The organism is Microcoleus sp. PH2017_09_SFU_O_A, from assembly GCF_020738625.1.
Taxonomy (GTDB): Bacteria; Cyanobacteriota; Cyanobacteriia; order Cyanobacteriales; family Microcoleaceae; genus Microcoleus.
On sequence record NZ_JAEQCF010000037.1, the window covers coordinates 39,426 to 97,096 of the forward strand.

The 57,671-nt window shown below is 44.4% G+C and carries 47 protein-coding genes, 2 pseudogenes and 1 riboswitch (1 of these 50 only partly in view); of the genes and pseudogenes, 14 read left to right on the top strand and 35 right to left on the bottom strand.

The window, feature by feature from the left end; all coding sequences use genetic code 11:
- Positions 1–147: 147 nt before the first annotated feature.
- The 6 genes from JGK16_RS15555 to JGK16_RS15580 form a co-directional block, all read right to left on the bottom strand.
- Entirely contained in the window at positions 148–375 is a 228-nt protein-coding gene (locus tag JGK16_RS15555; protein WP_293181313.1) for a hypothetical protein, read from the bottom strand.
- Between the two features lie 258 nt (positions 376–633).
- The gene (locus JGK16_RS15560; RefSeq protein WP_293192267.1) at positions 634–2,163 is read right to left on the bottom strand and encodes a phosphomannomutase/phosphoglucomutase; all 1,530 of its coding nucleotides are present in this window, start codon (positions 2,161–2,163) and stop codon (positions 634–636) included.
- A 164-nt stretch (positions 2,164–2,327) separates the two neighbouring features.
- On the bottom strand, positions 2,328–2,669 hold the full coding sequence (locus JGK16_RS15565; protein ID WP_293192269.1) for a XisI protein: 342 nt from the start codon (positions 2,667–2,669) through the stop codon (positions 2,328–2,330).
- A complete protein-coding gene (locus JGK16_RS15570) occupies positions 2,657–3,073 on the bottom strand; it encodes a XisH family protein (protein WP_293181304.1) in 417 nt (138 codons plus the stop codon). Before JGK16_RS15570 ends, JGK16_RS15565 begins: the two co-directional genes overlap by 13 nt.
- A 208-nt stretch (positions 3,074–3,281) precedes the next feature.
- Positions 3,282–3,515 carry a hypothetical protein gene (locus tag JGK16_RS15575; protein ID WP_293203242.1) on the bottom strand — a complete coding sequence of 78 codons (234 nt, stop codon included), beginning with the start codon at positions 3,513–3,515 and terminating at the stop codon, positions 3,282–3,284.
- 159 nt (positions 3,516–3,674) lie between these two features.
- On the bottom strand, positions 3,675–4,580 hold the full coding sequence (locus JGK16_RS15580; protein ID WP_293192271.1) for a D-hexose-6-phosphate mutarotase: 906 nt from the start codon (positions 4,578–4,580) through the stop codon (positions 3,675–3,677).
- 236 nt (positions 4,581–4,816) lie between these two features.
- Between JGK16_RS15580 and JGK16_RS15585 the strand changes: the two genes are divergently transcribed.
- On the top strand, positions 4,817–5,194 hold the full coding sequence (locus JGK16_RS15585) for a hypothetical protein (protein WP_293192273.1): 378 nt from the start codon (positions 4,817–4,819) through the stop codon (positions 5,192–5,194).
- A 268-nt stretch (positions 5,195–5,462) separates the two neighbouring features.
- Here the strand turns inward: JGK16_RS15585 and obgE are convergent, their stop codons facing one another.
- The 4 genes from obgE to JGK16_RS15605 all read right to left on the bottom strand — a co-directional run bounded on the left by obgE (position 5,463) and on the right by JGK16_RS15605 (position 10,399).
- A complete protein-coding gene (gene obgE, locus JGK16_RS15590) occupies positions 5,463–6,503 on the bottom strand; it encodes a GTPase ObgE (RefSeq protein ID WP_293181292.1) in 1,041 nt (346 codons plus the stop codon).
- 395 nt (positions 6,504–6,898) lie between these two features.
- On the bottom strand, positions 6,899–7,774 hold the full coding sequence (locus JGK16_RS15595; RefSeq protein ID WP_293181289.1) for a Mo-dependent nitrogenase C-terminal domain-containing protein: 876 nt from the start codon (positions 7,772–7,774) through the stop codon (positions 6,899–6,901).
- A 651-nt stretch (positions 7,775–8,425) separates the two neighbouring features.
- Positions 8,426–9,499, bottom strand: a complete 1,074-nt coding sequence (locus tag JGK16_RS15600) for a class I SAM-dependent methyltransferase (protein WP_293181286.1) — start codon at positions 9,497–9,499, stop codon at positions 8,426–8,428.
- Between the two features lie 588 nt (positions 9,500–10,087).
- Positions 10,088–10,399 (bottom strand): 30S ribosomal protein PSRP-3, encoded by a 312-nt coding sequence (locus JGK16_RS15605; RefSeq protein ID WP_293181450.1) that lies wholly within the window; start codon positions 10,397–10,399, stop codon positions 10,088–10,090.
- A gap of 177 nt (positions 10,400–10,576) precedes the next feature.
- Between JGK16_RS15605 and JGK16_RS15610 the strand changes: the two genes are divergently transcribed.
- Positions 10,577–11,365 (top strand): TIGR01548 family HAD-type hydrolase, encoded by a 789-nt coding sequence (locus JGK16_RS15610; RefSeq protein WP_293181283.1) that lies wholly within the window; start codon positions 10,577–10,579, stop codon positions 11,363–11,365.
- 469 nt (positions 11,366–11,834) lie between these two features.
- Here JGK16_RS15610 and JGK16_RS15615 read toward each other — a convergent pair whose 3' ends face one another.
- Entirely contained in the window at positions 11,835–12,653 is an 819-nt protein-coding gene (locus JGK16_RS15615) for a tetratricopeptide repeat protein (protein ID WP_293192275.1), read from the bottom strand.
- 190 nt (positions 12,654–12,843) lie between these two features.
- Between JGK16_RS15615 and JGK16_RS15620 the strand changes: the two genes are divergently transcribed.
- Positions 12,844–13,593, top strand: a complete 750-nt coding sequence (locus tag JGK16_RS15620) for a cobalt-precorrin-6A reductase (RefSeq protein WP_293181277.1) — start codon at positions 12,844–12,846, stop codon at positions 13,591–13,593.
- A gap of 165 nt (positions 13,594–13,758) precedes the next feature.
- Here the strand turns inward: JGK16_RS15620 and JGK16_RS15625 are convergent, their stop codons facing one another.
- Positions 13,759–15,018, bottom strand: a complete 1,260-nt coding sequence (locus JGK16_RS15625; protein WP_293192307.1) for a CapA family protein — start codon at positions 15,016–15,018, stop codon at positions 13,759–13,761.
- A 181-nt stretch (positions 15,019–15,199) separates the two neighbouring features.
- Between JGK16_RS15625 and JGK16_RS15630 the strand changes: the two genes are divergently transcribed.
- Together JGK16_RS15630 and JGK16_RS15635 are read left to right on the top strand one after the other, a co-directional pair.
- On the top strand, positions 15,200–16,180 hold the full coding sequence (locus JGK16_RS15630; protein ID WP_293192277.1) for a metallophosphoesterase: 981 nt from the start codon (positions 15,200–15,202) through the stop codon (positions 16,178–16,180).
- Positions 16,181–16,258: 78 nt separating this feature from the next.
- Positions 16,259–16,834: a Uma2 family endonuclease gene (locus tag JGK16_RS15635; RefSeq protein WP_293181267.1), complete on the top strand. Its 576-nt coding sequence runs from the start codon at positions 16,259–16,261 to the stop codon at positions 16,832–16,834.
- 204 nt (positions 16,835–17,038) lie between these two features.
- Here JGK16_RS15635 and JGK16_RS15640 read toward each other — a convergent pair whose 3' ends face one another.
- The gene (locus JGK16_RS15640; RefSeq protein WP_366517164.1) at positions 17,039–17,455 is read right to left on the bottom strand and encodes a DUF1636 domain-containing protein; all 417 of its coding nucleotides are present in this window, start codon (positions 17,453–17,455) and stop codon (positions 17,039–17,041) included.
- Between the two features lie 21 nt (positions 17,456–17,476).
- Positions 17,477–17,641, bottom strand: a riboswitch (cobalamin riboswitch).
- A 142-nt stretch (positions 17,642–17,783) separates the two neighbouring features.
- Between JGK16_RS15640 and JGK16_RS15645 the strand changes: the two genes are divergently transcribed.
- Complete coding sequence (locus tag JGK16_RS15645; RefSeq protein WP_293192279.1) at positions 17,784–19,781, top strand: serine/threonine-protein kinase; 1,998 nt, start codon at positions 17,784–17,786, stop codon at positions 19,779–19,781.
- Positions 19,782–19,839: 58 nt separating this feature from the next.
- On the top strand, positions 19,840–21,114 hold the full coding sequence (locus JGK16_RS15650; RefSeq protein ID WP_293192281.1) for a serine/threonine-protein kinase: 1,275 nt from the start codon (positions 19,840–19,842) through the stop codon (positions 21,112–21,114).
- A 16-nt stretch (positions 21,115–21,130) separates the two neighbouring features.
- Here the strand turns inward: JGK16_RS15650 and JGK16_RS15655 are convergent, their stop codons facing one another.
- The 5 genes from JGK16_RS15655 to cynS all read right to left on the bottom strand — a co-directional run bounded on the left by JGK16_RS15655 (position 21,131) and on the right by cynS (position 25,282).
- A complete protein-coding gene (locus JGK16_RS15655) occupies positions 21,131–21,736 on the bottom strand; it encodes a type IV pilin-like G/H family protein (RefSeq protein WP_293192283.1) in 606 nt (201 codons plus the stop codon).
- 55 nt (positions 21,737–21,791) lie between these two features.
- Positions 21,792–23,174, bottom strand: a complete 1,383-nt coding sequence (gene clpX / locus JGK16_RS15660; RefSeq protein WP_293181258.1) for an ATP-dependent protease ATP-binding subunit ClpX — start codon at positions 23,172–23,174, stop codon at positions 21,792–21,794.
- A gap of 173 nt (positions 23,175–23,347) precedes the next feature.
- Positions 23,348–24,580: a transposase gene (locus JGK16_RS15665; protein ID WP_293181255.1), complete on the bottom strand. Its 1,233-nt coding sequence runs from the start codon at positions 24,578–24,580 to the stop codon at positions 23,348–23,350.
- 15 nt (positions 24,581–24,595) lie between these two features.
- Positions 24,596–24,718: a hypothetical protein gene (locus JGK16_RS15670; protein ID WP_293192285.1), complete on the bottom strand. Its 123-nt coding sequence runs from the start codon at positions 24,716–24,718 to the stop codon at positions 24,596–24,598.
- A gap of 120 nt (positions 24,719–24,838) precedes the next feature.
- Positions 24,839–25,282 carry a cyanase gene (gene cynS, locus JGK16_RS15675; protein WP_293181252.1) on the bottom strand — a complete coding sequence of 148 codons (444 nt, stop codon included), beginning with the start codon at positions 25,280–25,282 and terminating at the stop codon, positions 24,839–24,841.
- Between the two features lie 32 nt (positions 25,283–25,314).
- Here cynS and JGK16_RS15680 point away from each other — a divergent pair, with 32 nt between their 5' ends.
- Positions 25,315–25,770, top strand: a complete 456-nt coding sequence (locus tag JGK16_RS15680; protein ID WP_293203246.1) for a hypothetical protein — start codon at positions 25,315–25,317, stop codon at positions 25,768–25,770.
- Positions 25,771–25,885: 115 nt separating this feature from the next.
- Here JGK16_RS15680 and JGK16_RS15685 read toward each other — a convergent pair.
- Positions 25,886–27,080: pseudogene (locus tag JGK16_RS15685) on the bottom strand (transposase).
- 223 nt (positions 27,081–27,303) lie between these two features.
- Here JGK16_RS15685 and JGK16_RS15690 point away from each other — a divergent pair.
- On the top strand, positions 27,304–27,651 hold the full coding sequence (locus tag JGK16_RS15690) for a hypothetical protein (RefSeq protein WP_293181249.1): 348 nt from the start codon (positions 27,304–27,306) through the stop codon (positions 27,649–27,651).
- Positions 27,652–27,683: 32 nt separating this feature from the next.
- On the opposite strand, the pseudogene JGK16_RS15695 reads toward JGK16_RS15690, so the two are convergent.
- Positions 27,684–28,897 (bottom strand): annotated as a pseudogene (locus tag JGK16_RS15695) (transposase).
- Positions 28,898–29,159: 262 nt separating this feature from the next.
- Between JGK16_RS15695 and JGK16_RS15700 the strand changes: the two are divergent.
- Positions 29,160–31,295, top strand: a complete 2,136-nt coding sequence (locus tag JGK16_RS15700; protein ID WP_293192290.1) for an ATP-binding protein — start codon at positions 29,160–29,162, stop codon at positions 31,293–31,295.
- Positions 31,296–31,471: 176 nt separating this feature from the next.
- On the opposite strand, the gene JGK16_RS15705 is transcribed toward JGK16_RS15700, so the two are convergent.
- A complete protein-coding gene (locus tag JGK16_RS15705) occupies positions 31,472–32,077 on the bottom strand; it encodes a hypothetical protein (RefSeq protein WP_293181243.1) in 606 nt (201 codons plus the stop codon).
- Between the two features lie 78 nt (positions 32,078–32,155).
- Here JGK16_RS15705 and JGK16_RS15710 point away from each other — a divergent pair, with 78 nt between their 5' ends.
- Together JGK16_RS15710 and JGK16_RS15715 are read left to right on the top strand one after the other, a co-directional pair.
- A complete protein-coding gene (locus JGK16_RS15710) occupies positions 32,156–32,479 on the top strand; it encodes a hypothetical protein (protein ID WP_293181240.1) in 324 nt (107 codons plus the stop codon).
- Positions 32,480–32,564: 85 nt separating this feature from the next.
- Complete coding sequence (locus tag JGK16_RS15715) at positions 32,565–32,987, top strand: CHASE3 domain-containing protein (RefSeq protein ID WP_293192293.1); 423 nt, start codon at positions 32,565–32,567, stop codon at positions 32,985–32,987.
- A 74-nt stretch (positions 32,988–33,061) separates the two neighbouring features.
- Here JGK16_RS15715 and JGK16_RS15720 read toward each other — a convergent pair whose 3' ends face one another.
- From JGK16_RS15720 to JGK16_RS15735, 4 genes are all read right to left on the bottom strand, one after another.
- Positions 33,062–33,523 carry a VOC family protein gene (locus JGK16_RS15720; RefSeq protein WP_293181234.1) on the bottom strand — a complete coding sequence of 154 codons (462 nt, stop codon included), beginning with the start codon at positions 33,521–33,523 and terminating at the stop codon, positions 33,062–33,064.
- 338 nt (positions 33,524–33,861) lie between these two features.
- Positions 33,862–34,005, bottom strand: coding sequence for a hypothetical protein (locus JGK16_RS15725; protein ID WP_293181231.1), 144 nt, complete (start codon positions 34,003–34,005; stop codon positions 33,862–33,864).
- A gap of 336 nt (positions 34,006–34,341) precedes the next feature.
- Entirely contained in the window at positions 34,342–34,827 is a 486-nt protein-coding gene (locus JGK16_RS15730; protein ID WP_293181228.1) for a glutathione peroxidase, read from the bottom strand.
- Positions 34,828–35,303: 476 nt separating this feature from the next.
- A complete protein-coding gene (locus JGK16_RS15735; protein WP_293181225.1) occupies positions 35,304–36,197 on the bottom strand; it encodes a DUF2382 domain-containing protein in 894 nt (297 codons plus the stop codon).
- An 86-nt stretch (positions 36,198–36,283) separates the two neighbouring features.
- On the opposite strand from JGK16_RS15735, the gene JGK16_RS15740 reads away from it, so the two are divergent.
- Positions 36,284–36,415 (top strand): hypothetical protein, encoded by a 132-nt coding sequence (locus tag JGK16_RS15740; protein WP_293203249.1) that lies wholly within the window; start codon positions 36,284–36,286, stop codon positions 36,413–36,415.
- A gap of 275 nt (positions 36,416–36,690) precedes the next feature.
- Here the strand turns inward: JGK16_RS15740 and JGK16_RS15745 are convergent, their stop codons facing one another.
- The 9 genes from JGK16_RS15745 to JGK16_RS15785 all read right to left on the bottom strand — a co-directional run bounded on the left by JGK16_RS15745 (position 36,691) and on the right by JGK16_RS15785 (position 54,767).
- Positions 36,691–37,545, bottom strand: a complete 855-nt coding sequence (locus JGK16_RS15745) for a DUF2382 domain-containing protein (RefSeq protein ID WP_293181222.1) — start codon at positions 37,543–37,545, stop codon at positions 36,691–36,693.
- A 338-nt stretch (positions 37,546–37,883) separates the two neighbouring features.
- Positions 37,884–38,399 carry a DUF1499 domain-containing protein gene (locus JGK16_RS15750; RefSeq protein ID WP_293192296.1) on the bottom strand — a complete coding sequence of 172 codons (516 nt, stop codon included), beginning with the start codon at positions 38,397–38,399 and terminating at the stop codon, positions 37,884–37,886.
- Between the two features lie 68 nt (positions 38,400–38,467).
- Entirely contained in the window at positions 38,468–40,126 is a 1,659-nt protein-coding gene (locus tag JGK16_RS15755; RefSeq protein WP_293181216.1) for an adenylate/guanylate cyclase domain-containing protein, read from the bottom strand.
- Positions 40,101–42,788: a response regulator gene (locus JGK16_RS15760; protein WP_293192299.1), complete on the bottom strand. Its 2,688-nt coding sequence runs from the start codon at positions 42,786–42,788 to the stop codon at positions 40,101–40,103. Before JGK16_RS15760 ends, JGK16_RS15755 begins: the two co-directional genes overlap by 26 nt.
- Before the next feature lie 555 nt (positions 42,789–43,343).
- Positions 43,344–45,983, bottom strand: coding sequence for a response regulator (locus JGK16_RS15765; protein ID WP_293192301.1), 2,640 nt, complete (start codon positions 45,981–45,983; stop codon positions 43,344–43,346).
- A gap of 209 nt (positions 45,984–46,192) precedes the next feature.
- A complete protein-coding gene (locus JGK16_RS15770; protein ID WP_293192303.1) occupies positions 46,193–48,679 on the bottom strand; it encodes a response regulator in 2,487 nt (828 codons plus the stop codon).
- A complete protein-coding gene (locus JGK16_RS15775) occupies positions 48,676–49,071 on the bottom strand; it encodes a response regulator (RefSeq protein ID WP_293181203.1) in 396 nt (131 codons plus the stop codon). The genes JGK16_RS15770 and JGK16_RS15775 overlap by 4 nt, the downstream gene beginning before the upstream one ends.
- Positions 49,072–49,385: 314 nt before the next feature.
- The gene (locus JGK16_RS15780; RefSeq protein ID WP_293181200.1) at positions 49,386–50,810 is read right to left on the bottom strand and encodes a response regulator; all 1,425 of its coding nucleotides are present in this window, start codon (positions 50,808–50,810) and stop codon (positions 49,386–49,388) included.
- Between the two features lie 9 nt (positions 50,811–50,819).
- Positions 50,820–54,767 (bottom strand): PAS domain S-box protein, encoded by a 3,948-nt coding sequence (locus JGK16_RS15785; protein ID WP_366517165.1) that lies wholly within the window; start codon positions 54,765–54,767, stop codon positions 50,820–50,822.
- 69 nt (positions 54,768–54,836) lie between these two features.
- Between JGK16_RS15785 and JGK16_RS15790 the strand changes: the two genes are divergently transcribed.
- Positions 54,837–55,037: a hypothetical protein gene (locus JGK16_RS15790; RefSeq protein WP_293192305.1), complete on the top strand. Its 201-nt coding sequence runs from the start codon at positions 54,837–54,839 to the stop codon at positions 55,035–55,037.
- Positions 55,038–55,350: 313 nt separating this feature from the next.
- On the opposite strand, the gene JGK16_RS15795 is transcribed toward JGK16_RS15790, so the two are convergent.
- Positions 55,351–57,671, bottom strand: partial view of a family 10 glycosylhydrolase gene (locus JGK16_RS15795; protein ID WP_293192306.1) — the 3' portion only. 445 nt of this gene lie beyond the right edge of the window; the window shows 2,321 of its 2,766 coding nt (coding positions 446–2,766); its start codon lies off the right edge, out of view; its stop codon occupies positions 55,351–55,353.

Here is a 57,671-nt window from a genome sequence, read left to right on the forward strand (position 1 = left end):
CGCTCTTTCATCCTAATATAAGAAAGAGCGCTGAAGCGCAACTACGTACCTTTTTGATTTGAGGTATGTTGTTGCGCTTTAGCGCTCTTTCATCCTAATCTATGAAAGAGCGCTGAAGCGCAACTACGTACCTTTTTGATTTGAGATTTACAGAGATTCAAAAGTGGCGGTAAAACCCTCTAAAGTCAAGCATTCTTCCATAAAATCCTCTACATCATTGACATTTTCCAGTTTATATTCCATGATGCGTTCACCGTCGCCTTTCATCTTTTTGGAAGAAAGAGGCGTAGCCGGATATTTGTCAGCAATGACTTTGAAAGCTTTGGAATTGAGAGTCCAGCTTTCCGCAGAACATTTAATGATTAAAAGCCACATGATAAAATCCCTCCTTGGGTTTGGTTTATTAATAGAAAACTCGGCGGTTGAAACCGCGTCTATACAAACTTGCACGTGCCTCCGCAGGTTGAAGAATTGACGGTGAAAATTGCGTTATTTTCTTCAGTTATTTTCTTCAGTCCGCGGAGGCGGACTTTGCTTGTGTAGACGCGGTTTCAACCGCCGTCTTCTTTATCTTTCTGGCGGTTTCAACCGCCGTCTTCTTTATCTTTCTGGCGGTTTCAACCGCCGTCTTCTTTATCTACTCGATAGTGCCGACAAATCAAGAGATTCTGTTGTTTGGAAAAAAGCTAAAAGGCGATCGACTATTTGAGCAACACCACCCTTAACATTCGACTCAACATTCAAAGGCATCACCGGATCGTGCAGTGACAAGCGTAGCAGAAACCAGCCCGATTCGCTAGCTGACGTGCAGGAAACTCGCAAACCTTCGTAATTATTGGGTACAATTCCCCAGTCGGCTTGGGTTGAGACAAATTCTTGCAGTTTCTCAATTACCAAATTTCCCTGAGCTTTGAAATCATCCACACCAATTTTAATCCGAAACTCTGCACTTTCTTCAGGTTCTTGTAAATTCGCAATTAAATCCGGCAAAGATTGATTAGCTAATTTGGATTTAGCCAACTCAATCAATAATTTGCTCACCAAGTAAGCGCCATCATCCAGAAAGTAATTTTCCTTCAAAGCGCCATGTCCAGAAGTTTCAATCGCCAGCCACGATTCCTGTCCCGCTGCATTGAGGCGAATCGACTCGTCAATCACATTTTTGTAACCGCGTTTAAAGCGATGGTGAATTCCTTTTAAATCCTGTTCGATGAATTGCGTTAAACCATCGGATGTGATAGAATCCGTAACGACGGTAGAGCCTGGGTGCTCTTGTAGGACGATCGCCGAAATCAACGCGATTAACCGATTGCGATTCAGTTCCTTGCCAAATTGATCCACAGCCGCACTGCGATCGACATCCGTATCAAAAATAATCCCAAAATCAGCTTGATTGGCAATTACCGCTTGACAAATTGACTGCATTGCCTGTTTATCTTCGGGATTCGGCACGTGATTCGGGAATGTACCATCCGGTTCTAAAAATTGACTGCCGGTAGTGTCAGCACCCAAAGGCTTTAAGACTTTATCAACATAAAATCCGCCCGCACCATTCCCCGCATCCACAACAATTTTCAAGCCTGTCAGCGGCTGCTCAAAATTATCGGGATGATTGACTGATTCCCTAATCTTTTCGACAAATTGGTTGCCATAAACTGAGATGAAATCATGCTTGGTAATAGTACCGAAAACGGCAGCTTTTTTAAACTCATTGGTTTCGGCAAATGTTAAGATATCGGTAATATCTTTTTTTTGTAATCCACCCTTAGCGGTGAAAAACTTTAAGCCGTTGCGATTAAAAGGTAAATGGCTAGCAGTCAGCATAATCGCGCCGTCGCACTCAAAACCTGGAGTGATTGTACTCATAAACATGGCGGGAGTTGATGCCATTTCAAAGTCATATACTGTAGAACCAACTAAGGCTATACCATCCATGACTGCTTGCATTAAAGTTGGCCCGGATAGGCGACTGTCACGCCCGATCGCAATTATCAACTTTTCCGCAGGTTTATTGACTTTTTGCACCAGCCAACTGACAAAGGATTGACCTAAAATTGTCGCAATTTCGGGAGTGAGGTTAACTTTTTCATCGGGAACCCCTTCGAGGGCGATACCGCGAATATCTGAGCCATTTTGGAGTTTTTTCCAGTTATAGTTTTGCATAATCATTGATGGTAAGTATAGCAGTTGACAGTTGACAGTTGACAGTTGACAGTGAATTTTTTTGATGGAGATTCAAACCCTACCCTCAAACAATCCATATTATAGGTGAGGGAGTTAAACCCGCTTTCGATCCAATTATCAATTGCCCATTGTTAAAAGCCTTGTCAAACTGTATCACTTTCTTGACTGTCTAGGATAGCTGCAAGATGTTTGCGAATTGTGGGTGAGCGAAATCCCAAAATGATATCTTTGTTACAGACACCGCGCTGAATTAGCTCTTGATCGATGAAGACTTCGGTGCTATTTTGCTGAATCCAAACTTGGCCCTCGATGATATCTAAGTGCATGGCGCAACCATATATGCGATATTCATCGCGCCAACTATGATGTATCACCAAATAGCGATCGCGTGAATGGTCAAAAATTAACTGAGCTTGGGTGTCGTCTTTGGCGAAGTCTTCGAGAAATTGACAAACAATTTGGCGATACTCATTTATTCTATCCATTGTTCAATAGCCTCACTATTTGGATTATAAACAATTAACCGAACCTGATATCGCTGAATGACTGTTTTTGCTGGTTCAAAACGTAAAAAGGTTTGATAAGCATCTCTAGGTACTGCTAGATACAAAATACGCCCTGGTTCATCAGAAACTTCTATGGCAATTCGGTAGTTTAGAAATTGACCAAGAGCCGTGTGAAATGCTGAAATGTTAGAGCCACTAATAAAGCTTTTTACTTCTACTGCGATTTGACTGCCTTCTTTTTCGGCTGCGATCGCTGATTCGGCAGCTAAGTCAATGTAGATATCAGCTATACCATAGCGCAGTTGATAAGGATCGTGGGTGATTTGCCAACCTTCTTTTTGAAGAGCGATTTTGACGGTGTTATGAAATATGTCTTTTGCCATAGTAATTAATGATTATCGTTGAGAAATTGTATAAACTCTTTGAAGTCTTGATTCAGTATTTTTGTATTTCCATTGGTGATAACTATGACGAATTTCTTCTAATGCCTTAAGTCTGGCTTGATAAGATTGAGTTTGCCAATAAGAAAAATCACTTTTTTGTTCTTTGAGGTTTATTTTACGACAAAGAATGGTCTTTTATTTGTATCCATTATGTAGATTTAAATTGATTAATTTGATAGATTTCTTGAGCATCTTCCAAGGAATATTCAATTTCATCATCTTCGTAGAAAAGTTGCGTTAATGAATAGTCTTGCCACTCGGTACTTTGCCACTCAGTATATTCGGATATTATATCAAATTCATTGGTATTAGAATTATTCATCTCTCTCTTTTCTGACTCTGTGTTCTCTGCGCTCTCTGCGGTTAAATCATTCCGATCCAAGCTTAAACGATATTAGCTGTTGATTTTTCCATAACTTATCTTGATATCTCATTATAGCAATATCTCTGAGGGTAAGACTTAGGCATTACGGTGACAGAGTTTTTCAATCCAACTCTGGGAATTTTAGCCCCATCACCGCTGAGATTAAACTCTCATTGCTTAATCGCGTTCAACGCTGTAAATTGCTTGCAAACTGAACTCACCATGGGCGGGGACTTCGACAATATCCGTCGCCGCATTGGTCGTTTCCACGCAGATTAAACGCTGATAATCGCTATCATCAAGGTCGGCCATGCTTGCAGAAATTTTCACCCAGGGATTCCATACTACGGCGGATTTACTGCCAGATGATTTAATCCGAATCCGACGATTGAGGGCGGCATCGTCTATGACGAATTCGTTGGTGACATCGAGATAAATTCGATCGACCTCACCGACAGCTACGACTGCACCTACTTGAGTTTTTTCGACTCCACCGTCAACTTTATCAAGATATTGGCTGTTTTCTAAACCCAACACCTGCACGCGGTTGATGTCTCCGACTAGGAAATAGGTGTGGAAGGCTTGGGTGAGGGGAAATGCTTTGTCGCCGAGATTGCGGGTGATTAATTCTACTGTGAGAGTGGTGCCGATCGTAATTGCGATCGCCAGTTCAAAAGCTTGGGGCCAAATTGCTCTAGTTTCCTCGGTATCCTTGAGGCCTAGGGTGACTTGGGTGGCGCCGTCAGGAGTTGTACCGGTGTTGACGACATTCCAGAGGCGATTGCGGACAAACCCGTGGGCTGGGCGGCCCAAGCCTTCGGGATCTGGGCCAAACCAAGGCCAACAGATGGGTACACCGCCTTTGATGGCTTTCCCTTCGGCGTAGTAGGCTTTGTCGCTGAGGAACATCAAATCTGCGGTTTCGGTGGCTGGTTGGAAGGAGAGCACTTGGCCGGAATACACAGATATCAAGGCTTTGGCTTGGCCGTTGTCGATGTGAATCATCGGGAAACCGCCGTTTCCGCTGGCGAAGGTGAGGTGGCCGGCGATGCTGTAGTCTGTGTTTAGTTGGTCAATACTCATGCTGGTGGCGGAGGTTAATTGCTTCCCAATTATCCGATATTATGGTTGCTGCGATTGTTTGTATTGTTGAGTTTGAGTGGAATGTGCGATCGGCTAATGTTGGTTGTATTCTGGTGTTGGGAGGACATTAAGAAGATTTGAGAGTTAACAAGGTTTGTTGAATTTTTATCCTGGTTTCAATTTCACTGTCTGAATTTTGAACGAATACCGCATTTTTGTATCTGGAGCGCCCAACTATGAAACTTAAGTTATCTTTATTTTATAAAACATTTTTAGTGGCTAATTTGCTACTAGGTTCGACAATAGCTTTCTGTACCAATACTCAAGCCCAGACGAGAAATTCTGGTGAAAATTATAGCTCTAAATGCAGTTTTTACGGACAGAATCAAACGCAGGCTCAAACAATAGGCTGTTCGATCAAGCAGAGTCCCAACCAAATTATAATTGACTGGAATGATGGATTAAAAACTATTCTAGTTGCCTCTAATGGTGGTTGGAAATCAATGCCTTCTGAAGCGAAAGCCGAAGTCAGATTTTATTCTGGGACTGGGCGAGTCGCTCACGTTGAAATTTTCTCGGGCCCAGGTAAGGGAATTATTGTTGTCAAGCCATAATCGCGTTCATTTAGTTAAGAAACCCGGTTTCTGGGAATTATGCAAAGATTAAGAAACCGGGTTTCTCAGATAACCTAGGTTGGTGGCCAGAGATTTCGGAAGAAACCCGGTTTCTGGGAATTATGCAAAGATTAATACAACTGGTTTCTGATATCAATTGCCAAAAATAATGCAAAATCCCCGATCGGGAATTTTGGTTTTTTTGCTGTTTTTGATTGTGTCAATCTTCACAGATAACGGTTTCAATCCCTATGTCAGGAAATAAGGGCTACAAGACTCCGACTGCTGACAGCGCCTCCGCTTCAACCTCATTCATCTCATCGAGTTTCAGCCAAACTTGGTGCATCAACTCATCCAACCCAACTCGACTCACAGCCGAAATCATCAACACCGGAGCACCGCTGATTTCCTGCAATCGCGCGATCGCATTTCCAATTTCCTCATCCTCAAGATCGATCGCATCTACCTTATTAAAAGCCAAAATCTGCGGCCGATCGCCCAAACCTCGCCCGTAAGCTTTCAATTCTTCTTGAATTGTGACGTAATCTGCGATCGGATCTTCATCAGTAATATCCACCAAATGCAGCAACAACCGAGTCCGTTCAATGTGCCGCAAAAACTCATAACCCAAACCCGCGCCCTCGTGAGCCCCGGCAATTAATCCTGGAATATCAGCAAAAACAGTACCGTCGCCGGTTGGTTTTTTGACTACGCCCAAATTCGGAATTAAAGTTGTAAACGGATAATCTGCAATCTTTGGACGCGCCGCCGACAAAGCAGAAATTAGCGTAGATTTGCCAGCATTCGGCAAACCAATAATTCCAACTTCAGCTAACAGCTTCAATTCCAAGCGCAAAAACTTGTGTTCTCCTTCTTTTCCCGGTAACGCATAATCTGGAGCGCGGTTAGAATTTGTCAGAAAACACTTATTTCCTAAACCGCCTTTACCACCTTTGGCAACACAAAAAGTCTGTCCGGGCGTCACCAAATCTGCTAAAATTGCCTGAGTTTCCGCGTCGTAAACTACTGTACCGCAGGGAACCTCGATCGTGCGATCGGCTCCTGAAGCACCAGTCATATTCTTCGGCGCGCCCTTCTTCCCGTTTTCGCCTTTAAAAATCCGGTTGTACTGGAAATCCAGCAGCGTTTGCAGGCTTTCCACCGCCACCATAAACACAGAACCGCCCCGCCCGCCGGTGCCGCCGCTTGGCCCGCCCGCCGGTATATACTTTTCTCTGCGAAAAGCTACCATACCGTCGCCGCCTTTGCCGGCTGCGACTTGAACATCTGCGCGATCGATAAATTGCATAATTTAATCAATAATCATTGGTCAATAGTCAATAGTCAGTAGTCATTAGTCAGTAGTCATTAGTTATGATACCAGATCCAACTACAATGTTTATCTTTTGGTGTGAATTACACATCCTACTGGACTAATTAGTAGTCATTGGTTAATAGCTTACAGTCATTAATCCAACATTTCACAAGAATGACCAATGATATCAAATCCGGTAGCATCGGAATTATATAGTGCTGTCCCCGCTCGCGACCCAAATCGCGAGCGGGGACATCACTGATTGATACCATCCAAATATATAATTCCGATGCAACCGGAAACGATATGACTAATGACCAATGACCAATGACCAATTACCAATTACCAATTCCCCATTCCCCATTCCCAATGCCCAATGCCCAATTCCCCTAACAATATGACGATACATCTTCCTTGCAATCATCTGCCAAATAGCAGAGAGCTCGAAAGCGCATCCCCACCAATTGTTCGTACAGCGGGTTAAGCTTGCACATCGGTGGAATGTGGACGATTTTGCGGCCGAATAATACGACATCTCGCTCAAACGGACACTGCGGTGGAATCATTTTGCAGACAAAACGTGCCACTCTCGGATCGTGAACTTCCCAGCCGTCAAGCCAGTCTTTCACGGGTGTCAGGACATTTTTCTGCTGAGGTTGAGGCCGCCCAGAAAGCGGTGTTGCTGCATAATCAACGGCTGTTTGGCTGCTTGATTCCTGCGGCTGCGCGCTGCTGTCTTCGATCGTGTGTCGCAGAGATTCGATCGCCTCCACGTTATGACCCAAAGCTGTGCAAAACTTGTAAAGTACCTCGTCTTCGCTCAGAGAGTAAGTACCGTCTGCTAAGGCTACCATGACTGCTGTTCTCAAAAAATTCTCCCCGTTGGCGGTACCTGTCCCGAATACAGCAGCTAGTTCCTCTGCGGTAATCGGTTCAAAACCGGTCTCAAAAGATACCGGATTTAGTTCATCCTGAGTCAGGCTAGCAATCATTTTTTGCTCGTTTTCGTCAAAGTTGCCGTCAGCCCAAGCAATTGTCAGCAATCCCCGCAGCCAAGCGGCAATCTCTCCATCGGTGCAGTTAGATTTTGCGTTACTCATCAGCGTTTCCAGTTGGATGATATACCAGTCTAGTTGTTGGTTTGGAGCGGGATAACTATTCCCCTCTAAATAATTTTTACTGGTTTTTTGCTCGATCGATCTTTTTGTGAAAGGTTTGTGCCCGAAGATTGCTCCAAACGCTTGTAGTGGACGTGTTAAAAGCATATTTGTGTCTCAGGAGCTTCGCCAATTAGCGAGCTAATCTATGGTTTAATCCTCTTCCCCTAAAGCGTCGTCTATCTGGAGGAATAGGTTTTGTTGATTCATTGTTAAGTATAGTTGCACCGATTTTAGATAGCGTATCGAATTTTACGTAATTTCAACGCCAGATCGACCCAATTTATCGCAAGCAATCACAGGTTTGCCAAGATAGGATCTAATCAGCAACCGGGTTTCTCACCCACGGGCGATTTTACTTCGCTATGTTTACATTTTAATATATATATTTGTAAATTTTTGTGTGTCGGCTCCGTAACATTTGACAATAAGTCGGCTTTATGCTGTGAAAATAAAAAGACTTGATGGAACTATCAGCCTATCTCAAAGGTTTTGATTGCTGGGGCAGCTTATAAATCAGTCCAAGACGGAACAATCACAATAAAAAAAGGTACGTAGTTGCGCTTCAGCGCTCCGAAGGTACGTAGTTGCGCTTCAGCGCTCCGAAGGTATGTAGTTGCGCTTCAGCGCTCCGGGTGGATCTAGGTTTTACAGAAGAAATACCATTAAATCAAGGTACGTTGTTGCAATGAAAGCGCTCTTTCCTAAGATTATAAAGAGCGCTCAAGCGCAACAACGTACCTCAGATCGAAAATAGTATTAGCTGCGACGGCACAAAATCCAGCGCAATTCCATGGGCGGCCGTCCATTTGCCATCGGGAAGACATCTCTACCTGTGGCCCAACTCGGGAACCAAGGCGTTGGCGGCCAGGCTTCTTTTGGCAGGTGGTGGCGTTCGTATTCCCACACCAATTCGTCGGATATTTGGACTAAGGGTAAGCCTTCCATGGCGGCGGCGAGCTCTTGGGGCGTGAATAAAGTAGACCAGGAAAGTTGTGCAACTTGTCGCACGAGGGCGTCTGGCTGGTAGTCGCCGACGGTTAAGAATGTGCTAAATAGCAACACGCCTCCGGGACAGAGGAAATCGCACATTTTCGCCAGGAAAAGCCGTACTTGATCGATGTCTCGAAAATGTGAGATGACTTCGGCGGCAACTGCAAGTTGGTAGCGGGCTGGTTTCATCCGCATTAAGGGATCGAGCACGTCGCCTTCTGTTACTGTGACGGGAAGGTTTTCGGCGGTGGCGGCTGTTTGCAATTGTTCTGCAAAAGCTGGGGTTAGCTCGATCGCATCTACAGAATAGCCCAATCTCGCCAGCGGTAAGGTATTGCGCCCGGTACCGGCCCCCACGTCTAAGATGCGGATGCGATCGGGATTTCCCAATTTAGCAGCCGTTGCCATCAATTTTGCATCGGGATGGGAACCAAATAGAGGCGGTTCTCTGGTGTCAACCCAGCTTTTATATTGTTCTCCTACTGTTGAAGTAGTGACAATTACTTTGCAAGCTAAACCGGTTTGTGGCGGCTGCACTGATTCGTATTGCAGAATCATCATCGATGCTGTTGAAGTGCGGTAGCCCTGTTCTAATTTAGTCGCTAAAAGCTTTCTGAGTTCCTCTTTACGGTCTTCTGGGAGGGGTCTGTCGAGGGTGCTAAATAGCTTTTCGATTGACTTGAGATAGTGGTTTACCATTCCCGGTACGCAGGGGAAAACTAATTCTCCGCGTGCGGTGACGCGAGTGTTAATTTTGTAGAGGATGGCTTGCTGGAGAATGTCGGGATTGACTACCAGCGGCATTTGTTCGGTTTGGTCGATCGTGCTTTCGGCGCCCATAAGTTCCGGGAAGAAGTCAGTTGACAGTTGACAGTTGACAGTTGACAGTTGACAGTTGCCAGTTGTCAGTTGTTAGTTGTCAGTTGTTAGTAAAAAACAATAGTATCTTGTAGATACGATGTTTTTGCCCTTATCTACTTAGAGCTTTGTTTTAGATAAATCTTAAATCTCTCATCTCAAATCTACCAGGCTCAGAACCCGATTATGTCTGAAAATTCGAGTTAATATAGCGCTTCTTAAGTTAGTGCACTCAAGTGATTACTAATTACCAATTACCCATTACCAATTACCTGACATATAGCCTTTCTCAGATAGATGAGGTATGACTGTAAATGGAGTTGTTAGGTGCATATCTTGCTATACAACAAATTCAAAGAGGGCCGGGGCCCAACAACATACCTCATCTTTTTGAGAAGTGCTATACCTCACCGCCCTTGAAAAGGGCAATATCTCGATCGGCTGTAGCGCATTTAAAGTGTATTTTTCAGGACGAGGTGGAAAAAGCAAATCCTCTCGCCTTCTCCCCCTCTCTCGTTCTCCTGTTAGCCATCACAGGCAATTTATCTGGGTAGCAACTGAAAGCTAGGCTTAGTTGCTGCCGGTAAAAGTCACTTCAGGGAACTTTGACTGAGCTTCAGTCATCGGGCGCCGTCTGCCTTCTTCTTGCCAGTAGTTGATTACTTCTGTAGCTTGGTTGAGGACTTCGACGCGATCGTTGTCAGCAATCCAGTGTTTGGCTTCGAGTTCGTTTTTGAGTTCTTCCCACGCATCCTTGCGCGGCCAGAAAAAATAAGCTGTCAGCGGGCTAGTTCCTTTACCGACAACTTGGTCAACGGCGAGGGCAACATTCTCTTCTAGCCAGAGAACTTTTAAGATGAACTTGGACAAGCAAACCTCCAGGGTTCCGATCGAACTTATTAAAAATTTCTACAATCGCTAAGCGTAGCACATTCTGTTCAATAATGGCTCATCGGCGATTAAAAGTTTTGTCGAAGGGCTGGGTTTCCCGCTGCTTAGGGGCCCGAAACCAATAAAATTTGTCCACTCACTCGCCCCAGGTACAGGGATAATTAAGTTATGAGCAGATTTATTTTAGTTTTTGACATTGATGGTGTGGTGCGGGATGTGTCCGGTTCCTATCGAAGGGCGATCGCAGATGCGGTAGAACATTTCACGGCTGGTGCTTTTCGCCCGAATTCGATCGATATCGACTCTCTGAAGTCTGAGGGTGTGTGGAATAATGACTGGGAAGCGTCTTTGGAGTTAGTTTGCCGTTATTTTGATGGAATTGGGCGATCGCGAAATCAACTCGATTTCAAATATGACGAATTAGTCGCTTTTTTCCAAAGTCGCTATCGCGGGAATGACGATAAAAATTGGACTGGTTACATTTGTGACGAACCGCTGCTGTTAAATCCAGCTTACCTGGAAAATCTAACAATTGGAGGCGTTGCTTGGGGATTTTTTAGTGGCGCGATGCACGATGAAGCAGCTTATGTTTTGGAAGGGAAACTCGGCTTAAATTCCCCCGTGTTAGTCGCGATGGAAGATGCACCGGGAAAACCAGATCCGACTGGACTTTTCTCGACAATTGAACAGTTGGAAAATCGGCACGGTTTAGAAAGCAATTTGCCCGTGATTTATGCGGGAGATACAGTTGCCGATATTTACACCGTGGTGAAGGCGCGGGAATTACAACCGAATCGGGTTTGGCTGGGTGCAGGAATTTTGCCGCCTCACGTTTTGGATGATTCTGTTCGCTGTGAAGCCTATGCTGCGGCGCTGAAAAAAGCTGGTGCTGCGGCGATTTTTAGGAATATCGAGGAGTTGAATGCTGCACGAATTGGAGAATTATACGGCGGTTGAAACCGCGTCGGTACATTGGAGAATTAGACGGCGGTTGAAACCGCGTCTACACCAACAATGTCTGCCTCCGCAGACTTAAGAAAGAGGGCGGTTGAAACCGCGTCTACACCAACGATGTCCGCTCAGACGGCGGTTGAAACCGCGTCTACACAAACGATGTCCGCCTCCGCGGACTCAAGAAAATAACATAATTTTAACCGTTTTATCTTCAACCTGCGGAGGCAGGTTTGGTTTGTGTAGACGCGGTTTCAACCGCCGTTTTATCTTCAACCCGCGTCGGCGGGTTTGGTTTGTGTAGACGCGGTTTCAACCGCCGTTTTATCTTCAACCTGCGTCGGCAGGTTTGGTTTATGTAGACGCGGTTTCAACCGCCGTTTTATCTTCAACCCGCGTCGGCGGGTTTGGTTTGTGTAGACGCGGTTTCAACCGCCGTCTAATCAACCGCCGTCTAATGAACCGCCGTCTAATCTTATTTCAAGTTCAAGAATTTGTCTAAAGCGCTAACTACAACTGGCGGCCAGCGGCGGGTTTTTGCCACCCAATCGAGGTCTTTGTAGCGGGAATCGAGACCGACTGCGGCCACCCAATTGCTCTCAGCTTCACCGCGCTGTCCAGCCTCCCAAAGACAGGCACTGAGGGCTGCTCTCATATCCGCAAATTGGGGATATCTGCGGACAATGTTTTTCATGTTGCGAATTGCTTCTTTGGTTTGCCCGTTTTGATAAAGTGCGAGGGCGTGATTGGCACGAGCAAAGGCGTATTCGGGCGCCAATTCAAAAGCTTTGCTGTAGTCTTTAATTGCTATTTCCCATTGTCCTAAACCTGCTTCGGCGTTACCTCGGTTGTTGTAGGCGGCTGGATCTTTCGGGTCTAATTCTAGCACATGATTGTAGTCGGCGATCGCTTCTTCCCAGCGTCCTAAACCTTCTAAGGCTGTGCCGCGATTTAGGTAGGGATCGGGAGCATTCGGAGCTAGTTCGATCGCCTTTTCGTAGTCAGCAATTGCTAATTGTAGTTTGTTTTGGCTGACTCTCGAATTGCCTCGGTTACTCCAAGCGGCGGCTTGTGAGGGAAATTTGTCAATAATTTCTGTCCACAAAGTTTCTGCGGCGGGAAATTTGCCTTCGTTTGTAGCCTCAAAAGCTTTCTGAACAAGTTCTCCTAATTCCTGCTGCTGAGGGGTGAGCTCTGTTGCTTGTAGTTGTGCGGCGGCGGGCGCGATATTTCCCAACCAAACTAACCCGGTTACAATTAATACTGTAAAAAATGTGAAAAGTGAGCGAATCATCTTTGGTGGCAGTTGAAACTTTACTAAGCTGTTGCGTATTTAAATTGAGTATTTGGGACGGGCTAGAAGCCCATCCCACAAGACTTTGATTTGTTTTTGACACAGAACAATTTAAATACAGAACAGCTTAAATATATTATTAACCTAAATTGCGGTCGTTGGTTAAATCTTATCAGTTAAAAGTAATTTTATGAAAAAACGCTTATTAATTTTGGGCGGAACGGGTGATGCTATTGAAGTAGCTGCCAGAGCTGCTCAAATTGCTGATATCGAGGTGATATCTTCGCTTGCAGGGCGGACTAAACAGCCTTTGACCCCAAAAACGGGTACGGTGCGGATTGGGGGGTTTGGTGGGGCGGCTGGGCTGGCTGAGTTTTTGCGTTGTAGCCCGATCGACTTTTTAATTGATGCGACTCATCCGTTTGCAGCGCAGATTTCAGCCAATGCTGCGGTGGCTGCGGCTGAGTGTCATGTCCCTCATTTGATGCTGGTGCGCCCTGCGTGGGAGGCCGTGGAGGGCGATCGCTGGATTGAAGTCGCCAGCCACTCGGAGGCTGCAAGGGCTTTGTCAGGGCATTCTCGGCGGGTGTTTCTCACCATTGGGAGGCAGGAATTGGCGGAGTTTGCGGGTTTGGAGGATGTTTGGTGTTTGATGCGGGCGATCGATCCTCCGGCACCAAATACTCTTGTTCCTCATGGTGAATTATTATTAGCAAGGGGGCCTTTTTCATTGGGAGACGAGCGGCAATTGCTCTTGGAATATCAGATTGATACAATTGTTAGCAAAAACAGCGGTGGTGCAGCGACATATCCAAAAATTATCGCCGCTAGGGAGTTGGGTATTCGTGTTGTAATGGTGCAGCGGACTCCGATTCCTAATGTTGAGCGGGTTGCTGATGTGTCGGGGGCGATTGATTGGCTAATTCAGCAGTTGAAGTGAAAATCACAACTTACGCACTCCGACTAAAGAAACCGGGTTTTTTATAAATTTGCGGGTGACAACGAAATATTGTCGAAAAAAACCCGGTTTCTCGGCTACCGCAATCAAGAAACCAGGTTTTTCTGAATCTGCGGGTAACAACGAAATATTGTCGCGTTATTTTCTTCATTCCGCGGAGGCGGAATTTGTTTGTCTAGGCGCGGTTTCAACCGCCGTCTTATCTTTGTTATTCAATGAGTTAAGATGATTGTTCATTTCTTGTAGATATGCTTTTAAAACTGGATACTGCGAAGTTGCTAGCAGCGCATCTTTTTTCTGAGTGACGGTTGTTTCTAACGGCAAAATGCGATACTTAGATTTATTGTTCAAAGTATAGCGGTGTACCCAAGTCGGAATTGTTTTAATGCTGATAATTTCTGTAGTTTTTTCGGGAAATTTCTTGCGAATATTTATTTGCACAATTACGCCTAAGTCTGTATAATCTTTGGTCTGCCCCGAGATGAAGTTTCCCATTGAATAAATTGCTACGGCCTTTCTGGTTTTCCCATTCTTTCCTTTGAATTTAAATATTTTGTAAGGCTGGACGACGTGGGGATGACTGCCGAGAATGATGTCTGCACCCGCTTTTAAAAGGTTTTCAACTAATTGTTTTTGTTGGGTGTTTGGCTGTCGCTGATATTCGTCGCCAAAATGCAGGGAAATTGCGATCGCATCTGCTCCTTTTTTTCGGGCTTTGGCGATGTCTTTGATTATCTGTTTTTCGTCGATTAGCGAAACTAGGTAATCTTTGCCTTTGGGTATCGGGATGCCGTTTGTGCCGTAGCTGTAGGCTAGCATGGCTAGCGATATGTTGTTTTTGGTGACGATCAAAATCCTATCGCCCGCTGCTTTAGACTTGGCTGTCCCTGTTGATGCAATTTTGCGATCGCCCAAATTTGCGATCGTCCTAATTACCCCTATTTCTCCCCGATCCAAAGCATGATTATTCGCGGTTGTCAAGATATTAAATCCAGCTTTTTTCGCAGCATCCAGTAATTGCACTGGTGCGTTAAATAGCGGATATCCCGTATATCCGCCCGCATCTTCGCCCGCTAAAGGTGTTTCCAGGTTTCCCGTTACCCAATCGCCCTTTGACAGGATACTTTTAACTGGTGCGAAGAAGCTGTCAAAATTGTATGTTTGCTTTTTTGCATCGTAGCCCGAGATTGTTTGAGTAATGTGCATCATGATATCGCCGACAGCAATTAGTTGCGCTTCTTTAATCTCAGACTTGGGTTTAGCCGGTGCAGGTGTTGCAATTGGCGATGGCGTCCCGCCCCGCAAGCTACGGCTTTCTGTACGCTGTGTGTTGGTTTTTGGCGTTTGGATGTCGCAGCTTGCGATCGAAAACACGGCAATTACCGAAAGCAACCGACGAAAAGTCATAACTTTTAAGAGTGATTTATCGGCATCTATGATATCATCATTATGCCTTGCACACCGTTGGCTGGAAACTAAGTTTTTCAACAAAAATATTGGCTAAAAACTCTCAATCTTCCTTAAAAAGCCCGGGTTCTTTGTTCGGATTACGCAATTTATAATGACTCGATTAGTTACACCCAAATAAATGACAAAAAAATATCTCATTATTGCCTTTATTGTTTTCTTCTCAATTACGGGTTTTGGTATTTTGAGTTACGCTCAGAGTTCGAGCGATCGACCTTTTGAATTTGCCTTAATTGGCGATTTGCCTTACAGCGCAGAACAAGAAGCAAAATTTCCGAATTTGATTGCAGATATCAATCGATCGCCCGCAGCCTTTGTCATTCACGACGGCGATATCAAAAGCGGTGGATCTGTCTGCGATGATGCAACTTTTGTCAGCCGCCAGCAGTTATTTAATAAATTTGAAATGCCCTTCATTCTCGCCTATGGTGATAACGAATGGACTGACTGTCACCGTTCAAATAACGCCAGTTACAACAATCCCATAGAAAGACTTGCTAAACTGCGGGAAATCTTCAACAAAGGCACTCAAAGTTTGGGGAAACGTACCTTAACTCTCACCCGCCAAAGCGAAAATTCGCAGTTTGCTAAATATCGTGAAAATGTCCGCTGGATTTATAACGGGATAACATTTTTGGCGATAAATATGCCGGGAAGCAACAACAATTTTGGCCGGACTCCCGAACAGGATAAAGAATATGCCGATCGCAATTTCGCTAATTTAGCCTGGATTAAAGAATCTTTTGCTTCAGCAAAACGCAGCAACAGCAAAGGAATCATATTAGTTGCACAAGCAAATCCGGGCTTTGAACTCGATCGAACCGACAAAAGAATAACCGGCTACAACGATTTTATCGCAACTCTGGAAACAGAAACCCGCAATTTTCCCGGACAAGTCGTATTCGTGCATGGCGATACTCACTATTTCCGCATCGACAAACCTTTACCTCGTTTTGACGATGACACTCAACTCCCCAGACTGCTAAACTTTACCAGAGTTGAAACTTTTGGTTCTCCAAACGTGCATTGGTTGCGGGCTTTTTATGACCCCAAAAATCCTAACGTGTTTGAATTTAAACAGCAGATTGTTCCCAAAAATTAGGCAAATTAACACCAGTTGTATCCCAGATAAATATTGTTTCGCTTATACTGAAGATCGCTAGCATGGAGGAATTTATTTATGACGATCGCAACTGAGCGCATTACCCTTGAAGAATTTCTGAAACTGCCAGAAACTAAACCAGCCAGCGAATACATTGAGGGCGAAATCATCCAAAAACCTATGCCTAAAACAAAGCATTCTCGTCTCCAGGGGCGATTCCTGCGTACCATTAATGAAGTGGTAGAGGAACCCAAGATAGCTTACGCTTTTCCAGAGTTGCGGTGTACGTTTGGCGGGCGCTCGATTGTTCCCGATATTTCTGTACTATTGTGGGAACAAATTCAATTTGATGAGAGTGGCGAATTAGTAGACAATGTGCTAATTGCACCGTATTGGGCGATCGAAATTCTATCGCCAGAACAAAGCTCCAACCGCGTAACTAAAAAAATTATTCACTGTCTCGAACATGGCTGTCAGTTGGGATGGCTAGTCGATCCAGGCGATCGATCGATTTTAGCATTTTTACCCAATCAACAACCGCAATTCTGCGAAGGTAGCGATGTCGTTCCCGTACCCGAAATCATTCCCTTGAATATCACCGCCGAACAAGTATTTAGCTGGTTGAGAATGCAAGCATCAACGACAGGTTCGTAGTGAGGACTTTAGTCCTCATCAAAACAGAGGACTCAAGTCCTCACTACGAACCTTTACCTAAGCACACAATCGCATTGCTGATTGACAGTATGAATTAAGTTCTGCCCAAAAGCTCAACTACCCAAAAAGTCTATGTTTTACTCAAGGGTAAAAAATGTGAATTCATACTCAAGTTCAGCAACGCCAAATTTTCGCTCCTTATCTCTAATTTCCCAGTGGTGGAATCTTAGCCAACACACCTTTTTTAAGAGCTTGAGGACGCTCTGACCAAGGCAACAAACCATCCGGCTTAGCATAGTATTGACTCGCGCATTCGAGTACAGCTTCGACACTTTCCGGTTCATTTGGAGGCAAATCACCAAACAGATAAGTATACTTTCCAGCAGCAGCAAAAGAGACCGCACAAGAGTGACTGCAAGCACTCATGCACTCAACTTCTTGAATCTCAAACTCATCAGACAACTCCCAATCTTTAGCGAGTTTAGATAAATCTTCCATAAATTGTTGGCCGCCACTTTTACCTTGGCGCTTGCCATCTTTCCAAACACTAGCGCAAGCAGTGCAAACCAAAAGACAGTGTTTTGTGCGTACAACCGTGTTTCGTTTAGTTCCATTCATCATCCATACCTCGTAGATGCGTTCAAAAGTGAGTTAGATATCGGCGGGCATTCTGACTTTAGAGGTAGAGGACTGAAGTCCTTACTACAAACCTCATTACAGTTGCGGGACAGCGCCGGACTTGCACCGAACTTTCCCCGTTTCCTCTGGCGGCTGCTCCCCGCTAGAACCGATCGCGAATTCAAATCCTATCACACTTGCCACCCTTTCCCAAAAAAGTTATCTTGGTAACAGCGATTTTTAATATCTAACCACATAAATTAACCCTGTTCGTAGTAAGGACTTTAGTCCTCTGATATTTCTGCGGACTGAAGTCCTCACTACAAACCTTATGAACAAAGCTTTTCCCGACTTTTCCACCCATGGCTATCAAGTAATCCGCGAACTCGGATACAACAGTTTGGGCGGCCGCGTTACCTATCTCGCCACAAAAATTAACACAACAAACTTCGTTGTAATTAAGCAATTTCAATTCGCCCAATTAGGTGCTAGCTGGACAGAATACGAAGCTTACGAACAGGAAATCAAAGTTCTCGAAAGTTTGGATTTCCCTGGAATTCCCCGCTATCTCGATGCTTTCGGGACTGACAGCGGATTTTGCATGGTGCAGGAATACAAAAATGCCGAAAGTGCGATCGCCCGTAATTTCTCGCCGCCGGATATTAAACAAATTGCGATCGCCACTTTAGAAATTTTAGCTTACCTGCAATCCCAAAAACCGCCCGTAATCCACCGCGACATCAAACCGGAAAACTTGTTAATCGATGACGAGTTAAATGTTTACCTAGTAGACTTCGGTTTTGCGCGCTTGGGAGGCGGAAACATCGCCGCCAGCAGCGTTGTCAAAGGCACAATGGGATTCATGCCACCGGAGCAAATGTTTAACCGGCAATTAACAGAAGCATCCGACTTGTACGGCTTGGGCGCGACGCTAATTTGTTTGTTGACTGGTACAAAATCTGTGGATGTCGGCAACTTGATCGACGATAATTATAGCATTCATTTTCGGCATTTAGTCCCGCCCTTGCAGCAGGGTTGGATGAACTGGCTGGAAACAATGGTAGCGCCGAGAATTCAAGATAGATACAAGTCGGCGGCTGATGCTTTGACGGCTTTGAGGTCTCTTGATGCCAGCAGTTTGCCGAAAGTGAGGCTTGAGCGCGATCGGCTAAATAGTATTGCTACAGACTATAGAGAAATATTAACACAATCCCTCGCAATCAGCAACCCAATTCCAGATACAATACTTTGCGGCAGATGGGAAGTCGCACCGCATCCGAGTGACCCGCCCCACACACCTTATGACCACCCTTGGATCTCCTTTGAACCACAGAATTTTGAAAGCAATGAGGTTGACTGCAAAATCATAATTGATACTGGTAAATTATTAGCTGATACAACTTACAATCGTCAGCTTGTATTGCACGCAAATTCTGAGCCGGATACTTATACAATTGAATTGCAAGTCACAACTTCTCCCCTACCCATACCCAAAAAAACTACTTTCTTGTATAAGGGAAGACTGAATTTTATGTGCTGCTTTGTTGTGGCTGGTTTTCTGTTGAACCTGATTGCATATCTCAATTTAACTGGCTACAACTATTTAACTACTAGCGGTATTTTTTCCAGTGCCTTATATGGATTTGCTCTGGCTGAAATCACAATCACGGCAAAATTAAATCGACTTAAGTCTAATTGGTTTGGATCGTTATATGGTTGGTTAATTGGATTGATATTATATATTGTGACCGTCGTTATTTTAGTTTTTTTTAATTTAATAAGCGGTGACGCTAATACAATTCATCAATTATTTAGTGCGTTTGCTGTGATAACGATAGCTCCAGTCTTAACTTTAATTGGACATTTATTGGGTAAAATAAATAGACCTGTAAGTATTTTATTCCGTTTTTTATTGTTATCTGCATTAGGTTGTGTATCGTATAGTTTTATGGAACTAATCTGGGATGAAAGTGGTCTAAAAATCCTAGGTTTTATTTTGATTGCTCCTATTTTTTACACAACAGCTAATTCGATGGTTTACAATCTAATTTCCGAGCTAACGATCCAAAAATTTATTAAGGTAGATGCTGTCAATATAGCCTTTCTCACTGCCGGATTTTGTACTAGCTTAGGAGTAGTATTGCGAGTATTTGTAAATCTTTTTACTCAAATAGAATGGGTTGAACCAATGGAAATGTGGGCAGTCGGAGGAGTGACTATCGCCTTTCTATCAGTTACTGCTATTCCATTACTTGAACTCATTGTTTTTCGACCAAAAAGAATCCTTGCCAACTATCGCAAATCAGAACCAAATTTAATTAAACCTTAACCAACTGTTCGGCGATATTCTACTGTTTTTAATGAATGAAATTCTTACTACTAAACCTATGAATGATTTTCCTGATTTTTCTAACTACGGCTATCAAATAACTCGCGAACTCGGACACAACCGGGCGGGCGGTAGAGTTACTTATCTTGCTACCGAAATTAATACTAAACGTTCCGTCGTTGTCAAACAATTTCAATTTGCCCAGACTGGTGCTAATTGGGCGGAATATCAAGCTTATGAAAAAGAAATTCAGATTTTGCGCGCACTCGATAACCCCAACATTCCCCGTTATTTAGATTCCTTCCAAACTGCATCGGGTTTCTGCATGGTACAGGAATACAAAGATGCCAATTCCCTCGCAACTTCGCCGCAGCAAACACCGCAAAAAACTAAGCAAATTGCTATTTCTGTGTTAGAAATACTCAAATACTTGCAAAATCGGGTGCCGCCAGTTATCCACAGAGATTTAAAGCCGGAAAATATCTTGGTGGACGATCGCCTAAATGTCAGCCTTGTCGATTTTGGATTTGCTAGAATCGGGGGGGGAGAAGTGGCCGCCAGCAGCGTTGTCAAAGGCACTTTGGGCTTTATGCCGCCAGAACAAATGTTCAACCGCCAGCTAACAGTCGCATCCGATTTATACAGCCTCGGCGCGACGCTAATTTGCTTGCTAATCGGCATCAATTCTACCGAAATTGGCAGCTTGATGGACGATACCGGGCCGATTAATTTTAAACATCGCTTGCCGCAGCTAACTCCAGAGTTTCTTGACTGGCTGCAAAAAATGGTGGAACCTAATTTCAAACACCGCTATCCTTCGGCGGATGCTGCCCTCAATGCTTTGATTCCCCTAGAGGTAGTTCAGCAGCGTAACAAGTCAAAACTCGCACTGATATCAGTCGGATTATTAACAGCAATTGCTGCTATTTTTATTCCTTTACTCTGGAAATTTCCCGAACCTCAAACAGCAGCCAATCTCAAACGAATAATCAACGCAGTAAAGTTAAATCCTCAGACTCAAGTGATGTTAACTGACGAATTAGAATCGAAAAAAACTAGAGATGTTTGGTCTTTGAAACAAAAAAAGAAAGTCTACTTTAGTGTAAGTGCTACTAACTTGCCAGAAGGAAAATATAGAAGTTATTGTAAGGTTGTCAACCCTGAAGGACTATTCGCAGCCCAGAGTCAATCTTATTTAAAAACGACGGGCGATCGATTAAATACTTGGTGCTGGTACAATTTTAAACAAGATGACAAACCTGGCAATTGGCAGTTTCAATTTTACTTAGACGGTCAAAAAGTGACGCAAAATAGTTTCAAGGTCTTACATTAACGTTCCGGGCTGGAAGTTAACCGGGCAGTAACCTTGTTCCGGGCTGGCAGTGAATTTCTTTGCCGTCAAAAGTTGGCGGACTCCAAGTTTCTGCAGAACTTGCGTTCTCCCGATCGCTCTCGCATATAGCACTAATAGTTTTTATTAGATTGCTACCCTTTTGTTTGTAAGCAAATACTGCGCCAGTGTAGGATCTCTCGGGGTTCCTATCAGTAGGTTTGGCGCTCGCGATCGCGCTTTCAAATTGTGCTGGTTCGCGGTGATTGTGCCTAGTTTGAACCGGACCCATTGATGAGACGATCGTGTAATTATAGTTCTTGGTCTGTTCTTTAAGTCCCAGACCCAATTTTGCAATGGAATCGCTAAATTGACCGTACTCTGCATAGTAAGCTTGCTGCCCTCTATTGATGCTTGTAATATACTGTCTGCCTTCTAAAAATGTCTTACCCCTTGGCGGGGACGAGGGCAGGGCGATCGTATTGAGTTTGAAATCGTAACATGACGCCATGATGCCAGCCACAAGCGCGCTGTAAATTGCAATCCTCGGCAGCAAACTGGATACTGACAATCTCGATTTTTTACTGGCTTTAACTACATTGACTGACATTTTTTTAACTGTCATAAAGTAAATTTGCCAAGCTTGTAGGGTGCGCCACAAGCACCCTACAAACTACAAATTAAGCTGTTTCGTGCTGTTGCCGCCATGCGGGATGCCACAGCAACTCGGCAGTCGATCGCTTCTCGACCATTTCCTTCGTAATCGTACACTGAGCCACATCCTTGCGAGAAGGCAACTCGTACATCACATCCAGCATCAACTCCTCCAAAATGCTGCGGAGAGCTCTCGCGCCGGTTTTGCGACGGTAGGCCTCCTGGGCGATCGCCCGCAGCGCATCCGGCTCAAATTCCAACTCCACGCTATCCATCTTCAACAGCTTCTGATACTGCTTCACCAGCGCATTCCGGGGCTCAGTCAAAATCTGCATCAAAGCCGCCTCATCCAGCGGCGAAATCACCGTCACCACCGGAATCCGCCCGACAAACTCAGGAATCAAACCAAACTTAACCAAATCATCCGGCTGTACCTGCTGCAAAATATCAGCCGCCCGCTTATCCTTTGCCGGCAAAGTCGAGTTGCTGTCGCTTTCTGTTGGCTGAATAAAGCCCAAAGATTTTTTACCCAAACGCTGTTCTACTATTTTTTCTAAACCGACAAAAGCACCGCCACAAATAAATAGAATCTTGCTCGTGTCAACTTGAATAAAATCTTGGTAAGGATGTTTGCGACCGCCTTGCGGAGGCACATTAACCACCGTTCCTTCCAACATTTTTAGTAGCGCTTGCTGCACTCCTTCTCCCGATACATCCCGCGTGATCGAAGTGTTTTCGCTTTTGCGAGCAATCTTGTCAATTTCATCAATATAAATAATCCCGCGCTGTGCAGATTCCACATCAAAATCTGACATTTGCAACAGCCGCAGCAAAATATTTTCTACATCGTCGCCGACATATCCAGCTTCTGTCAGCGTCGTCGCGTCAGCTACCGCAAAGGGAACTTCGAGCATTTGTGCCAAACTTTGCGCTAACAAGGTTTTGCCGCAACCTGTCGGCCCGACTAGCATGATGTTGGATTTTTGCAGTTCGACATCGCTGTCGGGGGAAGACTTGCCGCTGTCTTTGGCTTGGTCTACGCTCAAGCGCTTGTAATGGTTGTAAACTGCTACAGAAAGGACTTTTTTGGCTGAGTGCTGGCCGATGACGTGGTTGTCTAAATGCTGTTTAATTTCTGTGGGTTTGGGAATTTGAGCTAGAACAATTTTCGATTTGCTCGATCGACTCTGGCGTTTCGATCCTTGTCCCTGAGACTCTCGCACCTCTGACTGGGGAATCTGTTGACCAATTGTTTTGCTAGAGTCAAAGAACTCCTCCTCTAAAATTTCATTGCACAATTCCACGCATTCATCGCAAATGTAGACGCCGGGCCCAGCTATTAACTTGCGGACGTACTCCTGCGACTTACCGCAAAAGGAGCATCTGAGATGGGAGTCATATTTTGACATATTTAGCCTCTTACTTTACGGTTGCGGTTGTTTGTTTTGACTGGGGAAGTTGCAGCGGGCTCGATCGAGTGCTCAGCCCTAGAAAGGTTTCCCGATCTGACACCAAAACCAGTCAAGCTTCGCGGACTCTATTTCTAAGTTAACAGTTAGCAAAAACATGGACAAATATCCTGTCATGCTTTTTTAAATTCATTCGGTGTTATCCGAATCGGGCGAACTGCACACCCACTATCCCTATACACAAGTGCTGTTGGGAATACTTTCCTGAGTATGTTATAAGAACCATTTACGTCAGCATTGATTATTGTTCCGTCTGCTGACTTGTAGAGTCCTCTCTTTATCCTACGTCCACTGAACTTGAGTGCTGAGTCCTTCTTTCCATAAGTTGGGATTGGGTCATTATCTAAGAAACTTGATTTGCTAGTGTAGCTTTCTTCGGTGAGAATTACTTTAATTCCAACTAACTCAGCTTTGTAAGTCAGCATCTCCACAAACTTTGCATGAGGAATAGAAACAAATTGTTGATTGTTTCTTCTTCCCAGACTCGACTCCTGCTTCCATAAATCATTCTTACCGATAACCAGCGTTCCTATTTCATTCGGGAGCAGATAATTAATGATTAAGCGAGAAGCCTTATGCAAGTAACCATCAACTTGATTGTTTCTCTTAGCGGATAATTGCTGAATTCGCTTTGATGTTTGAGCTTTACCTTTGAGCAGAGATTGCAGCTTAGCTTTCTGCTTGTTGTAGTGCTGGTTGAGTGCTTTGAGTGGCTTGCCGTTAATCAATAAAGGATTAAACCCTTTCTGATTTGAAGTTACTGCCGCTAAGTTACTGACTCCAATATCAATTGCTGCAATATGCTGGAAGTTTAACTGGTTAAGCTTTGATGCTATTTCATAGACTACCTCGATGACATACTGACCTGATTGCGGGATGATTCTAATCTGTTGAACATTTTGACATTTAGTGGGAAATTCAATGCTTGTCTTGGAAAGCTTTACTAATCCCTTGACTAATGCAGGCTTGCTAATCGCTCCTTTCTCATAGACAACGCAGAAACGTCCTTTGAGCTTATCTTTGTACTTCGGCAATTTAGGTTTGCCCAAAAACTTGCCTGGATTTTGTTTCCATTCCTTCATAGCCTCAAAAAATGACTTCCAGTTTCGATGCAGACTAATCAGGACTTGATTGCTGACTTTGGCAGGAAGCGCCTTGTAGGATTCATGAGATTTAACTTCATGATAGATTTGGCAATTATCAAGATAAGTATTCTCTAAAACAAAAGACTGCCTCACTAAGTAATTACAATAGTTGTAGAGATTTTTGGAACGCCATGCTAAATCGTCGCACTCCTTAGAGAAACTGTGACTTTTATCAATAATGTGACGCTCTACCAATCTCATTCTTCTTCTCCTTTGCTAGCTGAACTCGACTGCAACTCTAAAATTCACTTCTCGGTTTTCCTTGCCGATCGCCCTCGCTCTGACCAGATTTCCACCATCTGCGAGCAGTATTATAGGAAACTCCTGCTTTCTTGGCATAGTCCGACCGCTTCATACCCCTATATTACCTTAGTCCTTGGGAATAATAAAAAATTCTGACGAAGGCAAGGCCTTCTACATAAGTCCCGAAAGCAAGCCTTCTGCCGAAACCAAACTGGCTTACCATTTTTTGTATTCCAAAAATTTTCCCGACATAATTATTTTCACTCGATCGCCTTTTGGGTCTATTTCTTTCTCGACATCCAAACTAAAGTCGATCGCGCTCATAATCCCGTCACCAAATTTTTCGTGGATCACTGCTTTGAGCGGCATCCCGTACACCTGCATAATTTCATAGAAGCGATAAATCAACGGGTCAACCGGAACTGCTGCATCCAAAGAACCTTTTAACGGAGGTTCGCAGAGCACCGCAGCCGTCTCGCCATCCAATCCCAAAGCCGAGACAATTTTTTCGGCTTCATCCAACGATGCGGTAGCTTGACGGTAAAAAACCGCCGCAATCCAAACTTCGTCGCGACCCAAAACTTTTTCCAACTCGGCAAAACTAATTCCCTTAGCTTTTTTAGCAGCCAAAAGCTTTTCTGTAATTTCTGAAGTTGCCATTAAATATTCTCCAACTCACTGCTGTACCAGATATGAAATATCTCTCACATTTTGGTGATTTTGTCAATGGCAACTCGATCGAAAAAACAGAAGCGATCGATCGCAGAGCTTCAGCAAAACCAGGTCTCATCAACCTTGACAAGCGAATTTCGACCTGTGGTACCCGCCACGTGATTTATCCGTGGAATCAATCCCAAATCGAAAATCGAAAATCCTCTCTTCCCCCGAATTTACAACTTATACAAGTTTTGCATAGTAGTATAGAAGATTTGAGATTGGGAATAATTGATGACTACCAGGGTTTAGAGCTGGTCTACAGTTGGATGATTTATTTCAAATTGCCTCGCAACAGATCAATCCCCAAAAACACTCCTAACTGCCCTCTGACAATGATACAGTTGGCAGTATATCCAGTGCAAGTTACACAAACAAAGGCAAACGGCCCAGTTTGGATCGTGCCAGCGTGCCCCCCGCCCAAACACGGATAGAATTCCCCGACAGGAGTCGCCAGTCGCCCCAAATTTTAGAATCAGGTTCCTCTGCTCCCAGATTCATCTGTGGAGTATTGACACTCCCCGGCGTGAACGCACGGGGATTCTTGGATCAATCAGTCAACTTGCTCGTTGATGCCACCACCAACGAGTAGAGGTCGGTCTGTCCCCAAGCGTTAATTCCGGTGTGCCCCACCGTATTTAAAATAATTCCTGATTGCTTTAATCCCTTCGCTAGGATATTCAAAGCTGCATTATGGTCGCGGTCTAACACCGTGCCACACAGGCAAATATGAGTTCTGACGGATAGCGACTTCTGGACACGATTTCCACAACTTGAGCAATCTTGGGAAGTGTACCCAGGTGCTACAGCAACTACTGTTTTACCATACACTTTTCCAAAGTATTGCAAATAATGATCAAGTCTGTGACCACGCTGCATCGCTAATTCCCAACGCAAGTTTATGGTTTTTCACCATATTTCTCACCTGAAGGTCTTCGTAAGCTACGAAATCGCTAGATTTCACCACGTACAACGCCGTCTTAATGGCGAAGTCTTTGCGCTGCCTACTAACTTTCAAGTGTTTTCTACCTAGCTTATTGATTGCTTTCTTTCGATTACCAGAACCTTTCTTTTTCCGTGAAACTCGTTTCTGCAACCGCTTTAAAGCTTTTTCACTTTTACGAAGATGCCGAGGATTTGTCATGGTCTCCCCACTACTATCGGTATAGAAATGGTTTAATCCCACATCTATCCCAATAGCTTTACCAGTCGGAATCACTGATTCTGTCCGCTCTACATTTATACAAAACTGAGTGTAGTAACCATCGGCACGACGAATTACCCTAACTCGTTTGATTTCCTTGGGTGAGTAGAAATGCAAGTCTCGACTACCGAGCAACCTGAATGTTCCCGCAGCAAAACCGTCCGTAAAAGTCAGACATCTTTTATCGGTAGAAAGCTTCCAACCTGATGTCTTATACTCTACGGAACGAGTGTGCTTTTTGAATTGCGGATATCCCTTTTTTCCTGGCTTCTTAGCTTTACAATTAGAGAAGAAACGTTGAATAGCAAAAATGGCACGTTGGGCCATCGCTTGACGCGCCATTGAGTTAAGTTTTCCTGCCCATTCAAACTCTTTCGCCATGATGGCGCATTGTTTGTAGAGGTCAAGTAGTTTGACTCCCTGATTGTCGATCCAATATCTAAGAGCTTTGTTTCGGACAAACTGAGCTGTGCGGATCATCTCGTCGATGACTCGGTATTGCTGTGGGTTGCCTTTCAACCTAAACTCTAGTACAATCATGGAACTATTTTATCATGTTTATAAACTATTGTGAGTATAAATAAACTGATTTATGAATCTTTACACCCGCAATTAAAGCCGTCCTATAAGGACGGGGCTTTAGACCCAATCTTTTGGTAAATCTCTCATTCTTCAATTTTTAAATCTAACATAGACTGACTCTCCATCCTCGCTCCCGCAGCCAAAGCCCCTTTACCGTTCATAACCGACAAGTGACAAAAGTATGGATATTGAGACCAAAGATTACAGCATTGAGTACGATCGCGCTACCCAAACAGTTACCTGCTGCGGCTCGTTTCGCATCAGCCAGATGGAAGAATACGCGCCGATCGTCGATCTGCTCAACGAAGTGACGGACTCCTCGCCTAATATGATTACTCTAGACTTGCGAAAACTAGAATTTTTAAATAGTTCAGGAATTAACATTATATCAAAATTTGTGATCAAAGTGCGCCAGCTAAAAAATATTCAAATCAGCATACAAGGCTCAAAACAGATACCATGGCAGGGAAAATCGCTCAAGAACTTGCAGCGGCTGATGCCTTCCTTACACTTAGAATTGGATTATTGACACTCCCCGGCCGTACCGCGGGATTCTTTAATCTACGATGTAGCTTGCTCGAGCAGGATTTCTCCAACAAGAGTAGAGGCTTCATCTCCTAAAGCGTTGCTTGCATCAAGTGCAAAGGTTCCGGTATGCCCTACCGTACCTAATCCTCGACTCAGGATGATTCTAGCTGCGTTTTCGTCTCTATCCATTACACAACCGCACTTACAGACGTGCGTCCTAGTAGATAGCGTTTTCTTCACAATTACACCGCAAAGGGAGCATTCTTGGCTGGTATATTGCGGACTTACCGCCACCGTTACCCTCTCAAATACTTTGCCAAAGTATTCAAGCCAGACACGAAATTGATACCAAGATGCGTCGTTAATAGACTTAGCCAGACAGTGATTCTTCACCATGTTTTTGATTCTCAAATCTGCCTTCGGCACGGCGAAGCGCCTACGTAAGCTATCAAGTCGTTGGACTGAACTACGCACCGCGCTAACTTTACAGCGTGGTCTTTACGTTGCCTACTTATTTTGAGGTGTCGCTTACCTAGAATCTGTCTAGCCTTGCCTCTATTTTTTGAATCTTTTGCCTTTCTAGAGACACGTCGCCCTGAACGTTTAAGAACTTTTTCACTCCGGAGGAGGAACTTAGGATTTCCAACCATCAATCCGTTAGAGTCGGTGTAGTATTCCTTTAAACCAACGTCTAGACCTATGGTATTTCCGGTTGGTTTTGTATTCTCCGTTCGGTTAAAATCAATACAGAACTGAACGTATATACCATCCGCCCTTTTTACCAATCTCACCCGTTTAATCTGGCTAATTTGATAGAAGTTTAGATCCCGCGTCCCTTTCATTTTTAACCTTCCAATTCCTTTTTTGTCACTAAAAGTTATGGATTTTCTGTCCGAAGCAAGTTGCCAACCAGATGTCTTGTATTCAACAGAACGACAATCTTTCTGAAATTGTGGAAACCCTTTTTTACCCGTAACTTTCCGTTTACAGTTATCGTAGAATCGGGAGATAGAAGACCATGCTCTCTCTGCGCTAGCTTGTCTAGCCATTGAGTTGAGTTCTGAAGCAAATGGGAATTCTTTAGCCAGTACAGCGCAGTATTTTTGTAGATAGTTCTGACCAACCTTTTGATTATCCATCCAATAGCGTATACAACTATTGCGAATGAATTTGGCAGTACGAATTGCTTCATCTACTGCCGCGAACTGACTGGATTTCCCATATGTTTTGAACTCAAAAACTAGCATTGTCTTACCTCCTATCTTATATTACACTTGCCTATATAAGATTTTCCGCAAGTTCACAAAACTTTGTAAAGCCGTCAAGCTTATGACGGGGCTTTAAACCCAGATTTTCGGTAAATCGCACAAGGTAAAGGTGTTCACCTATCCCGCCTTGGGGAACCAGGATGAGAGCACCTGAAGTTAATGCGAATAAGTCATAGTTAAGTTAGCACCAAACTGTAAAAAACTTCCCTCTCAGACTAAAAATTACCAATTTTCAATTGCTATGCAGGAAGAACCATCGAGAGAACAGCTACTTTTGGACGTTCAGCGACTGAGTGCGGAACTAGAAAACTTGAAACGCGAAAAGTCCGATCTAGAAATCTTGCTGGAGACTACTACCCAACATTCGGATACGATGGAAGCTCACTTGCTCTCTCAAGCTCAGTTGGCCGTGCGCGAAAGCGAACAGCAGTTTCGGGCGATCGCCTCGGCAACTCCCGTTCCGGTATTGGTTTCTCGTCTCTCGGACGGCTTGATTTTGTATGCAAACGCTCAATTGGCTTCTCTGCTAAACATACCCCTAGAAGAATTGATCGGCTGCTGTACCCCAGACTTTTACCTCAACCCCGCCGATCGCCCAAAGGTACTCGAAGCCCTCGCCCAAGACGGATACCTGCAAAACTACGAACTCCACTGCAAAAAATCAGACGGAACCCCTTTCTGGGCAATTCTCTCGGTTCAGTCCCTCCAGTTTAAGAGTCAGCCGACGGCATTGTGCGCCTTGTACGATCTCACTCAGCGCAAGCAAGCAGAAAACATTCTCCAAGAGAGCGAAAAGCGGCTCCGGCGGCAGAGTCTGGCCCTGTTGCAGCTAGGGCGGCAGAGGACTCTCAACAGCGGTGCGCTGACTGTGGGAATTCGCGAAATTACTGAGGCTGCTGCGCGCACTTTGGAGGTGGAAAAAGTCAGCGTCTGGCTTTACAACCACGACAGATTGGGAACTGGCTACCCGATCGATCCTCAGCTAAATTTTACCCACAGAGCGATCGCCCGCAACCAAAAAGAATCTCTCGATACAGAGGCGGCCCCCCGAAACGATAACGAGTCAGTCAATCATTCTCAATTTAAAATCCCCAACCTCAAATTAGTTTGTCTCGACTTGTACGATCGCACTCACGAGCATCATTTGAGCCGCCAGTGCATATCAGCAAGCGATTTAAAATTTTCAATTTTAGATATAGAAAACGACGCGCCGGGCGAAAATCTAGCTGAAGACAATGGTTTAGAACCGGCGCCGCACACTCAAAACTCGATCGAAACAAACTTGTGCCACTTATCATCGATCGCCGAACATTCCGGTGTGCTGCCGAATAAGAGCAAGCCAAATTCATCGATCTTAAATGTAGCAATTAGGCTCGGCGGCCAGATCGTGGGCATCCTCTCTCTAGAACATATCGGCGCGCCCCGCCAGTGGGCTCTGGAGGAGCGCACCTTCGCCGATTCTTTAGCAAATTTAGTCGCGCTGGCGATCGAAGGATTTGAACGCCAGCGAGCTCAGGAAGCACTCTCCAAAGCCAAAGCGCAGCTAGAAATGACCGTCGATCAGCGCACCGCTCAAATCACCGCCACCAATCAACTGCTCCGCAGCGAAATTGCCGATCGTAAAAGAGCCGAAATCGCCTTGCAAGAAGCCTTACACAAAGCAGAAGCAGCTTCCAGAGCTAAAAGCACTTTTTTAGCCAATATGAGCCACGAACTGCGAACGCCGCTCAACGCCATTATCGGTTACAGCGAAATGCTAGAAGAAGAAGCACTGGACTCCGGACTCGATGACTTCATCCCCGATACCCAAAAAATTCGTAACGCCGGCAAACACTTGCTGACTTTAATTAACGATATTCTCGACCTTTCTAAGATAGAAGCCGGTCGGATGGAGGTTTACTTAGAAGAATTTGACCTCGGCAATTTAATAGAAGAAGTTGTTGCAACTTTGCACCCTTTAGTTGAAAAAAATCACAATCAATTAGAAGTTTCTTGCTCTCCAAATTTGGGAGTAATGTATGCAGATTTAACTAAAGTCAGGCAAATTTTGTTTAATTTGCTCTCAAATGCCCTCAAGTTTACCGAAGGTGGAACGGTGCTGCTGGGCGCCACTCGCGAGCCAGCAGGCGATAGCGATTGGGTTTATTTGCAGGTATCTGATACGGGGATTGGAATGTCTGAACAACAGCAGCAGGGTTTGTTTCAACCTTTTATGCAAGGGGATGCTTCGACTACTCGCAAGTACGGAGGCACTGGTTTGGGATTGGCGATTAGCCGCTTGTTTTGCCAGATGATGGGCGGCGATATCACTCTTGAGAGTCAGTTAGGTGTTGGCTCTACTTTTATTGTTCAATTAAAGGTCAAAGTTGACAGTTGACAGTTGACAGTTGACAGTTGACAGTTGTCAGTTGACAGTTGACAGTTGACAGTTGACAGTTGACAGTTGACAGTTGACAGTTGACAGTTGACAGTTGACAGTTGACAGTTGTCAGAAGGGAGAAGGGAGAAGGAAGAAGGCAACGAGCACGCGATGGAGAGCATCTCAGTTTTGCATTATTTATAGTGCGAGCGTCCCCGCTCGCGTGCGTGTATAAGCTTTGCTGTGCGGGGACAGCACGAAAGATAAAAAATGTTTCTTGCAAAACTGAGATGCTCCCCATGCGATGGGGATTTAACAGATTTAACGGATGGGTAAAAGATGCAATAATTCGCCATTACTAACAACCAATAACCAACAACCAATAACCAACAACCAATAACCAACAACCAATAACCAACAACCAATAACCAATAACCAACAACCAATAACCAATAACCAATAACCAACAACCAATAACCAACAACCAATAACCAACAACCAATAACCAATAACCAATAACCAATAACCAATTCCCTGTTAATTGTGATACCGATCGCGATCGACCTCTGTTGCCGATCACACAGTCGCATTTTTTCCCAGCCTAGAATACTTTTATTATCCCAAACTTGTGCCACAACCAGAATATAGCGCCTTCCTGCATTTAAAATCCGCACCTCAACCTGCCACAGGGGGGGGGTGGGGGTATTGCTTATACAAAGGCAATTTGGTAAAAGTAATGCTATCGTCGCTAACCAGTAGAAGGCAAAAGTTAACAGGAAATCAGGAATTATCAAAGGCATAAGAACCCAGAAACACAATTCGGCTTTTTGCCTTCTCCCTTGAACCTTCAAACTGCGGCCTCTACTGCCGAGATAGCAATGCCACCGACAGCAGTGCACAAGTTCTCAAAATTAAAGGAGTGCATCGAGATGATTAAACCTTGCAGTCAACCGCTAAAAATAAATCCTTTCACTTCTTATCGCGATCCCACTACAGGCAAATGGACTGTAGTTCCAGCAGTTCAGAATGTTTGCGAAACAGACTCTAGTTTGAAACCCAAAGCCGAAAGCGAACAGGAAAGTAAAGTAGAAACAAGTGTTTCTGCTGTGCCTGCTATCTCGCTGCCGAAAAAACGCTTTTCCTTCTCCTTGCTTGGGCTTAAAAACCTTGCTAAAAAATCTTCTGTCACTGTCAGTAGCTAGCCATCGCCGGGGCATAATCTAGTTTCTACGGTTACGCCCGGGCGATCGCCAAACATAAAAAAAACAAGCTGTTCCATAGCATAAATTGCCAAAAAGCGATATACTGGCAGCAAACTTTCTCCTCACAATATCCGTGAAGTATTTGCTCGATCGCTTCGTCCACTTTGTATGGACAGACCGACCAATTCGCCAGCGGGGAACAGTCATCGTTGCTATCCCCGTGATTTGTCTGTTTGCTTCGCTGATCGCAATTGCAGGACTCCGGGATAGTGCAATACAGATAAGAAAGCGAGCAGATACTCATAAGGAAATACTTCACGGAACCAACCGCTTGTTAACCACTGTGGTGGATGCGGAAACGGGCATTCGGGGTTACGGGTTGACGAAGCGCCGCGATTTTCTAGCACCATATTTAGAAGCAAAGAAGAGTTTGCCTCCGCTGCTGGCTCAACTCGAAATTGCGGTGGGAGAAAATCAACTGCCAGATCAGGGATTTGCACAAATTTAAAAAAGTACCGAGTGCGATCGATCTTCTCGCTCGCGCTCTGAGCAATCCGCACCGATCGTCCTGCTGGCAAATATTTAAGCAGGATCGCAGCGGATTTCGATGATAAATCCGTCGGGATCGTAAAAGTAAATGCCGCGTCCTGTAGCGCGCGTGACCGGGCCACTGTCGATCGCAATTTCATTAGACTTTAGCACTTCCAGAGCGCGATCGAACAAATCGCGATCGATGTCAAAGGCCAAGTGGTTAGCGCGAGTAAAAGCCTTTTGGGGATCTGGGTTTGGCGGTTCCAAATCTGGCTGCCAAAATAAGTCAATCACAGTCCCGTCTGGAGTGATGAAATTAGCGACTTTACCAGCAGCCACCATTTCGGTTAAACTTGCGGGAATTTCTGCACCTGTGAGTTCGTGTAAGCCGAGAATTGTACCGTAGAAGTGGCAGGAAGCTTTCATATCGCGCACGTTTAAAGCGATATGGTGAACCCGGCGCAAGTTCCCCGGCGCCAAGGCAATTTTGACGGTGCTTTCGGTAGTTTGCATGGTTGTCAATTGCTACTGTTAAAATTGGATGATGTTAAATTTCCTCAGAGTTCGATCGTTCGGACTTCAGTCCTCAGATTTCTATAGAACCCATTTGAGATCTATTTTGCGTAAATCTGAGAAACCGGGTTTCTCTCTATATTTCTCGTCACCCAACCCAAAAACTCGTAGAAACCCGGTTTCTCGACATTAGCGTAAATCTCAGAAACTGGTTTCTGTCTATATTTCTAGTCACCAAACCCAAAAACTCAAAGATGTCAAATGGGTTCTATAAGGACTGAAGTCCTCACTACGAACCCATTTAAAGTTTGATCGTGAGGACTTAATCTCAATTATTGTTACTTTTCTTTAGGGAACGATGCCATACCTACAAATAGCATGGCCAGCCCGCCTCCCAGAATCGCGAACGCCAGTAAACCTACGGCTAAATCTAATCCCGATGTATTTTCCATTAAATTAAAACGTTCTCCAATTAAATCCAATCACCGGTATTTGTTAATTGTTGATTGCTTCTCAACAATGAGGAAGAGAAGAAAAAACAAGCTAATTAACCGTAGGGTGCGTCATACCAATTTAATGTGAAGTTGCACATATTCCGATCCCCCTAAATCCCCCTTAAGAAGGGGGACTTTGAGAAGATTCCAGTCCCCCCCTTATTAAGGGGGGTTAGGGGGGATCAGATTCGGGAGCAGCCTCATAAAAAATTGGTATCAGGGAGAAAATTGTTAGTCTGTATGCAAAACATTTAGCCCTGACGCACCCTACAATAACTAAACATCCATCCGTTACATCGGTTAAAAAATCCGTTGGCGAACTGCTTATTTTGCCAATTCTCGATCGATCGCAGCGATCAATTCCGGCGAATCTGGGCCCACGCTGCTGCGGAATCTGGCAACCACTTCACCCTGTTTGCTAACTAAGAATTTTTCAAAATTCCAGGAAACCTCACCTTTTGGATCGACTGCATTCGTAAGCTTAGCGTACAGGGGGTGCTGCTGGCTGCCTTTAGCGCTTACTTTGTCAAATAATTCAAAGCTGACACCGTATTTTGTAGTGCAGAAATTGACGATTTCTGCGTTGCTTCCGGGTTCTTGAGCTCCGAAGTCGTTGCAGGGAAATCCTAAAACGCGGAGTCCGGCGGCGCCGTACTTCTGGCTCAATTCTTCGAGTCCTTTGTACTGAGGTGTATAGCCGCATTTGGAAGCTACGTTAACTATCAAGAGTACCTGGCCAGCGTACTCTCCTAGCTGCTTGTCTGCGCCTGCGATCGTTTTTACATTAATGTCGGAGATGGTGCTGGGCATTTTCAAATATTTCTAAATTTGACTAGCACAATTTTACCGCAATTTGGTAAGATTTTGTCGATTTGCCGATCGCTCAAAATTAAAAAATCCAGACCAGGGGGGTTTGCAGAGTTCCGGCGGATATTAGAGTAGAGATATTTGTGAACCCGATGAAATTTTTCAATAGGTACGTAGTTGCGCTTCAGCGCTCTTGCATATATATAGCGGATCAAGCGAAAGATTCGCGGACGTTGTTGGGAAGAAAGCCCTATACGTTTAAGGGTTATGTAAGCTGTCAGTCATACCTCATCTTTTTGAGAAAGGCTATATATAAGACAATACCGTTTGCTTAAGACAATAGGTACGTAGTTGCGCTTGAGCGCTCTTTATATATAACATTTATAACGAAAGATGAGGTATGACTGTAAATGGAGTTTTTGATGCGACCCCGTTTACTACACGATAAGTATAAGAGGGCTTAAGCCCAACAACGTACCTCACTTATCTGAGTGGCTTTCCGTCATCCATTTTTGGTACGTATCCTCAAGTTGCTTGTCTTCCAAAACTATTTCTAGGCGGACTTTGACGCAACCGTGGCGGGGTTGAGAGGCGATCGCATTTAAGATCTTGCTAGCTTTCTGCACAGACGTAAATTCTGCCTTAACTGTCGGTTCCTGGCGATCGCTCTTAATCTCTGCCAAATCTATACCGGTGATGTTTCCCTCGCCCAAATCTATCTCTGCCAAAACCTTCGGATCGTCGCCGACTTGTTCGACAATCAACTTTTCCCACTGGATCGGCACTTGTACCATCCGAGTCTCAATTTCTTTGCGGACTATGACTTCGCCGACTTTGCGCTTGCTGCGATTGATTACCAATCGTTCTTCTAGCAGGCGAATTACTTCTCGATCGACAATATCCAAGTTTTCGTCATCCTCATCGGTCTCTAAATGTTCATTTTGGCGATCGGCATCTGTTAGATTTGACATAACTGTTGAGGGATTAGTTGACTCGCTATTGCTCACTTCATCAAGCTGTTCTGAGGATTTTCCTAAATACTCATACTCTGCCGTTCCCCCAATTCCGGGCAGCAGATCGACTGCATCGGACTTAATACTTACAAACAGAGTCTTTTGATGATAATCTACTTTTTTGAGCAGCTTGATACTTACTAAAAAAATGCGGGGGTTTTCGCGACCTAGCCCTGATACCACAAAGTTTAGCTGACCGTTAGGATCGAAATAGACATCTTTGATTTTGCCTACCAAGTGACCTTGGTTGTCTTTTACTGTAAAACTTTTTAGCTTAGTCCTGACTTTTTCCGGCACCCGGTTGAGACGGGTATTTGATTTGGCTGTGGCTACTTTTTCGGCTGATGCTTGACCGTTCATTTTTAAAACTTTCCTGCTTAGGGATTTTTATTATGAATTGGGGCGAATTGTTCAACAGTTGACAGTTGACAGTTGACAGTTGACAGTTGACCGAAGGAAACCGACCTCTACCTAGAAGTCAGAGGATTGGAGTAATGAATAGTCTGATTTTAATTTCTCCCGAAAAAGCTTGGGGCTTTCAACCAATTCTTTCTGGTAAAGGCGGGGAAAGTGCATAAACTTTGGCCAAAACCGGCAAGTTTCGCACTCCACCCGCCGTTATATAGGAATACGCTTGGGTTAAAACTGTTGAGTCCTCGGAGATCCCCCTAAATCCCCCTTAAAAAGGGGGACTTGAAGAATACTCTTTTCCCCCCCTTCTTAAGGGGGAATCGGGCTTAACTGAAGCGTATTGCGTCATCTAGGAATTGCGCGATCGCCAAATTCAAACCTGTGCGGTGAGAGAATTATGTGATTAATGCGTAATTCCTATTCAAGACTTCCTGCGGTTGGTTTAGATAGTTTTATTATCTACAACCGGAGTTCCGTCAGTCTGAATGTCTAATTCTTCACGGCGCAAGGTTTCTTCCCCGTCAACCGTGCTGCGAACAACTTCTTTTCTGACGTTGACTTCTTCGCGCACGTAGGCTTCCTTGTGAATGTCGGCCGTTTCTTCGTAGACTTCGATGCGTGCAACTTCCCCTGATTGGAAGTCAGCCTCGCCGACTGAAACTACTCTACCAGCTTCTACTGGTGTGACTCGCTCGATTACGACTCGTTCTTTTTCAATGGGTACTGAAGCTCTTGCTGTTTCAGTTTCCACCCGCTTACCAACTGCTACTTCCCCTGTTTTGGCGCGGTTTTTGTTGGCAATCAAGCGTTCTTCATAAAGCTTGAGATTTTGGTGGTTCTGTTCGTTGGTTTCGTAGAGGGGGCGATCGATATCGTAGCTGTAGCTGCTGCGATCGTAGCTAGCAGGAGTTGCAGTGCTTGTCGCTGCTGTGCCTGGATTGCGGTAGACGCCTCTTACTTGTTCTTCGCGATCGTAATCTAGGGGTTCCATTTCATTGTAAGCCGGCAGTTGTTCTGCTTGAGCTTTGCTGCGAAGGCCTGTGGCGTAGACGCGATGGGCTCCGTAGTCGAAGCGGGCCGAACCGATCGGCAGCAATACTTTTTTACCAAAAATCCAAATGCCGGTATCAACTACCAGATAGCGAAAACGGCCAGTTTCATCAACCAATGCGTCATAAACAGTGCCTACTTTTTCGTCAGAGTCGCCGGCATAAACATCAAATCCTTTGATGTCGTCTCCAGCAAATATTTCTTCCTTATAATTAGGCTCAAAATCTGCAATTCTTTGAAGTGCCATGTGTTTTTTCCTCGTCGCTCTACTTAAATTAATAGTAGAAATTAATGGCTTAACTTCCCTCTCCCTAAAGTCTGAACTGCTCAATTTAGGGCGTTTAATACTATAGGAATACAGCGCGGTGTCGGTGCTAGCGCGCTCAGCTATTCAATACCTGATTGAGTCACAATACGGTTCAGTTAGGGCTAGTGTCATGGCGAGGAACGAAATAAAAATTAGGTACGTAGTTGGGCTTGAGCCCTCTTTCTCTATCAGTCTAAAGAGGGCTGAAGCCCAACAACGTACCTGTAGTTTCAGAATGTTGCAGGAGAGAGACTTCAGGAAAGCTAGAAATTTTAGGTTTAGAGTGGATTTAGTTGATCTCTGATGGTTTCTATGCGTTTGCGGTTGACTCCTAAATCCGACTGTCCCAGACGCGAAGCCGATCGCACGTGAATCACCTTTGCCCCATCATCTACCAAAAATTCCACATCATCCACAAAGCCCATCAAAGCACTGGTGAACTCCGCATACAGGTAATTATCGGTTGCGGTGATAATTTTAGTTTTGCCCGAGGACTCGATCGCCCCTTTGAGCTTAGCCATAGCCTCAGCAGGCGACGAAGTGTAAGCCAAAGGCTCAATTTGGTGCTCGGCATCTTGACTGAAGCTGCTGACGCAGTTGGGGGAAGCAGGACACGCTGCCAGTTTTCCTGATACAATGCCGATATTAGTAGGTCTTTTTCCAGCAAACATGGTTTTTTCTCCGGGAATTAGGATAAAAGTTGCGATCGCCAGTACCGCTACAGCTACCAGCGATATTAAAACAACTAGGACTCTTTTCAATGCTGTCGGCGATTTTGTTTCAACTGTTTGCAAAGGATGAGTCCTCCAGAAAGTGCGATTTAGATCTAATTTTAATATTAATTGAAATTGACATCTCAAACCTAAATAGATTGAGTTTGTTCTTCGAGCAACCAGTAAGTCAGCATTGTTCCTTTACCTTTAACCGTGATAGGCCCCCGTTCTTCAAAAATAAACTGCTCTTTCAAACGCTCGTAAGTCTTCGCCGTCACTTGAATTTTACCCGGCAATCCGTTCGACTCCATCCGCGAAGCAACATTCACAGTATCTCCCCACAAATCATAGCTAAATTTGCTAATCCCAATAATTCCCGCCACCACCGAACCGCTGTGAATTCCGATCCGCAATTGAAAACCTTCTCCAATTTTGAGATTAAACTTTCTCAAAGCTACCTGCATATCCAAAGCTAAAAGTGCGATCGCCTCAGAGTGATCCGGGCGCGCCGTCGGCAAACCCCCAACCACCATGTAAGCATCCCCAATCGTCTTAATCTTTTCCAACCCGTGCAACTCAGACAACCGATCGAACTCCGAGAAAATTCCATTCAAAATTTCTACCAACTGCGTCGGACTTTTGTGAGCCGAAAACTCTGTAAAACCAACCAAATCAGCAAACAATACCGTCACCTCATCAAAATGATCCGCAATCAGCTTTTGCTCTTTTTGCAAGCGCTCAGCAATAGGTTTAGGCAAAATATTCAGCAGCAATTTCTCTGTTTGCTTTTGCTGCAATTTCAGCGCTGCTTCAGCTTGTTTCCGCTGAATCAGCGAACCGAGCTGCGTAGCAACCGCACTCACCAATTCCAGCAAGCGCGGCTGAGATTCCAGAACTTTTTCGCGATAAAAAATCAAAATAGCTAACACTTGGTTGTCCGCCAAAATTGGCAAACCAAAAGCCGCTCTCAATCCCACATTTACCGCAATTTCCGATCGCAGAAACACTTGTTCCGGTGCAGTAGAAACATCCTCGATCCATTCGGACTGCTGCGACTGCCAAATCCTCCCTGGGAGTCCCGCACCAGGAGCAAAAGTTAGCTGCCAACTTGTCTGTCTGAATTGGGCAAAACTCAAATCGCTGACGTACCTGCCTCTAGCACATCTTAAAACGCCGTCACTGTTAGGAATCCAAGCTTCGCCCAGATTCCATTCAATAGTTTGACAAATTAAACCTAAAATCACATCTATAGCCGACTCAAAATCGTCAGATTTGCTAATAGCTTGAGTTGCCTCCAGCAGCAATCTTGTTTCCATTTCAACCTGACGGCGATCGGCAATTTCCTGGTGCAACTGGACATTTTGATCGGTCAATTTTTGATTTTTTTCTTGCAGTTGCATTTGCAAAGAACGCACGGTCAGTTGATTGCTCACTCGCGCCAATACTTCTTTAACCTGAAAAGGTTTTGTGATATAATCTGCTCCGCCTACTTCAAAAGCTTTTGCCTTATCTATTCCTTCTTCTAACGCGCTGATAAAAATGATGGGAATTTCGCTAAATTGCGGTTGTACTTTTAGTTTTTGACATAATTCATAACCGTTAATATCCGGCATCATAATATCCAGCAAAATCAAATCTGGGACGCTAGACTGAATTGCATCTATAGCCGAAAAACCATTAGTAACAGGTCTAACTTTATAGCCATTTTTTTGCAAGATTCTAATCAACAAACGCAGATTGTCTGGCGTATCGTCAACTACTAAAATATCTGCTTGATAGTTTTCAGTTTGTTCCGCCTTCATCTCCACGATCAGATTCCTCCGCCTCGGCAACTAAATTGAGAATTTTCTGGTAATCAAAATTACCGAGATGACCCTGGAGGATTTCGGCAAATTCAGGATGAGCATCCCTTATTTCCTCGATTGTTATCCCAATTAAGTCAAAATCAGCACTGCGGATTACCTGCCTCATGTGATCTATCCATTGTGCGGGAAGTATGGGTAAATAAGCAAGCGCATCATTAGACTGGGAGTCAGATAGATTGTGGCGATCGCCCGCTGACATCAAATCCGTTGAGTTAGAGTATAGATACTTCACCCCTAAATGTTTGTGAAGGGTATCAAAGATATCATTTTTGCGGAAGGGTTTGTTAATAAAATCGTCGCAGCCGACGAATAAAGCAAACGATCGCCTCCCTTCAATGGTACTAGCTGTCAAAGCAATAATCTTCGGAATCAGAGGTTCGACACCAGAGACGTTGATTTCCTCCCCCATTGCTTGCTTGGACTGTCTCTGCTGTATCCTGAGTCTAATTTCCATCGTCGCTTCGCAGCCATCCATCACCGGCATTTGCAAATCCATCAAGATTAAGTGCGGCTGCCAGTTTTCCCAGATTTCTACCGCTTCACGGCCGTTGCTAGCCTGTTTCACTGCAAAACCCAAGGGAGAAAGCATTTTAACTAAAAGTTGGCGGTTGTCTTTGCGATCGTCCACAACTAAAATCCGGTAGGATGGCCCATCTGGTTCCACTCCCATCACCAGGCTGCTGATTTCCGGGGTAGGAATCGAAGCGGCATCAACTGCATCAACTTCAATCTCAAATCTAAAAATCGTACCTCGATTTTGCTCGCTTTCCACAGTAATATTGCCGCCCATTAGCCGTACAAATTGGCTGCTGATCGTCAAGCCTAAACCCGTCCCTTTTTGAGCTTTTTGACCGGATTCTGTTTGCACGAAGGCTTGAAAAACCTTGCCCAATTCTTCGGGAGAAATGCCACTTCCTGTATCTTCTACTTCAAATTGCAGAAACAACGAACCAGACAAATCTAAATTATTCTCCGTCAAATTTTCACTCTCAGGCAGACTGTAACTTGTCGAACCATCTAAATTTGTAGGATTTTCACCGGCAATGACAATTTCGCCTTCTGAATCATTTCCTCTTGCTTCTTCTCTATTACTTCTATCTGTTACATCCATGACATCCCCTACATCTGTCCCTGCCGAACTGCCTTGCCTAAGAGACCTCACTCTTACAGATACCCCGCCAACTCTGGTAAATTTCATGGCATTACTGAGGAGATTGATTAGCACTTGGCGCAGTTTTACCTCATCAGTTCGCACGTACTGCGGAACATCTGTATTTCGCTGAAAAACTAACTGCAAACCTTGAGTTTTCGCTCGTAGTTGAAACATATCTTCCATTTCGTCAAGCAAGTCGTAGAGATTGAAGTTTGTCGGAAAAACAATCATCCGGCCCGCTTCGATTTTTGCCAAGTCTAAAGCTTGATTGATTAAAGTCAGCAAGTGTTCGCCGCTGCGGTGAATAACTTTGATATTGTCTCGGTCTTCTGCTGTTAGATTTGGGCTAGATTCGACGATTTGAGTAAAACCGAGTATGGCATTGAGGGGGGTACGCAACTCGTGGCTCATGTTGGCGAGAAACGTACTTTTCGCTCTGTTTGCTGCTTGGGCAGCTAATGCAGCCTGTTGCAGTTGTTCTGTGCGTTCCACAATTTCAGCTTCTAAGGTACGCTGGTAATTTGCTAGGACTCTTTCTGCTTCTTTGCGCTCGCTGATGTCTTGAATAGCTGCGATCGCAAAAACAACATTTCCGCTGCTGTCAAAAATTGGCGTAGCAGTTACCTCTAAAGTAATTATCAAACCGTATTGAGTGATTTCAACATCATCAACTTTGACAGATTCCCCTCTCAGCGCCCGTAAAATCGGAAAATTTTCAGGAAAATATAGGCGATCGCTCTCGCCGTTATAAAATTGATCCATTCCACGCCATGTTTGGGCAGCCCTCGCGAGGACAGTTTGTGAATCAAGCAATTCCTGCGCTGCATGATTCAAATACGCGATCGAGCCATCGGGATTGTAAACAGATACCCCCACCGGCAAAGCTCCTAAAAATTGATTTAGCCGACTTTCACTCGCAGATAATTCCTCGTTGGCTAGCTTCAAGTCTGCGTTTACCACCTCTAACTCCGCATTGACTCTCTTTAACTCCTCGTTGGCTTGTTGTCGCTTGATAGTTTCAATTGTTAATTTTTGGTCTTGCAAATAACTGTGTACTGCTTCTACCACTGTTATTTGTAAATCTTCATCCTGCCAAGGTTTCTGGATGTATCTGTACAACTTAGCATACTTGATGCTGTTGCTCAGAGCTTGTAAATCGGCTTGTCCCGTCAGCATAATTGTCAGCGTATCGGGCGATTGTTCGTGAATTTGTTTGAGCAGCTCGTCCCCTTTAATATCCGGCATGATGTAATCGGAAAGCACCAAAGCTATTTCATGCTCCTCAGCCCGCAAATCTGCTAGCAATTCCAAAGCATCTTCTCCACCTTCTGCCGTTTCAATAATGCACTGATCGCCGATCGCCTTTTTGAGCTCAATCTTTAAGCTTTCCAAAACATCAGGCTCGTCATCTATACAAACAATCACAGGTTTCTTCATAAATTTATTTGCCATTTTTTTTGTTGAATATTTACTTATCCAAGGCAAAAAATAGTTGTTTGGTTTCGCTTTTTTGCCAGTTTCACTACCTTACCACCCCAGTCAATCGATTTTAGATTTTAGATTTTAGATTTTAGATTGACCCCACGGATAAATTCCGGGGAAGAGAGGATTTTAGATTTTCGATTTGGGATTGATTCCACGGATAAATCCGTGGGCTTGTACCATCAAGAAATTCTTGGTCAGCAAGTTGATTTGAGATTTACACCACAGATAAATTTGAGAGCTTTTGCATTGTTTGATTTACAGAGAAACTGGTAAGCGATGCAGATGATTTCAAGATTGTTTGTGAATGACTGCAATTCAAGTCTAGTCTAAAATTTTGATATTGCCACCACTAAAGTCGAGCACTTATATCTATTATTTTTAGCCATAAGTCATCCAGATATTTTTTTTTCAAACTTCACGCCTAAAGATTGGGTTTGAAGCCTTTCCTTTTAGGGGGAAATTAAACAAAATGATTCATTGTTCCAATCCTCTTCTATCGACGGAAGAGGTAGCTGTCAACTGTCAACTGTCAACTGTCAACTGATGAACCGTACTATTGAATTTCTCTGCTTCGAGAATTAAGTTGAGAATTTTTTGGTAATCAAAATTCTCTAGATGACCTTGAAGGATGTCGGCAAATTCAGGATGAGCAGCCCTTATTTCCTCGATTGTGATCCCAATTAAGTCAAAATCAGCACTGCGAATTACCTGCCTCATATTATCTATCCATTCTGCGGGAAGGTTGGGCAAAGAAGCACACAAAGTATTAGAAGAATTTGATAGGTTATTGCGATCGCCCATTGAATCAGAGCCTGTCAAGTCAGAATAAATATAACTCACCCCCAAATGTTTGCTCAGCATATCAAATATATCCATTTTGCGGAAAGGTTTTCTGATAAAGTCATCACAACCCATCAACAAAGAAAAAGAGCGTTTATCTTCATGGGTACTAGCTGTTAAAGCAACAATCTTCGGGTTCAGGAATTGAGGATTGGGAATATCCATCTTCCCCTCGCCTTGTTCCTCTTCCTTTCTCCGCTGTATCCTCGATCTAATTTCGATCGTCGCTTCGTAGCCGTCCATCACCGGCATTCGCAAATCCATCAAAATCAAGTGCGGCTGCCAATTTTCCCACATTTCTACCGCTTCACGGCCGTTGCTAGCCTCTTCGACTCCGAAACCCAAGCCAGAAAGCATTTTGACTAACAGTTTGCGGTTGTCTGTGCGATCGTCCACAACTAAAATTCGATAGTATTGCTGATCTGGTTCCAGTCCAATCACCTCACGGATGTTTTTTGGAACAGTAATTGCAGCGGAATCAACTGCACTAACTTCTATGTCAAATCTAAAAATAGTACCCCGTTCTAGCTGGCTTTCTACAGTTAGATCGCCACCCATTAACCGTACAAATTCGTTGCTAATTGTCAATCCCAAACCAGTACCTTGTTGAGCTTTTTGACCGGATGCTGTCTGCACAAATGCTTGAAAAAGATTGCCCATTTCTTCTGGGGCAATACCAACTCCCGTATCTTCTATTTCAAACTCCAAAAACAGAGAATTAGAAATATTTAAATTATCCGTTTTTGCCAATACTTTACTTTCAGACTGACGGGAAATTATAGAAATTTCTGGATAATTGCTTGCTTCTAAATCTGAATCTGTCGAATTTTTCAAGGGACTGACAATTTCCCCTTCCTCGCTTATTTTGGCTATATTTGCGATCGAATTCGCTGCTGAAATACCTTCTAACTTCCGGCGCACTCTTACTGACACCCCGCCGATTTGAGTGAATTTCATCGCATTACTCAGAAGATTGATTAGCACCTGGCGTAGCTTCACTTCATCGGTTCGCACGTACTGCGGAATGTCAGCATCGCGCTGGAAAATCAACTGCAAATCTTGATTTTTTGCTCGCAGGTCAAACATTTCTTGCAATTCGTCAAGCAAGCAGTAAAGGTCAAAGTTAGTCGGAAAAAGTGTCATCCGCCCCGCTTCGATTTTTGCCAAATCTAAAGCTTGATTAATTAAAGTCAGCAAGTGTTCGCCGCTGCGATAAATAATTCTGAGATTTTCTCTGTCGTCTACTGTCAAATTCGGGCTGGGTTCGACGATTTGAGTAAAGCCGAGTATGGCATTGAGAGGTGTACGCAACTCGTGACTCATGTTGGCAAGGAAGGTACTTTTCGCTCTGTTTGCTGCTTCGGCGGCGAAGGCAGCTTTTTGCAATTGTTCTGTGCGTTCTACAATTTCAGCTTCTAAGGTACGCTGGTAATTTGATAGGAAATTTTCTAATTCTTTGCGCTGGCTGATGTCTTGAATAACTGCGATCGCAAAAACAATATTTCCGTTGCTGTCAAAAATAGGTTTGGCACTTATTTCTAGAGTGATTGTCAGCCCGTATTGAAGGATTTCAACTTCATTCACCTTGACATATTCCCCTCTCAGCGCCCGCAAGATCGGAAAATTTTCAGGGAAATACAGCCGATCGTTTTCGGCGTCATAAAATTGAGAACTTGCAACTAATTGTTCAACACTGTTGCCTAGCATACTGTCTGCCAACCCAGTATCTGCATCCAGCAACTGCTCGGTGGTATGATTGATATAGGCGATCGAGCCGTCGGGATTGTAAACAGATACCCCCACAGGCAAAGCTGCTAAAAATTGATTCAATCGGCTTTCGCTTGCCGACAATTCCTGGTTGGCTATCTGCAACTGCTTGTTTGCTTCTCGCCCCTTAATAACTTCATCAGCCAACTTTTGGTCTTGCAAATAGCTGTGAACTGCTTCGACTACTGTTAACTTCAAATCTTCCTTTTGCCAAGGTTTGGGGATGTAGCGGTACAGCTTGGCATACTTGATAGCGTGACTGATTGCCTCCAAATCTGCTTGACCGGTCAGCATAATTTTCAGCGTATTGGGCGATCGTTCATGAATTATTTGGAGCAGTTCGTCTCCTTTGATATCCGGCATGATATAATCAGAAACAACTAAAGCTATTTCGTGTTCGTCAGCCTGTAAATCTGTTAATAACTCTAAAGCATCTTCTCCTCCTTGGGCTGTTTCAATAATACACCGATCGCCGATCGCCTTTTTTAGTTCAATCTTTAAACTGTTCAAAACATCAGCTTCGTCATCAATACAAACAATCACAGGTTTTTTCATGATTTTGCTTCCCGGAGTTTTTTTTGCTTCTCTCTTTGCTGCTACAATTTTGGTAAAAAATCAGATTTCAACCGATTTTTTTACCAACTTTTTTGGGTAACGGTAGAATGATTCATTGCTTCAATCCTCTTCTATCGACAGCTATGGGTAGCTGTCAACTGTCAACTGTCAACTGTCAACTGTCAACTGTCACCTCTACTATGCTATTTTTATGCCTCGGCAATTAAAGTGAGAATTTTTTGGTAGTCAAAATTATTGAGATGATCCTGGAGGATTTCGGTAAATTCAGGATGATCGTACCTTAATTCCTCGATCGTCCTCGCAATTAAGTCAAAATCAGCGCTACGTATTACCTGCCTCATGTTTTCTATCCATTCTGCGGGAAGTGCAGGCAAATAAGCAAGCGCAGCATTAGAGGGAGCGTCAGATTGATTGTGGCGATCGCCCGTTAGGATAAAATCAGTTGAGTAAGAGTAGAGGTACCTCACTCCCAAATGTTTGTGGAGCGTATCAAATATATCAGTTTTGCGGAAAGGTTTGCTAATAAAATCGTCGCAGCCTATAGATAAAGCAGACGATCGTTTTTCTTCAATAGTGCTAGCTGTCAAAGCAACAATCTTCGGAATCACAGAGCCCTTTTCTTGTCGCTCTTGCTGCTGTATTCTGTTCCTAATTTCTTTAGTAGCTTCATAGCCGTCCATCACTGGCATTCGCAGATCCATCAAAATTAAATGCGGCTGCCAATTTTCCCACATTTCTATTGCTTCGCAGCCATCGCTAGCCTCTCGCACTCCAAAACCCAAGGGAGAAAGAATTTTGACTAAAAGTTGGCGGTTGTCTTCGCGATCGTCTACAATTAAAATTCGATACCAGGGTTGATTTGGTTCCAACCCAGTAACTTCGCGGTTAATTTCTGGGGCGGGAATATTAGCAACATCAACCACACCTACTGGAATCTCAAATTTAAAACTTGTGCCGCGTTCTAATTCACTTTCTACGACGATTTCTCCTCCCATCAGCCGGACAAATTGACGGGTAATCGTCAATCCCAAACCCGTACCTTTCTGAGTTCTTTGACCCGAAGATGTTTGCACAAATGCCTTGAAAATATTCCCCAATTCTTCCGAAGCAATGCCAACGCCTGTATCTTCTATTTCAAACTGAAGGAAAATTACCCGATCGTCAGTTAAATCATCAGGCTCATCTCTGGGCACAACAGTTGCCACATCACTTCTATCGGTGGCAAACTCTCTAATACTTTTTGTAGTATCAATGCAAGCTGTTGGACTGTTCAATAAGTCAACTATTCTCGATTTTTCTAATTGTGAAACCCTTAAAACGATTGAACCTTGTTCCGTAAACTTAATTGCATTGCTGAGAATATTTATCAGCACTTGCCGCAGTTTGACATCATCGGTTCGCACATACTGGGCAACGTCATTTTCTCGCTGAAAAAGCAACTGAACCTCTTGATTCTTTGCCCGCATTTGAAACATATCTTGTAAATCGTCAAGCAAGCGGTATAAGTCGAAGTCTTTAGGGTCAAGTATCATCCGCCCCGCTTCAATTTTTGACAAGTCTAAAACTTCATTGATCAGGGCCAGCAAGTGTTCGCCACTGCGACGAATAATACTCAGATTTTCGTGGTTTTCGACAGTAAAATTGGAGCTGCCTTCCATGATTTGTGCAAACCCCAGTATGGAATTGAGAGGAGTCCGCAATTCATGGCTCATATTGGCCAAAAACGTGCTTTTAGCTTTGTTTGCAGCTTCAGCAGCTAAGGCGGCTTGTTGCAGTTGTTCTGTGCGTTCGTCTATTTTGGTTTCTAAGGTGTGCTGGTAATCTGCTAGTATTCTTTCGGCTCGTTTGCGATCGGTAATATCTTGAAAAGCTGCGATCGCATAAACAATATTTCCCCTAGCGTCAAAAATTGGCGTAGTATTGATCTCGATCGCAATTATTTTGCCATCTTGACGGATTTCTACATCGTCAACCTTGACAAATTCTCCTTTGAGTGCGCGCAAAATTGGCAGATTGTCCGGCGGGTAAAGCTCATCAGTATTGGCAACATAAAGTTGATAAGTTGCAGCTAATTGTTCCGCAGTGCTTTCCGGGATAGTGTCTGCACCCAGCAAATCCCGCGCTGCTTGGTTGAAATAGGCGATCGAGCCGTCGGGATTGTAAACAGATACCCCCACGGGCAGAGCTGCTAAAAATTGGTTCAGGCGGCTTTCGCTCGCCGACAGCGCCGCATTTACTTCTTGCCGCTTCAGGATTTCATCTGTTAACTTTTGGTCTTGCAAGTAACTGTGAATTGCTTCTACTACCGTTAATTTTAAATCTTCATTATGCCAAGGTTTAGGGATGTAACGGTACAATTTAGCATACTTTATAGCATTGCTCAGAGCTTCCAGATCAGCTTGCCCAGTCAGCATAATAGTCAGCGTATCGGGCGATCGTTCGTGAATTTTTTTAAGCAGTTCATCCCCTTTAATATCCGGCATAATATAATCGGAAAGCACCAACGCAATCTCGTATTCATCCGCCTGCAAATCTTCCAGTAACTCTAAAGCATCTTCCCCGCCCTCAGCCGTTTCAATAATACACCGATCCCCGATCGCCTTTTTCAGTTCAATCTTTAAACTGTTCAAAACATCCGGTTCGTCATCAATACAAACAATCACAGGTTTTTTCATAATAACTTTGCCAGCCCAGATTTGATCGTATCTATTAACTCTTTACTTTTCCACGGTTTGTACAAACAGCAGTATAAATCGGCTTCTTTTACTGCCCGCTGAAGAGCCTCTTTATCCGCTTGCCCCGTCAACATCACCTTAACGATTTTAGGATATTTTTGGTGAACTCTAATTAACAGTTCATCACCTTTGATTCCCGGCATCAGCCAATCAGAAACAACCACAATCACCTCAGCTTCTGCTGGAAACTCCTCCAGTAAATCTAAAGCTTCATCACCACTTTCAGCTAATTCGTAAAAATAATCATCTTTAAATTCATTCTTGAGCTGCATCTTGAGAGTCTTCAAGATATCGGGTTCATCGTCAACGCAAAGAATTACAGGCTTATTCATCTTTTGCTCTCTGCTATTATTTTAATGGGTTTACCGACATGACTTGCTTCTATGTTATTGATTTCGGGCGAGGATGCACTATCTATGTCCCCTATTTTATTTTAATAGAACTTCACAAAAGAAACCCGGTCAATCGCAATAAATCTTATGTTTGTCAGCGAGACAGCCCCTGTCGCTATCGGGAATCAGCCCCTGCGGATAATACCATTTTGGCATTGGAGGATTGGGGATGTTCGATTGGGTATCACTGATGACAATCGGGGTTTGGTGCTTGCTGACAGTGGCATTCTTTTTTTAACAGGTGTAAGTTTAGTTTAATAGATTGGGAGGGAGACTGTAAAGCTTGTCTGTCCAGGTACCGACTCTACAGCAATTGTACCTTCATGTTTGTCAACAATTTTTCTCACGATGTCCAATCCCAAACCGCTACCTTCCCCCGCAGATTTAGTCGTAAAAAATGGGTGAAAAATTTTGGGAATAACTTCTGGGGGAATACCTTTGCCGTCATCAGTAAATTTGAGGACAAGATTTGTCTCTTGCTGCTTAGTTTCAATCGTCAAAATACCTTTATAATCCATTGCTTGCAGGGCATTGTGAATTAGATTTGTCCAAACTTGATTTAAGTCATCCGGATAACACATGATTTTCGGTAAATCTCCATAGTTTTTGACTACTTCTATGCCGTGTTTCAGTTGATTTTGATAAAGAGTTAACACCATTTCAATGCCATCATGCAAGTTCGCCTGCACTTTTTCTTGCTTGCTATCGAAATGAGCGTAGCTTTTTAAGGCAAATACTACTTTTCCCGACTTGGCTGTCGCTCTTTGGATCAGGCTAATACTTTTCTTAAAGCTCGCAAACTGGTAAGCAGTATTGAAAACCACTTCCCAATCCGGCAATTTAAAAAATGGCAACAATTCTTCTATGCGATCGTAAATCTCCATGTCAACTAAACTATCCGCTATTTCTTCAGCATTTTCAATGCCTCCTGCCATCAACTCGTTACGCAACTGCTGCTTAATTTTGCGCTTTTCTCTGCTAGTAAATAGCGTTTCGTGATTTGTAGATCTGTGCAGCAAAGCTAAAAAACAAGCTTGGCTTTCTTCAGAAAGTTGTTGAAAAAATTGAGGCATTTTTTCTAAATTTTCGTCCCAAAAATTAGAAATATTATCAATAGATGAACCTATGATGCCTAGCGGAGTATTGATTTCGTGGGCAATGCCGGCAATCAGTTGTCCCAGTGCCGCCATTTTTTCCGATTGAATCAAATGCTCTTGTGTCGCTTGCAATTGGTAGATAGCAGTTGCTAAATCTTGATTTTTTTCTTGCAAACTTTGTTGCAACGAACAAATTTTTAAATGAGTTTCGATTCGGGCTAAAACTTCTTCAACCTGAAAAGGTTTGGTAATAAAGTCCACTCCCCCAACTGCAAAAGCTTTAACTTTATCCATCACATCGTTAATCGCACTGATGAAAATCACCGGGATGTCTTTTGTTACTTCAGAATCTTTGAGTCGCTGACAAACTTCATAGCCATCCATATCCGGCATCATAATATCCAGCAGAACTATATCTGGGGGCATTTTTTGAGCGGCAGATAGTGCTAGTTTGCCGTTAGGAACTGGGCGAACTTGATAGCCTTGATTGCTCAAAATTTCTGCCAATAGCCGCAGGTTTTGTGGCGTGTCGTCCACTACTAAAATATTAGCTCGATTGGTGTTCTGCAAAGTTGAAGTCATCGGTATTTACTATTGTTCGCTGCGATCGATTGTGGTCAAAATTCTGTCATATTCAAAATTATTAATGCAATCTTGAAGCGCGGCTGCCAGAGAGGGGTTGATAGTGCCGATTTGTGCGATCGAACTGGCGATCGCCTCCATGTCTACACTCAAAATATTTTGCTTGAATTGAACCCTCCAGTCTGGAGAAAGAGAGGCGATCGCCTCTGGTGTCAGCACATCCTGACTAGACTCCCCCGCACCCCCCATACTGACCTCTGTTGGCTCTTCATAAATATAGCGTACTCCTAAATGTTTCCCCATGGCCGCAAAGATATCTTCCTCTCGGAACGGTTTCCGCATAAAATCATCGCAACCCGTCGAAAGAATCACCGCCCGTTCTTCCTCCAAAACACTAGCAGTCAGGGCAACAATCGCCGTTGCTTGCCCGCCAGTTGTAGTTTTAATCTGTTTCGTTGCCTCGTACCCGTCCATTACAGGCATTCTCATGTCCATCCAAATTAGATGCGGTTCCCAATCCCTAAAAATATCCACCGCTTCTTGACCGTTATTCGCTTCTCTCAACAGAAATCCCAACGGACTGAGAAGTTTTACTAACAGTTGGCGGTTCAAAGGTTTGTCGTCCACAATTAGCAAGCGGTAAGGTGGCTGATTCGGTTCGAGGGCAACAACTCGACGTAGAGCTTTTTTACTTTCAATATCACTAGCTTCCACCAGATGAACTTGGATATCAAATTGAAATAGCGCACCCTTGCCCACCTCGCTGCTAACAGTAATTTCACCTCCCATCAATTGCACGAACTGGCGGCTGATCGCTAAACCTAAACCCGTCCCTTCTTGAGAATCTTTACCCGTTGTTGTCTGCACAAATGCTTCAAACAACTGATGGATTTCTTCGGTGGCAATGCCTGCACCAGTATCTTGAACTTCAAAATGGAGCGAGTAGCGGCCGGGCATTTCATCAGCGCTGTTTTTGTGTAAATTCCGCTTTCCTCCTTTCACTTGCACCGACACTCCACCTTGTGAAGTAAATTTAATTGCATTGTTGAGCAAATTAATTAATACTTGGCGCAATTTCACTTCATCGGTGGAAATGTAATGGGGAACTTCTGCATCTCGATCGAAGATTAATTGCAAGCCTTTTTCCTCAGCTTTGAGAGCAAACATATCTTCTAAATCATCGAGGATTCGATATAAATCGAAGCTTTTTTCATTAATGGTAGTGCGTCCAGCTTCAATTTTTGACAAGTCTAAAACTTGGTTAATTAACGTCAGCAAATGCTCGCCGCTCCGCAGGATAATCCCGACATCTTCTTGATTTTCGGGAGACAAATTTTTACTGCGGATCATGACTTGAGCAAAGCCGATGACTGCGTTCAGGGGCGATCGCAATTCGTGGCTCATATTGGCGAGAAACGTACTTTTAGCTTTGTTGGCTGCTTCGGCGGCTTCTTTCGCCTGCTCCATTTTGATTTGTGCTTCTTTGCTATCCGTAATATCTTTAATAAAACCTTCGTGATAAAGTAGATTTCCTGCGGGATCGCACACGGCCCGACAATTTTCGGAAATCCAGATGATGCTACCATCTTTGCGGTAAATTTCCGATTCAAAGTTAGACAGTATCCCGTACTCGTCGATCAGCGCTACAAATTCGCTGCGGCGGTTGGGTTTCACGTAAAGCTGGTTCTTGAAATTCGGCTGTGCTGCGATTAATTCTGCGGGCGATTCGTAACCGTAGAGTTCAGCTAAAGCGGGGTTGGCGCTGAGGTATGTCCCGTCAGCAGCAGTTTGAAAAATGCCATTCAAAGCATTTTCATAAATGTTGCGATATTTTTCTTCTGCTTCGCGGAGGGCGGTTTCTGCTTTTTGGCGATCGGTAATATCGCTCGAAATCGAGAGAAAACAAGCTTCTCCCTCAATATCGATGGTTTCAATAGACAGCAGGGCCGTTCTTTCTGTACCGTTTTTTTTGCGAAATCTCAGCTCGTAATTGTGAAGGGCTGTCTGGTTTCTTAACATTTGAATCATGCGATCGCGCTCTCCTAGACTCGCCCAAAAATTTAGATCTACGGCTGTTTTACCAATAATTTGGTCGTGCGTGTAGCCAATCATCCGGCAAAAGCTTTCATTAACTTCTATGTGGCGACCGTCACTGATTCTCGTGATCGTAATTGCATTTGGACTAGAACGAAAAGCTTTAGAAAACTTTTCTTTTGCCTTGGCAAGAGCGGCGGTACGTTCTGCAACTTGGACTGCTAAGTTTTGGTTGTATTCTTTTAACAGTTGCTCCGCTTGTTTGCGTTCCGTAATATCTTGAAAGGCGCACATCCCATAGATAATATGTCCTTGGGCGTCGTAAATAGGAGTTCCCCAAACTTGTAGGGGAACAGTTTTGTCACGGGAGCAGATTTCCATGTCATCGACAGTGACACTTTTGCCCTGCAAAGCATTTAAAATAGGGTCGTGTTCCGCCGGGTAAATTTCCTGGGTTCCAGCTAAATAAACTTTGTAAGCTTGGCGCAAATTTTCGGCATCTGCTGCTATGATTCCTTGACCAAAAAGTTGCTCTCCTATAGGATTAATGTAGTGAGGTTTACCATTTTTTTCGACAATAAAAATGCCTAGCGGTACTGCATCGAGAAATTGTTTGACTCGGTTTTCGCTTTCCGAGAGCGAAGTAAATGAATGCTGCAATTGCTCTGCCATGCTGTTGAAAGCAGCGGCAAGTTCTCCGAGTTCATCTTCGCGATTCAAAGCGAGCTTTGTATCCCATTCATTGCGTGCCAAAGCTTTCGCCGCCGCATTCAATTTTAAAATCGGCCGCACCACCCATTTAGCAGTCAGAATCCCAAGAATGGTCGCCCCAATCAAAGCTGCAACGGACAGCAAAAAAGTGGTGCGGGTATTGGCATTAATTTGCTGCATAAAGTCTGACTCGGGTACAACTACCACAATCAGCCAATCCAACCCTCGATCGTCTTGAAAAGGAGTTACCTGAATAAAATTTCGCTGACCGTCAACATCAAAGGTAAGCTGTTGAGAATTATTGATTTTAGCTAAGCTTTGGTAGAATTTATCTAAATGCTGTGCAGTTTGGCGAATTACCGGATTTTCGCTGGCTGAAGCTTTGATGCGTTTTGCTTCTTTACCTTGTACTGCAAATTCTTTACCCGGCTTTGAAGTGGCAATTAACATCCCCGATCGCTCCATCACAAAAGTTTGTCCCGACTTGCCAATTTTGAGGCTGACGAGAAATTCTTTGATTTTGGAAAACAGCAAATCGCTGCCAGCTACTCCTAACAGCTTACCATCATTGTCGTAGATAGGCAAAGAAGCAGTAATTGCCAGTTCTCTGGTCAAGAAGTCTGTATAAATTGGAGTCCAAACAGGCTTTTTGGCTAGCGCCGCTGCTATGTACCAAGGACGAACTCGCGGGTCGTATTTTTCGGGAGAAATTTCGATTAATTTAACGCGTTTTCCTTGAGGGTCAGCAGTATATCGAGCTAATTTATTGCCAGTCGAGCTGTCAGCAGCAGATATCAGAATCCGATCTTTAGTGCGGATTGCTCCTGAGTGGTCTCCATTTTCTTTGCCTGTATAAATGATGCTGATTGAATCAAAATATTGAATTTGTTCGAGGAAATGAAGTTCGAGTTTTTGTTTGTCTTCTAGGTTCAATTGCCCCAATTTTACGCCTTGAACGTTCAGGTGATTGACAATGTGGGGAATTGACATATAATTTTCAATGCGGTCTTTGATGCGAGCGCTAATTTCTCCCCGCAACTGAGCGGCCACATCGTTAACAGCCCGCTGACCGTTTTGGAACGACAGCCAACCTACAACTCCTACTGTGCCAACAATTTGCACTAAAAAAGGAAGCACGAGCACAGTTTGTAATGGAGCTTTGCCGATAATTTTGGTAGCAAAGCGATTCAGCGGTTTAGGAAACATATTCATCCTAAAAATAATTGAAATTGGTCGTGGAAATTAGTAGATCTTAAAGTCTTGGAGCGATACAGGAGGGAGTTGTCTCAAATCCGGTTCCTGACTCATCATAAAAGTGTTGGCGATCGCCTTTTGAGAGTTTTGAGGACTTCCCTCGTGACTGCACAATTAGAGTTTTTTAACCTGACTTGCGAGTGCGAAGCAATCCTGGGTGTTGGCGATCGCGATCGGATCGCTTGCCTTCCGGTCTTCGGACACGCAATAGAGATGTCCGCGGCATAAGTAGGTGGTTACAAATAAAGATTACATCAGTTGGGCGGGTGAAAGCGCTGCTCTACTAGCTTCTATCATAGAATTTTAACCGACACCAGCCCTGACAAGAGAATCAGGTTTTTTTTGATAACCTACTTACTTGTTGCGGGAAATGCAGATTGGTATAACTGTTATGCAGATATTGTCCGTACTGACAACTGTCCAGGGTATTAATTTAAATTAATCTAGCGTATTTCAAGAGAAAGTTTTTGGAGAACTATCGATGCAGGTGATTGGGTACGATCGCACTATCCGCAGCCACCGGCACCCGAAACACCTGTATTTACCTGCGATTCAACTCCACCCTTTCGCCGTAACGCAACAGCATATCCAAGCTTTCCAAACGATTTTGCCAAGTTTGCACCTGATAGCTATTTTGCCCAGAATGCAAGCGCATGGAAGACTGAAATTGAGCTTCAAAACTCGCCAACAATCTTTTAGCAGTTGTTAAGCTTTCGGCAGAAGGACTTGCAGCCAATCTGCTCAAGGCAACACCCAATTCCTCCGATCGACTTTTGAGAACTTTCAATTCAGATTCCGACACCCGCAACTGATTGTTAGCCAACAAAAAACTCCATTCCTGCTTGAGAGCAGTATAGCGCGAAGCTGCTGCTGCAAAGGGCTGGCGGTAAGGAATTGGTTCGGAAGCAGAAGTCGTTAGCGAAGCCCTCGTAGACGATCGCACTCTGACACCTTGAGTCCGGTTAAAAAAGCTCTGCATCCCGCTGCTGATACTTTCCACCGCAAAAATAGCATAGCCCCCAGTCGGCAAATCGCGCAAAGCTTGAATTTGGTCGATCGCCACAACTTCCGGGAGTGTCAACAACTTAACCGAGGGAGAAATTAAAGCTGAACCGAGCATTTGTTCCTTTGCTAGCGGTTCGGTAATGCGTTGAAGTCGGTTCGTATCCAAAGCATAAGTCATCGGCACAATCAAGTCTACAATCCCCTGACGGGCCCAAACTTCCCAATTTTGCTGAATTTTGTAAATCCGCTGACTTTCGGGGTGGGGAAACACCGCAACTGACAGAATAGTGCGAGGATAATTCGACCGCAAAAGCTGAGATACTTCAGCTACAAAACTATTAATTTGATTGGTTTTAAACTCAACCCACTGCCGCCACAAATTGCCAGAACTCGGCGAAATATTCACCGGATCGGTACCAGTTAACTGTTTAAATTGCTGCCTTGCTGCTGCACCGTAGCCGTAGACAAAACCTGCATTGTCATCTTGAAAAGGATAGCGAATGTAGTCTAATTGCACACCATCTACTTTGTATTTGCTGGTAATTTCGCTGATAATTTTTAGTAAATAATTCCGCGCTTCCGGGTTTGCAGGATCGAGATAAAATTTACCATCGTTAGGGTTTTGCGTGCGTCCTTTATTGTCAATATTTGCCCAATTTGGATAGGCCGAAAGTACCGGACCTGGATAAGAACCAGGTTTGCCAATTAAAGTATTGTGGCGTTTATTGCCCGTGGCAAAAGTCCAAATCCAAGCGTGCAGTTCTATGCCTCGCTCGTGGGCTAATTTAACCGCAGATTCCAGAGGATCCCAGCCAACTGTGAGGGGGTTTTGTTGCGGTGCAACTTGACTGGGATAAATCGGATATCCGGCATTTAAAGTTTCAAAGAAAACGGTATTGATCCCGGCGGCGGCAAGTCGATCGAACACAGCGGCCAAACCCTGTTCCGATCGCGCTGCGACGATCGTACCGCGATCGAGCCAAACGGCGCGAATTTCCGCCCCAATGCGCTGCCCTTCCTGGGGGTAATTTTGCCAGAGCAACTGGCGCGCTTGCACCCACTGCTGCCTGATCTCAGCGTATTTTTGCTCTTGCAGGAGTTGGTCAAAATTTTGCAAAACCTGACGGGCCTTGGCGATCGCCCCTGTGGTTGCTGCTGGTAAAACCAACGGGCGACTCGCCTGCGGCCCACCGACACTGTTGCTTGACGCCACCAATTGAGGGGGGATAGCAGCATCGAGATTGACGGCGGTATTGCCTGAATTAGCTGCTGTCAGGGCGCTTTCAAACCTGCCGAGGAGGTTGGTGAGTTCTTGGCGCATCAAGTAGGCTTCAATGCTGACGATCGGCTTATTGGAATTTATCTGCACGTCCAAACCCGCCGGCGCCGACTGATCCGAAGGGTCTGTAAAAGTTGCAGGTACGGGATCTGGAAGGGGGGGAGAAGGAGAAAGTCGGCTCAGCGGAGTATTGCGCGGCGAACTGGGGGTATTTCTCGTGACCCTGGAGGGGGGATTTGGCAGCGGTGGTGCGGCTGCTGTTGGCGGCTCGACAGGCCTACCCACAGTTCCTCCCCAGCGGGCGATCGAGGCCCGCAGCCAAGCCGTGTCTATATTTGGGGAACCGTCGCTACCCCAGCGCCAGCCGAGATAGGTAGCGCGATCGGTGGCGATCGCAGCGGAGGAACCGGAACTATCTTTCCAGGTAGCGATGGTTTGACTGTTCGCGTCGGCGGGAATCAAGACGCCGCCTTGAACAGAGGCATTTTTTTGTTCTGGGGGAACCCAGTTGCTTGAACTGGTACAAGCGAGATCGCGGCAGCGGGTGCGCGGTTGCACCGCCCCCCGCTGAGTCAACG

Coding starts and splice junctions, on each gene's coding strand:
- JGK16_RS15555 (WP_293181313.1), bottom strand. CDS start 375: ATGTGGCTTTTAATCATTAAATGTTCTGCGGAAAGCTGGACTCTCAAT.
- JGK16_RS15560 (WP_293192267.1), bottom strand. CDS start 2,163: ATGCAAAACTATAACTGGAAAAAACTCCAAAATGGCTCAGATATTCGC.
- JGK16_RS15565 (WP_293192269.1), bottom strand. CDS start 2,669: ATGGATAGAATAAATGAGTATCGCCAAATTGTTTGTCAATTTCTCGAA.
- JGK16_RS15570 (WP_293181304.1), bottom strand. CDS start 3,073: ATGGCAAAAGACATATTTCATAACACCGTCAAAATCGCTCTTCAAAAA.
- JGK16_RS15580 (WP_293192271.1), bottom strand. CDS start 4,580: ATGAGTATTGACCAACTAAACACAGACTACAGCATCGCCGGCCACCTC.
- JGK16_RS15585 (WP_293192273.1), top strand. CDS start 4,817: ATGAAACTTAAGTTATCTTTATTTTATAAAACATTTTTAGTGGCTAAT.
- obgE (WP_293181292.1), bottom strand. CDS start 6,503: ATGCAATTTATCGATCGCGCAGATGTTCAAGTCGCAGCCGGCAAAGGC.
- JGK16_RS15595 (WP_293181289.1), bottom strand. CDS start 7,774: ATGCTTTTAACACGTCCACTACAAGCGTTTGGAGCAATCTTCGGGCAC.
- JGK16_RS15600 (WP_293181286.1), bottom strand. CDS start 9,499: ATGGGCGCCGAAAGCACGATCGACCAAACCGAACAAATGCCGCTGGTA.
- JGK16_RS15610 (WP_293181283.1), top strand. CDS start 10,577: ATGAGCAGATTTATTTTAGTTTTTGACATTGATGGTGTGGTGCGGGAT.
- JGK16_RS15615 (WP_293192275.1), bottom strand. CDS start 12,653: ATGATTCGCTCACTTTTCACATTTTTTACAGTATTAATTGTAACCGGG.
- JGK16_RS15620 (WP_293181277.1), top strand. CDS start 12,844: ATGAAAAAACGCTTATTAATTTTGGGCGGAACGGGTGATGCTATTGAA.
- JGK16_RS15625 (WP_293192307.1), bottom strand. CDS start 15,018: ATGACTTTTCGTCGGTTGCTTTCGGTAATTGCCGTGTTTTCGATCGCA.
- JGK16_RS15630 (WP_293192277.1), top strand. CDS start 15,200: ATGACAAAAAAATATCTCATTATTGCCTTTATTGTTTTCTTCTCAATT.
- JGK16_RS15635 (WP_293181267.1), top strand. CDS start 16,259: ATGACGATCGCAACTGAGCGCATTACCCTTGAAGAATTTCTGAAACTG.
- JGK16_RS15640 (WP_366517164.1), bottom strand. CDS start 17,455: ATGATGAATGGAACTAAACGAAACACGGTTGTACGCACAAAACACTGT.
- JGK16_RS15645 (WP_293192279.1), top strand. CDS start 17,784: ATGAACAAAGCTTTTCCCGACTTTTCCACCCATGGCTATCAAGTAATC.
- JGK16_RS15650 (WP_293192281.1), top strand. CDS start 19,840: ATGAATGATTTTCCTGATTTTTCTAACTACGGCTATCAAATAACTCGC.
- JGK16_RS15655 (WP_293192283.1), bottom strand. CDS start 21,736: ATGACAGTTAAAAAAATGTCAGTCAATGTAGTTAAAGCCAGTAAAAAA.
- clpX (WP_293181258.1), bottom strand. CDS start 23,174: ATGTCAAAATATGACTCCCATCTCAGATGCTCCTTTTGCGGTAAGTCG.
- JGK16_RS15665 (WP_293181255.1), bottom strand. CDS start 24,580: ATGAGATTGGTAGAGCGTCACATTATTGATAAAAGTCACAGTTTCTCT.
- JGK16_RS15670 (WP_293192285.1), bottom strand. CDS start 24,718: ATGCCAAGAAAGCAGGAGTTTCCTATAATACTGCTCGCAGATGGTGGA.
- cynS (WP_293181252.1), bottom strand. CDS start 25,282: ATGGCAACTTCAGAAATTACAGAAAAGCTTTTGGCTGCTAAAAAAGCT.
- JGK16_RS15680 (WP_293203246.1), top strand. CDS start 25,315: ATGAAATATCTCTCACATTTTGGTGATTTTGTCAATGGCAACTCGATC.
- JGK16_RS15690 (WP_293181249.1), top strand. CDS start 27,304: ATGGATATTGAGACCAAAGATTACAGCATTGAGTACGATCGCGCTACC.
- JGK16_RS15700 (WP_293192290.1), top strand. CDS start 29,160: ATGCAGGAAGAACCATCGAGAGAACAGCTACTTTTGGACGTTCAGCGA.
- JGK16_RS15705 (WP_293181243.1), bottom strand. CDS start 32,077: ATGCCTTTGATAATTCCTGATTTCCTGTTAACTTTTGCCTTCTACTGG.
- JGK16_RS15710 (WP_293181240.1), top strand. CDS start 32,156: ATGCCACCGACAGCAGTGCACAAGTTCTCAAAATTAAAGGAGTGCATC.
- JGK16_RS15720 (WP_293181234.1), bottom strand. CDS start 33,523: ATGCAAACTACCGAAAGCACCGTCAAAATTGCCTTGGCGCCGGGGAAC.
- JGK16_RS15730 (WP_293181228.1), bottom strand. CDS start 34,827: ATGCCCAGCACCATCTCCGACATTAATGTAAAAACGATCGCAGGCGCA.
- JGK16_RS15735 (WP_293181225.1), bottom strand. CDS start 36,197: ATGAACGGTCAAGCATCAGCCGAAAAAGTAGCCACAGCCAAATCAAAT.
- JGK16_RS15745 (WP_293181222.1), bottom strand. CDS start 37,545: ATGGCACTTCAAAGAATTGCAGATTTTGAGCCTAATTATAAGGAAGAA.
- JGK16_RS15760 (WP_293192299.1), bottom strand. CDS start 42,788: ATGGCAAATAAATTTATGAAGAAACCTGTGATTGTTTGTATAGATGAC.
- JGK16_RS15765 (WP_293192301.1), bottom strand. CDS start 45,983: ATGAAAAAACCTGTGATTGTTTGTATTGATGACGAAGCTGATGTTTTG.
- JGK16_RS15770 (WP_293192303.1), bottom strand. CDS start 48,679: ATGAAAAAACCTGTGATTGTTTGTATTGATGACGAACCGGATGTTTTG.
- JGK16_RS15775 (WP_293181203.1), bottom strand. CDS start 49,071: ATGAATAAGCCTGTAATTCTTTGCGTTGACGATGAACCCGATATCTTG.
- JGK16_RS15780 (WP_293181200.1), bottom strand. CDS start 50,810: ATGACTTCAACTTTGCAGAACACCAATCGAGCTAATATTTTAGTAGTG.
- JGK16_RS15785 (WP_366517165.1), bottom strand. CDS start 54,767: ATGAATATGTTTCCTAAACCGCTGAATCGCTTTGCTACCAAAATTATC.